Here is a 55,481-nt window from a genome sequence, read left to right on the forward strand (position 1 = left end):
CTTCGGCTGAAACGTCAATGGCGGTCGGTTCGGTCACGGTGGCTTCCATCATGGATGCGGGGGCAGAACGGGAATACAGTGGAGCCGATGCTAGCGGGGCGTCAGCTCAGCCACAAGTTCCGTCGAAACGACGCCCGCGATACTGGATTCACGTAAGTCTCGGGAAAGTTCGGAACAATGGTCGACAAGATGGTAGCTCCGTCGTGCTGAATTGTGGTGCTCGGCTGCGGGCGGCGGTGTTGCTCGCTTGTTGTCGTGCGCCTCGTGAAACCGAATTCCGGTGTTGTTGATTGCGACAGGAGATAATGACTTGTAGTCAGAAATCCTTCGAGGAATCAGTTGGCAAGAACGATCCGTTTTATGTGGTGATCGAATAGGAACTGGGGAGCACCGCCGATTTCGAAGGTCTTTGGCTCATGCTGGAAGATCTGGCCTTTTCGAGCGTCCGTTTCAGGTCGAAAGCTGCCTGTCGTCAACGACTGGTTGCGGCCAGGAATCGTTGTTCGCGCCTGCGGAAACTTGGACATTTGGGCGACCGCTTCGCCTCGACCAGCGGACTTTCGACGACGGGCCTTCTTTAGGAACAACCAACGCCGTTAGTACTCCTCTGGGCTTACGGATCTAGGCCTTTCCGTGGTTGAGAACCGCGAAGTTACCGTCGGCCTTCCCGACAATAATCTTGGGCTCGATAGAATCCTTAGGCACCTCGACAATCCAGACGCCGTTGAAATCCGCAGTTCGAATAAAGGCGGCGTGCAACTCTATCAAGGACCGTGTCTCATCGATCACGCTGGGAAGAAACTCGATCAATCCCTCCCATGGGACTGGCTGATCCCAAGGATTACGGGCATGAAGGTATTTAGCTAACCTGTCGTAGATTTTTCCAAACTTGTCCTGTGTCAGGTAGCCTTCGTCTTTTCGGTCAAAGTGCCAAGTCCGCCCGTTCTGAAGCTCCGGGGTGAGGTTGACCGCAGGGACCAGTGCAAGTGGGTAAAAGTCCTTCTGCACCCGCTGCAGATCGCGTAAGATCCGGTTCGCGTGATAATCCCGCGTGAAATCCTTGTTTTGTTCAGCCTTGGAGCGGATCCCTTCATAAGCAGCTTTATTCGTAGAAATTGCGGAAAATGCTATGGTTTCCAAGGCTTTGCGAACCTGAAGTGCCGCCGACTCCAGATATGCGACCTCTTTATCACTACCGTGACGCGCGATAAAACGATCTGCTGCCATCAGGCGGCTTGCGGCCTCAGCCATCATTGCTATGTAAACGGATTCTCCATCCATTGTGACTGCCCCAAGGTGAGGAACTTCACCGTATCGAGTCTATTCAAACCATGTCGGATCGGACTACGTGTGCCTCACCATTCCGCAGGTTCACGGCAAAACAGATAATCCGCTCCCGCCATTCGGCCGGTACGACATCTGCGTGTGTGACTTCGGACGCGATATTGACAAAGATCGCCAGCGGGTATTCAAGAACTTCCATCATTTTCATCAAGCTCTCTATGTCGGCAGCAGCCTTTTCAGCCGTTGCTGCACGTTTAAGCTCCATGACGGCGACATTCCCGTCCCGGCGTGACCGGTGTCGGCTCGGGTCAAAGGGTTCATGAATGATGATATCTGGCCGGGTGGTGAGCCCGTGCACACGGAGCCGCTTCTGATACTCCTGTTCAATTATGACCCGAGCTGGCAGAAAGCCCTCCGGAATCACCCGCTGCAGCCCGACCAAAAGTTCGCCCTGAAATCCCCGTTCGGTTTCGTAGAAACGAGGCGCAGTTATGGCGCGGAGCGCGGTCGTCAGGTGCGCGATGAGTATGTCACGGTCCATGGCATCGCCCCTACTGCGCTTTCCGCGCCCGCCATTTCCGTTCTTCCGCTTCGGGATCGATACCGTCGACGCTCATGAAAAATTCCTGCTGACTGAAGCGCTTGATGCGGACAAGTTCGGGGTCATGCCTGCACGGCATGCTGAGGTCGAGTTTTTCCCCGCCGAAGGCCTCAACGGCGCCGGATAGGAGTTCGCCGAGCAACGTCCATGCTTCGAACGCGACATCGAGCAAATCCCTATCGTGAAACTGCGGGATTATCCACGTGCGCCAGAGAGCAGGCGCGGAGTCACAATCCGGTCCAAGACCGCGCAGGACCTTGTTCGCCCGGCACATTTCCTTGTACCGCTCATAGGCTTCGATCGACGTCTCCCACGGGTGAACGGCAAAAGGGAAACTTATTTTGATTTTGCTCCCCTCGGTCGTTCCGATCTGGCCGCGGCTTTTCAGGTTTAGCGCGCCATGGTGGACAATGAAATCGCGCTGTTTCCCGAGCATGCTGAATAAGTCGTTTGCAAAAACGGTATCTTGCAGCGTTTTAATCCTGGCCCTGGTCTCCGGATGTCTCTGCAGATCGTTTTGCAGCTTTAGCGGCACTTCTTTGACGGCACGAATGAAGGAGTTCAGCGAGTAGCGGAACGGCTCGGGCTCGTGATAATTGGCTTCCATCTGGTGTAGGTGCCAATGGCATTCCTGCCACCGGTCGAGAGAAAGCTCCAGTTTGCTGTACGCACAAGGCTCCATCAAATCTCCATTCGATTGGATCTTCACCGCTCACCATTGACCGGTTTCTCCCCGCAATATAAGGTGCATCGGCCGGTCAACACGATATTGTCGTGTCTGACACATACAGGTCTGGCCGCAGGCTGGTAGATACGGCCTTGTGCTGGAAGCCATTTGCATGATAATCCTGTCATCCCGGACGAAAGTTAATAGCTGCGTAGCCAGCCAGAAAAGGACAAGAAGATGCAGTTCAAGCAGCGCACCCTCATGCAGGTCGCCGATATGATCTGCGGCAACTTCGTCTCGGACGAATCGTTGTTCGTGTATCGCAGCAGCAGTCGCCTCACCGAATTCTTCATGGACTGCGACACCGACTATGTCCACGACGGCTCGACGCGTCAAGCGTGGGTTGCGGAGACGCTGCGTTCGATCCTGGCTGAACCTCAGCCGGGCCCGAACACGCCCCCAGATACATTCGCCCGCGTCATTGAACGGCTCATGGACCAATCGGACGCCCAGAATGAGGGGTACGACCGTTCGCGCGCCATGGCCATGTTGGCCGCGGCGTTGGCCAGAGAGGGTTTCGAGCCGTTTTACGCTGATGACAAGAAATGCTATCTCCGCCATGTTGCGACCAACACGATCGCGACGCCACGGGCCAATCCCCACAGGCCGTTCTCGGCCGCCGAACTGGCACGGCGCGAGCAATTGGTCACGTATCTGGACAAGGCCTCAGAGGATGAGCTGATCGAGGAAGTTCTGCTGCCTCTGTTTCGCCAGCTCGGCTTCCATCGCATCACCGCTGCAGGTCACAAGGACAAAGCGCTTGAGTACGGCAAGGACGTCTGGATGAAATACATCCTGCCCACGCATCACGTGCTGTATTTCGGGATTCAAGCGAAGAAGGGCAAGCTCGACGCTTCGGGCGTGTCCAAAGGCGAGAACGCCAATATTGCCGAGATTTACAACCAAGTCGTGATGATGCTCGGACACGAAGTATTCGACCCGGAGATCGGCAAACGCGTGCTCGTCGACCATGCCTTCATTGTCGCTGGCGGTGAGATCACCAAGCAAGCTAGGAACTGGCTCGGCAATAAGCTGGACGCGACTAAACGCAGTCAGGTGATGTTTATGGACCGTGAAGACATCCTGAACCTATTCGTGGTGACGAACCTTCCGCTGCCCCCCGGAGCTTTGCCGAAAGCCAGCATCGATGACGATTTGCCGTTCTGAACGGGTTCTTGGACTTACCGGGCGACCGCTCGGCACTAATACCGGCCCTTTCAAATCTAGCGCCTTGACCGGCAGTAACGGGTCGAAAGCTGCCCGTCATTTGACCTCCTTGGAATTTCGACAGAGGCGTCTGCCAGATAAAATTCCGGCCCGCTATGCGAAATCGCAAATTCTCATTACAAATTCGTTGCTATATGTGTCATGAAACCTATACTAGGGTTTTCCCTTTGTCATAGTACAAATTCATGCGCTCCCGTTTAACGATCAGCAACTTATTCCGCAACTCATCCATTGGCACCCGGCTGACCCTGGGCTTCGGCACCGTACTTGCGCTGTTATTGGCGCTCGCTGGCCTGGCGCAGTATGAACTGACCCACATCGGCGGCATCAACCAGGCGATCACAGAACAGACGTGGGCCAAGGCGAACGCCATCAACATCATTGACGTGACGACGCGCGCCAATGCGCGCGCGAACCTCGAACTGATCGTCAATACTGATCCCCGCACCGCTGAAGCGCTGTTCGCTCGCATCGACACCAACCGAAAGGCGATCGACCAGGCGCTGGAAACCCTGCGGCCGTTGTTCCGTACCGAAGATGAACGCCAGAAGTTGCGGTTGTTGGAAGACGTGCGCGGTCGCTATGTGAAGTCGTTCCAGGGCGTGGGCGCGCTCCTCAAGCGTGGTGAGCGCGATGCCGCTCGCCAACGCTTGCTGGAGGAGACCCTTCCGCTTCTGGATATCCTGCAAGACCGCGTCAGCGAAATTTCCCGGATTCAATCTGACGAGATGGTGGACGCCAGCGCCGCCAGCCAGCGGGTTATCGACAACGCGGGCACGATGAATTTGGTCCTGTCGGGCGTGGCTATCGTGCTGGGCGGCCTGTTCGCGTGGCGGGTGACCAAGTCGATTACGGCGCCGCTGGCCCAGGCAGTGACGGTGGCGGAGACCGTGGCGCGTGGCGACCTGGGGCAACCCATCCACGCTGACACCCGGGACGAGACCGGCCGACTGCTGCTCGCGCTGCATGATATGCAGGACAAGCTGGCCGGCGCGGTTCGCACTATTCGCGCCGGGTCCGAAACCATATCCAGCGCAGCGGGGCAGATTGCGGCCGGCAACACGGATCTGTCCAGCCGCACCGAAGAGCAGGCCGCGTCACTGGAAGAAACCGCCGCCTCGATGGAAGAACTGGCCTCGACCGTCAAGCAAAATGCCGACAACGCGCGCCAGGCCAATCAATTGGCGGCAAGCGCTTCCGAAGTCGCCCAGCGCGGCGGCGCCGTCGTGTCGGCGGTGGTCAGTACGATGGGCGATATTTCCGCCAGCTCGCGCAAGATTTCCGAGATCGTTTCGGTCATCGATGGCATTGCGTTCCAGACCAACATCCTGGCGCTGAACGCCGCGGTGGAAGCGGCCCGGGCGGGCGAGCAGGGCAAGGGCTTTGCGGTGGTCGCGGGCGAGGTGCGGTCATTGGCGCAACGCAGCGCGCAGGCTGCGCGCGAGGTCAAGACGCTGATCGAAGCGTCCGTGAGCAAAGTGGCCGAAGGTGCTGACCACGCGGAAAACGCAGGCACCACCATGCAAGAGGTGGTCGCCTCGGTGAAGCGCGTGACGGACATCATGGGCGAGATCGCCGCGGCATCGCAAGAACAGGCCTCCGGCATCGAGCAGGTCAACCGCGCGGTGTCGCAGATGGACGAAGTGACCCAGCAGAATGCCGCGCTGGTCGAAGAAGCCGCGGCCGCGGCGGGCTCGATGCAGGACCAGGCGCATGCCTTGGTGAATGCGGTCGGCGTGTTCCGCTTGAGCGAGGATGCCGCGCGACGCGAGGCCGTGAGCGCCCAGCCAGGCGAGCGCGGCGCGCTGGTATTGACCTGAGCACCTGCGCAATGGCCCATGATGCATGGGCCGTTGCGCGCGCGCCGCGCGACGGACAATCGCGAACGTAAACCATTGGCCTAACCAGGCCCAAGAGTCGGCGGGGCAGGGCTGCCCCGCGGGCGCGTCCAATGACTCCCCCTGGACTTCTCGCCAGCCGTTGGACACGCCCGAAAACGTTGCGCGGTGGCCGTGGCGGCCATGCGGTATAGTCGGCTTCGCTCGCCATTTCTGCCCCGTCTCGACCCGCCCATCGATTCGAAAATCTCCGGCCCGTCTCCATGCGCTCTCCACTTCCCCCACGCGGTGCCGTCCTTCTGCTGATTGACCTGCAGTGCGCGATCGACCATCCCAGTTGGGGCGAGCGGAACAATCCCGGCGCCGAGCGCCAAGTGGCTCGGCTCCTGACCCATTGGCGCGCCCAGGGCTGGCCGGTCTGGCACGTCCGGCATGACTCTACCGATGCCACGTCCCACTATCGGCCGGGCCAGCCAGGACATGCATTCAAGCCGGAAACAGCGCCCATCGAGGGGGAATGGATCATTCCCAAGCAGACGAACAGCGCGTTTATCGGCACCGACCTGGAAAAGACGCTTCGCGACCATGGCCACGACGCCTTGGTCGTGGCGGGAGCCATCACGAACAACTCAGTCGAGGCAACGGTCCGCATGGCCGGCAACCTTGGCTTGCAGGCCTGGCTGGTGGCTGACGGTTGTTTCACGTTCGCTCGGACCGACTGGCATGGGACACCGCGAAGCGCCGAGGATATCCACGCCATGTCGCTCGCCAACCTGGACGGCGAATATTGCACCGTCGTTACCGCGGAGGCGCTGTTGAACGCCCTGGGCTGAAGGCAGCGGGATGCCGCTGGACGGCGCGCCATGCCTGGTTTGAGCCGTGGCCCTTCGCCGCGCGAGCTCAATGTATGGAGTTTATCTACTTTTATAAGCGAAAAAATCCATACATATAGAATCATTCAAGAGTTTGTATGGATTGGGCGTTAGAATTCCACACCTGTAGGGAGCAGGGCGCTCACCGCCCTGAACCAGGCTGATGCGGTGGTCTCACGGCCACCGCCCGTTTGGCTTTGCCTGGCCCGCGCGCAGTAAATGCAGCTGCCGCAGCAGCGTTTTGAGGAAATGATGAATTTTTGGGTCCCTGTAATCTTCGGTACGTTCAAGATCCTCGTGTTGGGCACGGGCATGTTTCTGGCGATCAAGTCGCATCACGAAGGCGCCAAAAAAGACAAGGAAAAGATGAAGAAGGAGAAAGAGAAAGAGAAGGAGATGAGCGCAACGTAGGGCCCGGACCCCATTGGCTTTGCGTTCACGGCGCTACAGCCCGCGCGGGAAAGTCTCTGGCGCCTCTCCCAGCGTCCAAGTGTCCCCCCACTCCAGCGGCTCGACGGCGCGGGTCCGGTCGAAATGGATGACGCAGTCGAATTGTTGCGGTAGGCAAGCATGGAAATAATGGCTTTGCCGTTCTGTCTGCGGCCGATAGATGACGCCGATGGCACGTTCCAGCCGACGCCGGGACAGCGCGTGCGTCAGGCTCCGGTCGCCCTTGAACGACACGACGAATCGGTCGATGCCCGTCTCATGCAACGCTGCCTCGTAGCTGCCAGGCAGGGCCGGCAGCACCCGCTTGCGCTCTGCCGGCGAATCCCAGTCGTCCGCGGCGGTAACGCTTCCCTGATAGGTGGTCAGTCCCACCAGGAAAGTCTCGGCGCCGTAACGCTCGCGCGCCAATTGGCCTACCGTCCACTCTCCCGCCTGTCCGACGTCCGTCGCGCGCGCATCGCCCACATGCGAATTGTGTTCCCAGACGACAATCTTGGCCGGCCCGCCGTCCCCCGTCCGTGGCAGATGGCGGGCGAGGGCATCCAGGGTCTGTGCCATATGGCGGTCCCGCAGGTTCCAGGAAGACACGCGCCGATCGAACATGGTGCGGTAGTACGCTTCGGCATTCGTGATCAAGCGCGCATTTTGCTGCGCACAGAACAGCGCATCGCTTGACTCGTATCCATCGTTTTTCAGATATTGCGCGGCACGCGTGTTCAGTTCACGCATCTGCGCGATGACGGCGCCCTGGCATGAGGCCGACAAACCATGGCCCGTCAAATATCCATAGCGTTCGCTGTTGCGATCGAAATGATCAAAACAAGCGTAGCGCTCACGCGCATGGCGGGCCGATTCGGGGTCGACATGATCGAGATACCGCAGCACTTCCGCGATCGACGTAAACAGGCTGTACAGATCCAGGCCATAGAATCCAACCTGCTCGGTCAGGGGTGACACCGAGTCGTTGTAGTCACGCAGCCACTCGATGAAACGAACCACCGGGGTATTGCGCCACATCCAGGTCGGAAAGCGCTTGAAACTCGCCAAGGCCTGATCGCCGGTGGTGTCTTCTCCCTGACCGCGAACGTATCGATTGACCCGATACGCATCCGGCCAATCGGCCTCGACCGCTACGGCAGAGAAGCGCTTTTCCGCGATCAGCCGTTGCGTCAGCCGCGCGCGTTCTTCATAGAACTCGTGCGTTCCGTGACTGGCTTCGCCGATCAGCACAAAGCGCGCGTCGCCGATCTTCTCCAGAACGGAGTCGTAGTCGCGCGAGCTTCCCGTCAGCGCAAGCGCGGACGCGGCAATCGCCCGGGCAGGCGAGGGCAGATGCGCATCAGTGGTCATTTCCATAAGCTGCCTTGGGCCAAGAACCATCAACCGTGACTCGGCGCGGGCGACGCTATCCATGCGGACAGCGGATGGGTGCGCGCGGCTTCTTGCAAGAGACTGATTACCTCGTCGTCCGTGGTCTGCTCAAAGTCCAGGTACCTCTGCCCCACGCCGTAAAAAGGCGCGGGCGTGCTCAAGCAGATCATTTCGTCAGCCTCAAGCGCCAGTTCCTCGTGCGGCTGCGCGGCGGAAACCGGAACGGCGACCACAATCTTTGCCGGCTTCGCCATCCGCACGGTCCGCACCGCCACACGCATCGTCGAACCGGTCGCCAGGCCGTCATCCACGAGAATCACCGTTTTTCCGCACAGACGCAGCGGTGGCCGCCCCGCCCGGTACAACGCGTCACGGCGCATCAGTTCCCTTCGCTCGCACGAGGCGATTGCCTCGATCTCTTTCGTGGGAATCCCGTACGCCGCGACGACCTCGGTCTGCAGTTCAGACTGATCGTTGCTGATCGCGCCGATGGCGCATTCGGCATGCCCCGGCATCCCGAGCTTGCGCACCAGCACAACGTCCAGCGGAACATTCAGCGCGGCGGCAATCTGGAAACCCACCGGCACTCCCCCACGGGGCAGCGCCAGCACGATGACGTCGGTGCGCCCCGCATATCCCATCAGCCGCCTGGCCAGCAGCACGCCAGCCTCTTTTCGATTCTTGAAAGGAGTGTCCATCCATGAACCTCCATCGTTGCTTCCTGAAGACGCCAGGCGCGCCATCGCTGACCGCTGCGTACGAGACGGGCGCGCATCGCCGGTCCCGGCCTGGATCTGGCCCGCCAAGTTCCCTCAGCGTAAAACCTTGGGTCAGGTCCGGATTGACCAAAGTCAATCCTCGAACGAAGCGCAGGCACACAATCGACGTGCCTTGCCGCAACGGACAGCGACCGTCATGCGATGGGGCGACGTGGATTTCATGCTTTAGCGATTGGAACCCCATCATGAAAGACGAGGAACGTCGCCGCCATGTCCTGGTGGCCTTGGAATTCGATCCCCGCGTCGACGCCACGCGAAGCACGGCAATGCCCTATGTGCTTGACCCGCATCAATAATCCCCGCCGCGGATGCGCCAAGCTGGAAGAATCCCACACTCCCCCAAAGAGGCCCTGATGAAAATCCTCGTTGCCGTCGATGGCTCGAAATTCTCCTTGCATGCGGTCAAGTACGCGGCAAAACTGGTGGCCGGCCTGCAATCGGGCCCGCACAGCATCACGTTGATCTGCGTGCACGACGATACTGGCCTGAACCACGCAAAGTCCTTTGTCGGCAAGGCAGCAGTGGCCGATTATCTGCGCGAGGTCTGTGAAAAGGAACTCAAGCCCGCCCGCAAGTTACTTGAAGCGGCCGGCATCAGGCATGACATGGTCGAGCGGACCGGCCATGTGGCCAAGGAAATTCTCGACTGTGCGGGCAAGGGAAAATTCGATCTGGTGGTGCTGGGCTCCAAAGGCCGCGGGGCCATCGCCGACCTGCTGATCGGCTCGGTCGCGCAACGCGTGCTGGCAGCGGCCCGCCAGCCAGTCCTCCTGGTGAAGTGAACCGCCCTGGACATGGACGACATCGATGGCCTGAGCCCGGCGCAGGCGCGGCAGCGCCTGGCGCTTGACGGCCCGAACGCGCTCCCGACTTCGCGGCGGCGGAGCGTATTGCGGCTGGCGCGCGATGTGGTGGCGGAACCCATGTTTTTGCTGTTGGTGGCCTGCGGCGCGCTCTATCTGGCGCTGGGCGACCGGCAAGAGGCGTTGATGCTGCTGGGGTTTGTGTTTGTCGTGATGAGCATTACCTTCGCGCAACAACGTCGCACCGAGCGCTCGCTGGAGACGCTGCGCGATCTATCCAGCCCGCAGGCGCTCGTCAGGCGGGGCGGCCAGAACCAGAGAATCCCCGCTCGCGAGCTTGTGCGCGGCGACGTTGTGCTGCTGGCCGAGGGTGACCGCGTGCCCGCCGACCTGGAACTCATCAGCACCGCCAATCTGGCTCTGGACGAATCGCTGCTTACCGGCGAATCGGTGCCGGTGCGCAAACAGGCGGGCGCTGACGCGGCCGTCCTGGCATACGCCGGCACCCTTGTCACGCAGGGCGGCGGGCAGGGCCGCGTCGTGGCCACGGGCATGCATAGCGCGCTGGGCCGTATCAGCCAGTCGCTACAGGGCATCGCCATTGATATCACCCCCATCCAGCGCGAAACCCGGCGTGTCGTCAGAAACGTAACCGCGTTGGGACTCGCGCTGGCGGTGGCGCTGGCATTGGCGCACGGTCTATTGCGTGGCGATTGGCTGGGCGGAATGCTGGCGGGATTGACGCTGGCCATGGCCATCCTTCCGGAAGAGTTGTTGGTCATTCTGACCTTGTTTCTCAGCCTGGGCGCATGGCGCTTGTCGCGCCAGAAGGTGTTGGCCCGCAGCATCCCCGCCGTGGAGTTGCTGGGCGCCGCCACCGTACTGTGCGTTGACAAGACCGGAACCCTCACGACCAATCGCATGGCGGTTCGGCGGCTCCAGTCGGGCAGCGCGCTCTACGACAGCCTGCGAGACGGCGCGGCGCCGCTGCCCGAGGCGCTGCACGGCGTGTTGGAATACGCCGTCCTGGCCACCCACCGCCACGCCAGCGACCCGATGGAGGTCGCCATTGTCGGCGCCGGCGCGCGGCTACTGGCCCGCACCGAGCATCTGCACGTCGACTGGAGCCTGGTCGAGGACTACCCCTTGTCGCCCGCCATGCTCGCCATGTCGCGCGTCTGGCAGTCGCCCGACCAGCGGGCCTATGTGATCGCCGCCAAGGGCGCGCCCGAAGCCGTCGTCGACCTATGCCATCTTCCCGCCGCCGATCGCGCGCGCATCGCCCGGCAGGTGGCGGCCATGGCCGCCGATGGAATACGCGTGCTGGGGATGGCCCGCGCCGTGTTCGCCGCCCCGCCGCTACCGGCCAGCCAACACGATTTCGACTTCGTCTTTCTCGGCCTGGTGGGGCTGGAAGATCCGCTGCGCCCCGATGTGCCAAGCGCCATCGCCTCCTGCCAGGCAGCCGGTATCCGGGTGGTGATGATGACCGGAGACCATCCGGCCACTGCCGTCGCCATCGCCCGTCAGGCTGGCCTGGACACCAACGCCCCGCCGATGACCGGCCAAGAACTGGCGAGCCTTGGCGACGCCGCCCTGCGGGAGCGCTTGTCCGCCACCCAGGTGTTCTGCCGCCTGCAGCCCGCGCAGAAGCTGCGCCTGGTGCAAGCCTTTCGCGCGCGCGGAGACATCGTCGCCATGACCGGCGATGGCGTGAACGACGCGCCCGCCCTCAAGGCGGCTCACATCGGCATCGCCATGGGCGCGCGCGGCACCGAGGTGGCGCGCGAGGCGGCCGATCTGGTGCTGATGAACGACGACTTTGCCTCCATCGTCACCGCGGTGCGCCATGGCCGTCGCGTGTTCGCCAATCTGCGCAAGGCCATTGTGTTCGGGGTGGCCGTGCACGTGCCCATCGTGGGCCTGTCGCTGGTGCCGGTATTGCTGGGCTGGCCCATGCTGCTGATGCCGGTGCACATCCTCTTTCTGCAGCTCATCATCGATCCCGCCTGCGCGATTGTTTTTGAGGCCGAGCCGCTGGAAGCGAATGCCATGTCCGAGCCGCCGCGCCGCGCGGACGCCCGCCTGTTCGACCGCGCCATACTGACCCGTGGCTTGTGGCAGGGGTGCGGCCTGCTGGTTCTACTGTTGGCCCTGTATGCCGGCGCGCGAGTGGCGGCAAATTCTGAAGACATGGCCCGCGCCATGGTGTTCACGGTACTGGTGCTTGCCAACCTGGGACTCATCTACGCCAATCGCAACCTGACGCGCCCCTCCTGGCGCACGGGAGATGCCGGTAACCGCTACGCCGCCTGGATCAGCGCGGTCACCGTGCTGCTCCTGGCCTGCGTGCTCGGCATCTCTCCGGTGAGCCGCCTGTTCGCGTTCGAGCAGCCTACGCCGTGGATACTCCTGTCGGCGGCAGGGCTGACCGTGCTGGGCTTGCTGTGGCTCGAGGCAGTGAAATGGGCGCTAGGGCGCAAGTCAAGGCAAATCCGTTGCGGTGCCTCCCGTCCGGCGCCGCCGCGAAATTGACGCCCACGTTCATCATTCGTTCAGGTTTCGGTGCTTATGCTCCAGCCCGAACGCCGCAAGGCTAGATTGCAAGAACGGGAGCACGAACCATGACCGCCTTTCCGCCTCCGCTGGAAGATCCGGAGGACGATGAACACAGCCCGGCCGAACGCGCCGCCGCCGCCGCCTGCAGCACCTGGGTCAGCGTGGGCGTGAACGTAGTGCTCGCCAGCGCCCAGATCATCATCGGCATTTTCTCCAAGTCCCAGGGCCTGATCGCGGACGGTATTCATTCCTCTTCCGATCTGATCGCCGACTTCATCGTGCTGCTGGCCAACCGGCATGGCCAGAAAGCAGCCGACGCGGACCACCCCTACGGCCATTATCGCTACGAGACCGCGGCATCCCTGGCGCTGGGCGTCTTGTTGCTGGCCGTCGGCGGCGGCATGCTGTGGTCCGCCGTGACCAAGCTGGAGCAGCCCGACGCGATCCCGCAGGTGCATCTGGTCGCGCTCTGGGTGGCCTGTGGCGCCCTGGTCATCAAAGAGGCCTTGTTCCGCTACATGCTGGCCGTGGCCAAGCGCGTGAAGTCCAGCATGCTGGTGGCCAACGCCTGGCACGCGCGCTCCGACGCGGCCTCGTCGCTGGTGGTGGGCCTGGGCATCATCGGCAACCTGCTGGGCTACCCGATACTGGACCCCATCGCCGCGGCCATCGTGGGCTTCATGGTGGCCCGCATGGGCTGGAGCTTTGGCTGGGACGCCTTGCACGACCTGCTGGACCGCGCCATCGACGAAGGCGAAGCCGCCGCGATCCAGCGCACCTTGCAGGACACCCCGGGTATTCAAGGCGTGCACGACCTTCGCACCCGAAAAATGGGCGATATGATCGTGGTCGACGCTCACCTGGAAATCGACGCCGGGCTGACTGTCGAGGAAGGCCACAAGATCGCCGTGCAAGCGCGCCAGCGCGTCATGCAGCGGCATCGTGTCTTGAACGTGATGACCCATGTTGATCCCTGGAGACCTCCCGACGCGCCCACGCAGGGCGCCGAGGGCAGGGCGAATACCGAACCAGGCTGTCCGTAGCGCGCTTTGACGACAAGGAAGAAACATGAAAATCAAGAACTCCGATACTCAGTACGCAGGCCTGGTGATCACCATGCACTGGCTCATGCTCGTGGTCCTGGCATTGGTCTACGCCTGTATGGAATTGCGTGGGCTGGCCACCAAAGGCACCGATCTGTACAACAACATCAAGGCCCTGCATTTCTCGCTCGGGCTGTGCGTGATCGGGCTGGTGGTTTTGCGGGGGGTTATCCGGGTGGCTTCGGGCCCGGCGCCTGGCGTGCGTCCGCCGATGCCGGGGTGGCAGGATGTGCTTTCACGGCTGATGCATTACGCGTTGTATGCGTTCATGATCGTCACGCCGATTTTGGGGTGGCTGACGCTCAGCGCGGGGGGCAAGCCGATTCCGTTGTTCGGCCTGGAGGTTCCGGCGCTGGTCAGCCCGGACAAGGCTCTGGCGGACCAGGTCAAGGAGCTGCATGAAACCTTGGCCACGGTGGGCTATTTCCTGGTGGGGCTGCATGCCGCCGCGGCGCTGTTGCACCATTACGTCTTTCGGGACAACACGCTGGTGCGGATGCTGCCGGGGCGGCGCTGAACTGTCTTGGGGTTGGGGCGAGGCGGGCGTGCTCCAGGGCAGGGGAGCCTGCCCGCGAGACAGGGCTCAGGCTGAAAATCGCTTGAGGACCAGCGACGCATTGACGCCACCGAAGCCAAATCCGTTGAGCATGGCATGCTCCATGGCATGAGCGCGCGCACGTCCAGCGATCAGGTCCAGGCCGTCGGCCAACGGATCCGGATGTTCCAGGTTGAGCACGTGCGGCGCAATCTGGTCACGCAAGGCCAATATCGTGAAAATCGCGGCGGCCGCGCCAGCGGCGCCCAGCATGTGGCCGATGGCGGATTTCGTGGCCGTAATGGAGGGGCCGGAGCTTGCTCCAAACACTTGGCGAATGGCTGCCAGCTCTCCCCGGTCACCGACAAGCGTGGATGTTGCGTGCGCATTCAGGTGTTGAATGTCATGGGGTTGCAACCGTGCCTGCCGCAACGCCGCGCGCATCGATCGGGCGGCGCCGGAACCATCTTCCGGCCCGGAAGTGACATGATAGGCATCGGCGGACGTGCCGTAGCCTACGACTTCCGCCAGCGGCTTGGCGCCGCGAGCCAACGCATGATCCAGCGCCTCCAGCACCAAGAGTCCCGCGCCTTCGGCCATGACAAAGCCGTCCCGGGCCAGGTCAAACGGGCGGGAAGCCTTCGCGGGCGCGCTGTCGCAATGGGTCTTCACCGCCTTGGCCGCCGCAAAGCTGCCTAACGCCACTCTGTCGATGGTGGCTTCGCTGCCGCCGCAGAGCGCCATGTCGGCTTCGTCATTCCGAATCAGGCGCGCCGCATCGCCAATGGCCTGGATGCTGGCGGCACAGGCCGTCACCGGCGCTCCCAACGGACCCTTTAGCTGGTGCCTGATCGACACCTGTCCCGCCGCCAGATTGGCCAGGAAAGTCGGCACGGTGAAAGGCGACAAGCGCTGCGGCCCCTTGCCATCCGTGGTTCGCACAGCTTCGACAATGGTGCTGAAACCGCCCACGCCGGAGCCGATGATGGTTGCCGCGCGCTCCTGCTGCTCGGCGGTCGGATGGCGCCACTGTGCGTGCGCCAGGGCCTGATCCGCCGCGCCCAATGCAAATGCGATGAAGCGGTCCATGCGGCGTAGCTCTTTCGCCGGGATGACGGCCTCGGCGCTCCATCCGGCTTGCGGATCCTCCTCCTGGCTTGGCACCCGGCCCGCGATGGAAACGCCGGTGCCTTCGCCAACCGCTGCCTCCAAGGCGCGTATTCCGGACTGGCCCGCCAGCAAGCGTTGCCAGGCCAGCTCCACATCGCATCCGAGAGGGGACACCAAGCCCAAACCGGTGATGACTACCCGACGTTCCATGCCGCACCTTCCGCAATTGAACCCAGCCCTTGCGATGGGCTGAGTGTGATGTTATTGATTATGAGCATAATCATAAATCAATTTTGATGAGGGGTATCATCTAACCTATGAAAGTCAGCAAAGCACAGGCCGCCAAGAACCGCGAAGGAATCGTGGACGCCGCCGCGCGCCTCTATCGAGAAAAGGGCCTGGATGGCGTGGGCCTGGCCGAGATCACCCGCGATGCAGGGTTGACCCATGGCGGGCTGTACCGGCACTTCGAGTCCCGGGACGCCCTCGCTCGCGAGGCATGCACGCGCGCGTTTGAGTGGACGATTACGCCGCAAGTGGGGTTGGAGTCCCCGGAGGCGGAGGGCGCATCTGCGGGCGGACTCCGCGCACTGGTGTACGGCTATCTTTCCACGTTCCACCGCGATCACCCCGGAGAGGGGTGCCCTGTTGCGGCATTGGCGGCAGACGTTGCCAGGGCAGGGCCGGAAATGTCAGAGGTCTTTGCGCAGGGCGTGGAACGCAACTTTCAACGCTTCATGGGCGAGCTTCAGGGGGATGACCCGGCCAGGCGCGCGCAGGCCATCGTGACACTGAGCAGCATGGTTGGAGCATTGATCCTCGCCCGCGCCACGGCGGCGGGTAACCCGGGGCTTTCCGAAGAAATTTTGGTGACCGTGCGGGAGCGGTTGGGCGGATAGTTTTGTTCTGGTGGTTGCTCAGTCCCAACTTGCCCGAGCCAGCGCTATTCGGACCGGTTCACAATCTCCGACTGCAAGGGGGGGTATTACTAGGCCGGGAGGGGCGGTTGCCGCACCCTCTAATTCAAGCTCTTGGCTGCAAAACCCGGCGGCTCCACAGAATTGATGTCAAGGTTGATTATGCAGACGGCCATGGAAGCCCGCAGTCGGCCAGAAGCTGCCAGCCGGCGCGTGCCCACGCCCGGCAGGTATAGGTTGTGAGCAGTCTGTCGCCAAGCGGCAGACTTGATGGGGTGGCGCCACAAACCTGAGGTGCCCTTTAGCAGTCGTTCGCGTCGAACTGCAATCGACCCTGAGCCTCCTCTCAGACTTTCGCCATAAAGCAAAACGGTCAAGTCTTGCATCGAAGTCATTCTGTTACACTGGTTACTAAATGAAGCTGATAGAGGGAGTGTATGTATAAGCCAGGCAGCGGGCTTAATGACGAGGACGAGATTGTGCTAAAAGTTGTTAATGAAGTATCTGAATCTATGCCGAGCCTTCGTCCTTCGATTGCTCTGGCTGAGCGTATCCGGATGCATTGCGCTAAGCCAATCGATCCGAATATTCAGCAAGATCTTGCACGGCTTGTCAATTTGCTTCCACTTTTGGAGAAAGTGGATGACCTAGTGCTTTATGCTCAAGCACAGCTCATTGCTGACTGCTTGCTAACAGATGACCCGAAAGTCAGGCTGGCCCAGCCCACTCTGAAGCGTCTCAGTGAGCGACTTCGAGCGAGAACCAGCCCAATACCTCTCGCGATTCGCAACGGATCTCCTGCTATACGAGTAGTGCTCGGACTTGCTGTTTTGTTGTATTTCGTACTGCCACTTTCGATGGTCGTCTTGCCATTTTTGTCGCGGTACGACACATTATTTGGCGTCAAAATTGAGACGCTCGGCCTTGTTTCATTTTTCGGGGCGCTCGGTAGCATCGTCAGCATCATGGTTCGACTTCACGATTTGGCCAAGGTCAAGACGCCTGACTCATCGATCCTGTTTTTTACTGGTTTGTTTAAGCCTATAGTCGGGACTGCCTTCGCACTTTTCCTTTTTTCCGTGATCAGTTCTGGCCTGCTACCTGTCGTGATTCAATCTGACAAAGCCCAGTTTTTCTTTGCAGCAATTTCCTTTCTTGCTGGCTTTAGCGAGCGATTGGTTCATGACGTTGTTGCCAAGACGGAGAGTTCAATCGTCGCCTCTAGGAAGCAAGATGCCTGACTGGTCGCTCTAGGGGCTTCGCGTAGGCCAGCCGCGACTCGCGGCTTGGCTTGAACTGTGAATGTCTGCTTCTTCGTACCACCTAGGGCAACTAACTGGCCGACTGGCGACGGCCTGCACTCGTTTACGGCCCGTGTCATAAACCGGACGCTTAGGGTGCAGCCCCGAAGGTCAGCTTTGCGGCACTGCACTCACAAGTAGCTAGGCCCGGCTTCGGCCAAGAGCAGTCATTCCATCATTTTCTTTAGATTACTTGCAACAAGCTCCAATTCCGAAATTTTTAGGTGTGCCTAAAGAGTTTGCTTGCGATTGCTCACTCTCAGAATTGCGGATAGATTCATTTTTATAAGAACAACGATCCTCTATCGTCCAAATTTAGTTAGGCAACTTCGAGAGCTAATTCGCGATGGAACAGTTAAGAGACTACGCTGACGAACGATTACTCTTGGGCTGCATTTACTGCGGGGCCCAAGACAACACTCGCGAGCATGTTCCTTCCCGTGTATTGTTAGACAAACCCTACCCGGAGAATCTTCCCGTCGTCGGCGCATGTCATCCTTGCAACAATGGGTTCTCCAAAGACGAAGAGTACGTTGCATGTCTTATTGAGTCGGTCATTGCTGGCTCGACCGAGCCAGTAAAAATCCGACGGCCGACCATTGCGACCTTGTTGGAGAGATCCCCCGCTCTACGGGCGTGCATTGAAGCATCTAAGACTTGCGATGGCAACAAAATCATATTTGAAGTTGAGCACGAGAGAGTACGTCGCGTTCTTCTAAAGCTGGCTAGGTGTCATGCTGCCTATGAATTAAAGCAAGAGTGCCGCGAAGAGCCGACGTCAATCTGGTGGCAGCCCATGGCGCTGCTTAATGAGCAATTCTTGGAAGAGTTTAATGCTCCGCATATGGTTCAGACATACGGAGAGATTGGCTCTAGGGGCATGCAGCGTTTGTGCGTTGCAGAAATCAAACTAGCAGATCCCCATGGCGAGGAGCGTATTGTTCATATGATTCTCAACGATTGGGTAGATGTGCAGGAAGGGCGCTATAGGTTTCAAGCTATTGATGATGGCGGCGTCGTCCGCATCAAAATTGTTATTGGCGAGTACTTGGCCTGTGAGGCCATCTGGAGCCTATCCGCAATTTTGTGTGCGGGGCATATCATGAGGACTAAAGATCATGGATATGCCGATGAAGAAGAAACGCACAGCAGCCGCTCAGGCGGCGGCCCGTGGGCCACTGCCTGAAGTCCCCGCCGAACTGCTGGATCATCTGGTCAAGGGACCGATGACGCCCAGCGAGGTTCAAGACCTGTTAGGGTCGGAAAGCGTCAATCCTGTCTGTCCGCTCTCGAACCAAAGCGGAAGTTCGATAGGCACAACTCGCTAACTGGCCTTCAAGCTTTTTCTTGGAAGACTTATCAATGGCGAAGAGCAGATGACTGCAAAACCACCTGAAAACCATCGACAAAACTCTGGTCGATTCAGTGTTTCACCATAGCTCCTCGTCAGGTAGTGCCCAAAGCTCTTCAAGGTTCACATCGTCACTGCTCGGGCGATGCACCTTCAGCAGTGGGTCAATCTTCAAGATCATAGGTAGTTCGAAGGCCGTCCCGGTGACGACACAGCAGCCCTTGGCCAAGGTTGGGATGAGAGCCTTGGAGTTGGAGTCCAAGGTGCTGATGGTGTTGTCCAGCAGCATGAGGTCACGCTCGTTCACCAGCCGGTGGATGAAGAAGTTGTGGATCTGCGAAACAATGGTAGGCGAGATGTCGGCAGGTCGCTGACTGGAGAGTGTGAGGTAGACCCCGTACTTGCGCCCCTCCTTGATGATCTCCTCAAACAGCTCAAGCCTGTAGTCCTTCCAGATTTCATGCTCGCGGGTGGATTGCTCTGAGAGGATATTGTGAGCCTCATCAATGATCAGGTGCAATGTCCTCGTAGGTGGGCTCTTTAGGTTCTCATTGTCCTTGTGGCTCGTGTAGAAATTTTTGGCTACTAGCAGAGGCAAGATTTTCTTAATTTCGTTCTTGCACTTCTTCAAAGAGATGACTTGCAAAAAATGTGGGGGAGGTGGCTCATCTACGATTTCAAGCACATTGCGTAGAGCTGTGATGGATGACTTGGCGCGGGAAAGTACCGGCTGGATGTGCTCATATTGGGCATAACCTAGGACGACATCTGAGCATAGTTGCAGATAGCATCTGAGAATCAGCTCTGTGAACTGATCCAAGTCATCGACATCAACGTGCTCATCCAATAGTGGTTTCATGAACTCAACAAAGCCACCGCTGTCGGAATCATAATAGTGGCCTTCAGCGGCTCTGAAGTATTTGCTCTTGCCGTTGTATGTGATGCCCTTCAAATGGTTTTGAAGCTCTTCGCAATCAATAATTCTGGCAATCTCCCTGGCAAGTTCAAGTGCATCTGGTTTTGGTTCGCCAGAACTAAACGCTCTCTCCAAAGTCTTTTCAATATAGCGTTCAAGTGGCACATCTTTAAACCGCTCTTTGCCTGTCAGCACTCTTCGCAGAAACGGTTGCTGTGTGTTGGTCGTGGCTTGAAATAGAAGACTTAAAGTTTCAGCATCCCAAAAATGAGAGGCTTCAATCTTGAATTTGTGCTTTGCCTTTTTGGAATCCAGAATCGTTATTTTCTTCTGTTTAGCAGGAAGGATTTGGTCTTCAACATATTCGCCGTTGAAGTCAATAATGACAAACTGGCTTTTGCTTTTTAGGCCAGCCAGCTTCTCATTGAAAAGTGTGGTGTAGAGCTTCGCCAGTGTGTTTGACTTGCCACTGCCCGTGTTACCAAAGATTCCAAGGTGGCTGTTGAAGATGCGTGTCCATGGCAGATTGATGGGCACGTTCTCCTTGAGCATAGCTCCAATGGAGAAGCTGGTTGCCCCCTCAGTCCCGTAGATATTGCCGACCATGCGCTCACTGAGTAGGGATGCCTTGTCCCTGATCATGGGCATGTACTTCACACCCTCAAAGAACTTGTCATCTACGATGTAGCCGATGGGACGCACATCCACTTTTCGGATGTACTGGGTCTTCTCCGCATCAGCGTCCATGCGGCGCTCATCGAGGTACTCGCCCTCTACCAGACAGACGATGTCAATGAAGCCGCGCTGAATGGAGATGTGCTCCCTGAGCGACACGCCTCTGTACTTCACACCGTCATAGAAGATCGTCTCCTGGCTGGAGTCTTCAAAGATGCGTAGTGAGATGCGGATTCCTGAGACTGCAATGACTTCGCCAACGACGATGCTCATAGACCGTCCTTATCTTCAGGAGCCTCGTACTTTTCGGCCTTCAGAGAGAAGATGTACTTGTTGAAGTTGGTGAAGTCCAGCTTCTCGCCCTCAGGCGGACCGATGATGGTCACGTTTCTCCAAAGCTTGAATTCCTCACGCATGCTCTCAGCACTGCTTTGGCTGTAGCAGCAAATGAAAGTCTGAAGCAGTGGGTTTGACAGTGAGCGTTGGACCAGCTTTCTGATGTGTTCATCGGCAAACGAAAACCCGAAGCTGATGAGGATGGAGTTTGGCTTCTCAAGCTCATAGCTCAAGAATCTGAGCATCTGGTAGTAGTGCTCCTCGAACACCGTCTCATGAAACTTCCACTTGGTCGGGTTGACGATTGGAAGCTTGTTGTACCCGCGCCAGAAGTTCCCTCGCTGAGCGGATGTGAAACTAACTGAGGGAACTTTGGAAGAGACTCCCCCTTCAGTTGTGATGTAGTCTGAGAATTTCGCAATTTTTGCGAGTGTCTTCGTGTGGATGATGTTCTTGAAGTCATTTTTGTACTTGACTTCAATTTTGTCGCCACTCTTTGACCAATACACAGATCCATGCAGATGGATGATGTTGAGTTGAGGCACTCCATAATTGCTCCGCTCAAAAATACCGGTCTGGCATTGGAACGTGTTGAAGTTTTTTGCATGAAGATGCTTGCAATGAAATCCTGATGTTCCATCGTTCACCACGAAATCATGCGAACCCTTCATGAGGATGTTGTCGGCACTATGAGCCAGACATCCGTCATAGTTGGTCGTGAAAATATTGATTTTGCGGTTCAGGTCTTTTCTTCGGTCAAGCAAGCCTAGCAAGGTCTTCAAGAAAACTTCGTAGTTTTCAAGATTAATTTTCCCTTTTGCCGTTGTGACATTTGCGGGGTTGAAGGTCTGCACGGGCAGGATGCACATGTTGTAGTAGTGCATGAAGAGCGCGGTCTTCTTGTCAGGATTGTTCTCGTACCTCGTGGCAAGCGTCTCCACGGTTTCCCACTCCTCCTTGGCGTTCTTGATTGCCAAGCCCAATGTCGGGAACAAGTCGGCTGAAGCTCCTGAGCCAATGAGAATGTTAATATTTTTGTTGTATGCGTCCAGCGGTTCGATTGACTCAAACATCTCTCCTCCTATTATTCCAAAGTGGAAATTCCGGCTTCCACAGCTTCCCATCAGATTTAATGGGCGGCTCCGTTCGAGCAGGCAGAAGGCTACATTGACTTCCCCATTTTTGTCTTCTGGTGCTCTCATCCTTGCAACAGGCGCGCCCAGCTTGTCTGCGGACAAGGTATCTCCTTTCGTGTAGAGGAGATTCAGTGTGCTTCTACGGAGGGTCGGGATCCGACCCCTTTCGGTCTGTCGCTTTCCCCGAAAGCGGCCTGCCTTGCTAAATAGTCCATCCGCCAAACGCCGAGATGAAGGTCACTATCGTAAACAAATACATCGCGGAACGGCGAAGCGTACATCCTAAGCACCTATTAGGCATCAGCCCAAGGATCATCGTCTTCGGGGTCGGGAGTCAATCCAAGTGCGTCAACCAGTGCATCAAACAGTCCAGGATCCAATGTCTGCGTAAACGACTCCAGCAGCCATAGATAAAAGTCGCGTACATCTGAGTCGGTGAGAATCCATTCGATTTGTTTGTTGTTGAGCGCTGCGTTCGCGAGCTTGTTCGCGTCCTCTGTGGTCAAAGAACCGCGAATCTTCATCAGATCAGCAATCGCGATATGGGTCTGTTGGAAGTTCGAACTGCTCACCAACGCGCTAACCGCCCCAATTCGTGCCTGCTTCTTCGCTGCGTCCTCTACCGGATGAGCGACGGGTGCTGCTACTGCGGGTTGCGCTTCTGCTGTCTGTTGGGCTATTACTGCTGACGAGACCGAGCCAGTCGCCGTTGAGGTGTTGGATGATTGAACTGAAGCACCGACTCCTCCCACGGCAGCGGGAACGGCGATTGCATTTTCATAAAATTTCAACAGTGTGGCGATAGTTTGAAAGACATACAGATTTTTCTTGTTCTTCCTGTCGGACCACTCGCGTCTTAGGAAATCGTGGGCAGAAATCGCGCCGTTCTTGTCGGGCTTCGCAAGCGCTGATGCAAAATCCGAATCCTTTGAGACCACATAGAGGTCTTCGTCCGGGACCTGCTGAAGCAGGATTTCCCAATTGTATTGGTCACCGTAGCTATCTCGCTTTCCCGGCGGATTCCCCTTGTCGGCTCGGCTCTTCGCCAACTCGAATACCGCATTATCGTCAGCGTAGAGGGTTGCCGACGAAAACACCTGGTTGATGCTTTTATCGACAGCCAGATCGAATTGCAATGCCTTGCTGTTTGCCTCAATCATTAGCTGATCGCGAGCCGTCATCAACGCCGTCACCGCTTCCAGATATTTCGCTGTTGAATCTAGCCCATCTAGGTGCCTAGGCAAACCTGGCGGTACAACTTTGCGAAACGACTCGTTGGACTCATGCAATCCGCGCTCTCGATTACGAATCCACTCGTCCCGGACTTGCGAAGGGAGATGAAGCGCGATATCGCCAGCCTCGACGTGTTTACAAAGTTGATCCAAAGCTCTCGTGTCGTCAGCCGTGTGCCGGTAGTAGTTAAGAAACACATTTGTATCGATGAACAGATGCATCTGTGGCATTAATAATTCCTTTTTTTGTTCTACTGCGGCTTCACAACAAGACCACCAGCATGATTGCTCTCATGTGCTTCCAATATCGTCGGGACGAGGCGTTCTTCTTTTAGTGCAGCCAATGGTATCAGTTGTCTCGAGCGAGACGGCACTCTAGCCAGATTGTCGACGATCTAGTGCACCCGAGACGACCGGCCGCTGTTGGGCGAACGGTTCCCTGCGGCGCGGAGATAACAACTTTTAAAACGCCTCGCCCACAAAAATACGGACAGGCTACATGCGTAGCCAAATTGTCCCTTCCACTCCCGCCACCCGCTGCACCTCCCGTATACTCCCCCCACTACCGCACCAACGGTAGTCCCGGAATGGAAGCCGGGTAAGCTATAGGCGGGACAGCCGCCGCTCAGGCGGCATTTTCATGTCCAGCGTCTACGCACGTCCCTATGGGCGGGCCTGGGCGGGGGTGCGCTTGCGCACGCCGGGTCCTATAGCTCCGGTCTTCCAACCCTGTCTTGTGCCCGCCCGCCCCGTTTGGAAGCGGGGAGGCGGGTTCTCCACTCGCTATAGGAGGCAGCCCCCATGCTGCACCCCCTCACTCAAAACCCCTGGCAAATCGACACCGACCACGAATCCGGCCCCGTCTCGCTGTCCCACCTCCACCAACTAGACCGCACCCGCTACGCCATCCAGACCATCGCCCGCATGGTCGGCAACAGCGCGTCCGAACCCGACGCCACCGGCTCCCCACCGCTAGACCCCTGGGCAATCGCCGCCCTGATGGGCGGCGTAGAAAGCCTCTGCGAGCACCTCGGCAGCCTGACCGAAGCCATGCTCGACCAGGCCCTGCAACCCGGCGACGAAAGGGAAGCCCCCACCCCCACCCACAACGCTCCCTCCTCGATCCAATAACATCCACGAAAATAATTCCTACATAACCGGGAATTTATATCGTTTTGAGGATCGCCCCGCGAGGCCTTGTAATGCGTGTTCGCTTAATGCCGTTCACGCTTTCAAGAAAATTCCTCGCTATGAATCCCATCGGATACCGCATTCTTCCCCGGACCGCGCCGGCCGTCGCCGCTGACGTGCTGGCCGGTTTCGCCGCCATCGGCTCGGCCCAGATCAGCGATTGCATGAACCGCCTGTACGGCGTCAGCGGGCTGCGTCCGCTGCATGCCGGCAACCAGCGCACGGTTGGCCTGGCGCTGACCGTGAAGACTCGGCCGGGCGATAACCTGATGATCCACAAGGCGATTTCGCTGGGTGGCGCGGGCGATGTGATCGTGGTCGATGGCGCTGGCGATACCAGCAATGCGCTGGTGGGCGAATTGATGATGATGGACGCGCAGGGGCGCGGCATCGCCGGGTTCGTGATCGACGGCGCGGTGCGTGACCTGGATGTGTTCGCGCAGGGGCAGTTCGGCTGCTTTGCGCGCGCGGTGTCGCACAAGGGGCCGTACAAGGACGGCCCGGGCGAGATCAATGTGCCGGTGTCGGTGGGCGGCCAGGTGGTCAACCCGGGCGACGTGGTGGTCGGCGATGCCGACGGCGTGGTGGTGATTCCCGCCGAGCATGCCGCGGCCGTGCTGGCGCTGGCGACCAAGAAGGAAGCCGACGAGGCGGTGGCCAAGGAGAAGCTGCGCGCCGGTACTTACACCAAGCCCTGGCTGGAGAAGACGCTGGCCGAGAAGACGGGAGTCGTGAAGTGAACCAGACCCCGACGCAAACCCCGACCCAGGCGCAAACCCAGTCATCGCAAGCCACCAGCATCGTCGCCGACCGCATCAAGCGCATCAAGCTGTCGCCCAGCGTGGCGGCGCGCGCCATCATCGCCGAGCTGCGCGAGCAGGGCCGGCGCATCATCGACCTGACGATCGGCGAGCCGGATTTCTCGACGCCGGAGCATATCCGCCAGGCGGCCACGGCGGCGATGAACCGGGGCGAGACCAAGTATCCGCCGGCCCAGGGCACGGTGGCGCTGCGCAAGGCGGCGCGGGCGCATCTGCTGGAAGCGACCGGCATCGATTACCCGGTGGCGCGCATCATCGTCAGCACGGGCGCCAAGCAGGTGATTTTCAACGGGCTGGCCGCGACGCTGAACGACGGCGACGAGGTGCTGATTCCGGCGCCGTTCTGGGTGTCGTATCCGGACATGGTGCTGGTCAACGGCGGCGTGCCGGTGGCGGTGCCGACCACGCCGGCCACGGATTACAAGCTGACGCCCGAGGCGCTGGAGCGCGCCATCACGCCGCGCACCAAGTGGCTGATGATGAACGCGCCCAGCAATCCGACCGGCTCGGTCTACACTGCCGACGAGCTGCGCGGGCTGACTGCGGTGCTGGAACGCCATCCGCACGTCTGGCTGATGACGGACGATATCTATGCGCGCCTGAATTTCACCGACGCGCCGACGGTGCATCCGTTGCAGGTGGCGCCGGCGCTGGCGGCGCGCACGCTGGTGGTCAATGGCGTGTCCAAGGCCTATGCCATGACGGGCTGGCGCATCGGGTATGGCGCGGGTCCGGACGAGCTGATCAGGGCCATGGCCATCCTGCAGTCGCAGAGCACGTCGGGCGCATCGTCGGTGAGCCAGGCGGCGGCGCTGGAGGCGCTGTCGGGGCCGCAGGACTGCGTGACGGAGTTCGCGCGGGTGTTCCGCGAGCGCCGTGATCTGGCGGTGGCCGAGCTGTCGGGCACGCCGGGGCTGGAGATCGTGGTGCCGCAGGGCGCGTTCTACGTGTTTCCGGACTGCTCGGGGCTGCTGGGCAAGCGCACGCCGGCCGGCGACGAGATCCGCAGCGATACCGACCTGACGCATTACCTGCTGCGCGAGGCGGGGGTGGCGGTGATCGACGGCCATGCCTATGGCGCGCCGGGCACGTTCCGCCTGTCGTTCGCGGCCTCGCTGGACGATATCCGGCAGGGCTGCGCGGCGATTCGCGCGGCCTGCGCCAAGCTTGCTTAGTTGTTCCCCGGCCCGCCCGTGAGCGGGCCGGTTCCGTTTTTCGTTCAAACCACAACACAAGGGGAATCACCATGAAAAGCCAATCTTTCCTGGCCGTCTGCCTGGGCGTGGCCGCGCTGTCGCTGGGCGCGGGCGCGCACGCCGATCAGGTCGCGGACATCAAGGCCCGCGGCGAATTGATCTGCGGCACGTTGGGCACGTCACAGCCGTTCAGTTTCCAGGACGCGGCGACGCGCCAGCTGGTGGGCTATGACGTTGATGTGTGCAAGCTGGTGGCCGACAAGCTGGGCGTGAAGATCAGCTACAAGCTGCTGTCGGTGGCGGCGCGCGTGCCGGAGCTGAACGAGGGCCGTGTCGATATCCTGGCGGCCAACCTGGGCTATTCGCCGGACCGCGCCCAGCAGATCGCCTTCAGCCACGCCTACTATGTCAGCCCGCAGAAGCTGCTGGTGCGCAAGGATTCGGGGCTGGACACGATTGAATCGCTGAACGGCCACCGCATCGGCGCGACCAAGGGGTCCAGTTCGGAGCGCGAGATCAAGCGCATTCTGGACAAGTCGCAGGTGATTGGCTACGGCGACAGTTCGGCCACGTACCTGGCGCTGCAACAGAAGAAGGTGGACGCGCAATTCGCCTCGGAATTGGTGCTGGTGCGGCTGGTGCTGCAAAGCCCGCCGACGGCGCCGGTCAGCGTGATTCCGAAGTCGGTGTTCAATGAGCCGTGGGGCCTGGGCGTGCGCAAGTCGGAGCCGGGCATGCTGAAGGTCGTGAACCAGGCGTTGGATGAGGCCGAAAGCTCGGGCGCGGCCGCGCGGCTGTTCGACAAGTGGTTCGGCCCGCAGACGCCGTACAAGCTCGAACGCAGCTTCAAGATCGGCCCCATCGCGGGCTGAGCGCCGGTGCCCGCGCAATGAGCTTACTTGACGCTTCGCAATACCAGCTGCTGGCCAGCGGCATGGCGGTGACGCTGCAACTGTTCCTGGTGTCCTGGGTGATGGCGTTCACCATCGCGGTGGCGCTGGTGGTGGTGCGCGCCACCAACCTGGCGCCGTGCCGCTGGCTGGTGGACGCCTATGTGGAATACCACCGCAACGTGCCGCTGCTGGTGCAGGTGCTGTTCTGGTACTTCGGCATGCCCGAGCTGCTGCCGGAGGGTTTCCGGCTGTGGCTGTACCAGCACAACGCCGAGATGTCGCTGGCGGCGATCGCGCTGGCGCTGGGGTCGGCCGCCTATATCGCGGAGGACATCCGCAGCGGGCTGCGCGCCATTCCCGGCACGCAGTTCGAGGCGGCGCGGGCGCTGGGCGCCAGCTACCTGCAATGCATGCGCTTCGTGATCGTGCCGCAGGCGCTGCGGATTTCGATTCCGCCGCTGGTGGGACGGGCCTTGCTGCTGTTCAAGAACACCAGCGTGGCCATGGCCATCGGCGTGATGGAGCTGACCTACCAGGCGCGCGAGATCGAGAACGAAACCTACCGGACCTTCGCCACCTTTGGCGCCGCGACCATCATGTACCTGCTGGGCTCCTTCCTGATCATGCTGATCGGCTCGCGCATCTATGCGCGCTACCGCCTGAACCAGGGAGGCCACAGTGCTTGATCTTCTGTCGCAATACTGGCCGACGCTGCTGGTCGGCCAATACCCCAATGGGCCGTTGGGCGGGCTGGCGCTGACGCTGATTCTGGCGCTGTGCGGGCTGCTGCTGTCGTTGCCGCTGGCGCTGGCCATCGCGCTGGCGCGGGTCAGTCCGTTTGGCTGGCTGCGCGTGGCCAGCAAGACGCTGGTCAACGTGGTGCGCGGCATGCCGCTGCTGATGCTGATCTTCTGGGCGTACTTCGTCATTCCGAAGCTGACGGGGCAGGTGATCAGCGGTTTCTGGACGCTGATCGCGGCGCTGGTGGTGTACGAAAGCGCCTATCTGTCGGAGGTGATCCGCTCGGGCATCGAGGCGGTGCCGCGCGGCCAGATCGAGGCGTCGCGCTCGCTGGGCGTGGGCTACTGGACCACGATGCGCCGGGTGGTGCTGCCGCAGGCGCTGTTCAACGTGCTGCCCAGCATGACCAGCCAGTTCGTCTCCACCATCAAGGAGACCTCGCTGGGCTATGTGATCAGCGTGAACGAACTGACGTTTGCCGCCAACCAGGTCAACAACCTGGTGCTGACCAAGCCGCTGCAGGTGTTCGGCATCCTGGCCATCATCTACTTCCTGGTGTGCTTCAGCCTGAGTCGCGGCCTGTCGTGGCTGGACCTGCGCATCCGCCGCCAGCGCGCCATGGCCTAGGGCCTGCGCTTATCGGAATTCATCATGATCAAGCTTGAGAAAGTCAATAAATGGTACGGCGCGCACCACGTCCTGAAGGACGTGGACCTGTCGGTGGCGCGCGGCGAGGTGCTGGTGGTGTGCGGGCCGTCGGGCTCGGGCAAGTCCACCATGATCCGCACCATCAACCGGCTGGAGCCGATCGAGAAGGGCCGCATCCTGATCGATGACGCCGACATCTACGCCAAGGGCGTCAACCTGAACGCGCTGCGCCAGAAGATCGGTTTCGTGTTCCAGCAGTTCAACCTGTTTCCGCACATGAGCGTGCTGGACAACGTGGTGTTCGCGCCGGTCAACATCCGCAAGCAGCCGCGCAAGCAGGCCACCGAGCTGGCGCGCCAGCTGCTGGCGCGAGTGGGGCTGGAGCACAAGATCGACGCCTATCCCGGTTCCTTGTCGGGCGGCCAGCAGCAGCGCGTGGCGATCGCCCGGGCGCTGGCGCTGCAACCGCCGGTGATACTGTTCGACGAGCCCACCAGCGCGCTCGACCCCGAGATGGTGGGCGAGGTGTTGCAGGTGATGAAGGGCCTGGCCAAGGACGGTATGACCATGGTCTGCGTGACGCACGAGATGGGCTTTGCCCGAGATGTGTGCGACCGGGTGGTGTTCATGGACGCGGGCGAGATCCTGGAGATGGATACGCCGGCGCGCTTCTTCAGCGCGCCGCAGCATCCGCGGGCGCAGCGGTTCCTGGCGGATATTCTGCATCCGCGGGGGTAGGGGGAGGGGGCGGCCGGCCCCCGCCTCGACGATAATGCGAGGGTTCTTCATGCATTTCACATCCACCGCCGCGATGTACACCCTCAAACAGCTGGAGGCGTTCTACTGGAGCTCGCAACTGGGCAGCTTCAGCGCGTCCTCGCGCAAGCTGCACACCACCCAGTCGGCGGTCGCCAAGCGGGTGGGGGAACTGGAAGCCTTTGCCGGCGCGCCGCTGTTTGAGCGCCGCGCCAAGAAGCTGGTGCTGACGGCGCAGGGCCGCAAGCTGTTCGAACTGGCGCGCGAAATGCTGGACCTGAACAGCCGCATCGTGCAGAACATGGCCGACCCGGCCAGTTTCGAGGGCGTGGTGCGGCTGGGCGTGACCGAGCTGGTCGGCATGACCTGGCTGGCGCGGCTGGTCAGCCAGATCAGCCTGCGCTATCCCAAGGTGCAGTTGATGCCGGAGATCGATGGCGGTATCACGCTGTATGAACGGCTGGAGCAGGACCAACTGGACCTGGCGATCATGCCGGGGCCGTTCTGGAGCTATCAGTACGACTGTGTCCACCTGGGCGCGGTGACCAACGTCTGGATGGCCAGCCCATCGCTGGATATCGACTTTGCGGCGCGGCTGGCGCCGCAGGACCTGGCGCCGTATCCGGTGATTTCGCAGCCGACCAATTCAGCGCTGTCGCACTTGTACGATGCCTGGTTCGCCGAGCAGGGCCTGTCAGTCAAACGGGTGCTGACCTGCAACAGCCTGGGCATGATGGCGCAGCTGACCATGCTGGGGCTGGGCATCAGCTACCTGCCGGGGGCGTATTTCGCGCCGCTGGTCGAGCGCGGGGCGCTGTGCCGGCTGGATGTGCAGCCGGATCTGCCGACGATCAATTACTACGCGGTGCACAAGAAGAGCATCGTCAATCCGGTGGTGTCGCGGGTGATTGATATTGCGCGGGAGGAATGCGCGTTTGAGGTGGCGGGGGATTTTCTGCCGCATGTGCTGCCGGCGGTGCGGTCCGCTTGAACGCCATTCGGGGGCGTAGACGGCTACCGCTGTTTATTCCAAAAGGACAATTTCTTTACTCGGGAGGCGCGACGATGCGCCACCTGGATCGTAATGCCTCCCGGGAGCCTGCTATTTATTGGCACACGCCTACGGCCTTGGCGCCGTAGGCTGCTTCGCTCTTGGTGTACCTGTCGCCCGCGCTCGACGACAACTGCTGCATCAGGCCTTTGCACGAAAAACCCATCATATCCACATAATTCTGTGCGGATCTGGCGGCCTGCTGGTTCCAATCCACCTTGAGGCTGTCCACCGCGATTGTGGCGTCCGCAACCTTGTATCCGTCACCCGCGTCCGACGACAGCTGCTGAATCAATCCACTGCGTGAAAATCCGGCAAAACTGAGGTATTGCTTGGCCGAGCGCACGGCATTCTTTTGAGGAATAGTCAGTTCTTGAGCCCAGGCGGAAGTCGTGCCAAGGGTTGCAAGAGTGATAAGGGAGATGCATGCGCGCGCTATCGTCTTTTTCATATCCAGTTTTATTGTGAGTTGATATTGAAATGCGATCTCGAATCTGCCATTCGGTTATTCCGGAAGAGAGCCGCTTGTTCAGCGTTTCGCGATGTTTTTTATCGGAAAGGTTGAATGGCCGAGTGGAGAATGAAACGTAAATATACACTGCCAATAAATTCCGCATGTAACGTCGCTATCTGAATCTGAATCTGAATCCGCTAGCGGGTAGGGATATTGCGCGCAGGGGATGCGCGTCAGGCGACGGCCCAGGCGGTGCTGGGCGGCACGGGCGACCTTGGCGTGGTGCATGGCTGGCCGGCGCCGGATGCCGACCTGGATCGCGGCGCGCTGGTAGCGCGGACCGCGCCGGGAAGGACGCCCGGCACGGAGGGCGCCCGCCCCGCAGATCAGCGCGCCGTCGTCAACGCGGCCATCGCCTGGCGCATGAAGGCCAGCGTGGCGTCGTCGGCCCAGGTGCCGGCGGTCAGTTCGGGCTCGGTCATCAGCGCGTGGCGGAATTTCGCGTGGGTGGCGGGGTCCTTGCCTGCATAGGTGCAAAACAGTTCCAGCCATTGCCGTGCCAATTCGCGGCCGGCGGCCGAGTCGGGCGTCCGGCCGGCGTCGATCGCATCCCGCACCCGGGCGATCAGGGCCGGCCATTCGCCGACGCGGTCGTGATAGTGCGCCCGCATGAAGCGCGCCTCGTCCGGCGTCAGGTGCTTTTCGTAGAGACGCAGCTTGCTTTCGGAGAAGGCGCGCACCACGTAGTCACGCATGGCGGGGGAAATTCCGATGTGTTCCTGCATGGCCGGTTCCTGTTCGTGCATCCGGTTCAGTTTCACCAGCAGGCGCGGATCGCCGTTGGTGTCGCGCAGCAGCAGCGTCATCCAGCGCAGGGCCAGGGCCTGCGAGCGTGCGTCCTCGGGCGGGGCGCCGCTGTCCATCTGCCGGCGCACGTCCTGGATCAGCGCGAGCCAGTCGGTATCGTCGTCGCGGCGACGGCCATACATGGGCAGGCGCGCCAGTTCTTCCTGGGAGAAATACTTGTCGTACATGTTCATCAGTTCCAGAGTGGTGAGCCAATCGGCCAGCTCCGGCTCCGCGCCCGTCGCCAACTGGCCATGCAACTGCGCGAGGCGTTCGCGCAGCCGGGCGGCCTGTTGGATCTGGCGGTCGAGCATCGCGATTTGCCTGGCGATGATCTCGTCCAGCGGCGTGCCGGGCTGGTCCAGGTAGGCGCCGATTTCCGCCAGCGGCAATCCGAAGCGACGCAATGCCTGGATCTGGTGCAGGCGGGCGATGTCGTCGCGGCCGTAGAGCCGGTAGCCGTTGTCGGCGCGCGCCGAAGGTGTCAGCAGGCCGATCGCGTGATAGTGGTGCAGCGTGCGGACGGTCAGTCCGCTGCGCTTGGCCAGTTCTCCTACTTTCAGTCGCACGGGGTTCCTCCGTTGATGGCGCAGACGGAACTGTTGGGCATGACGTTGCGTAAGGGTCAAGCGTTTGTGGGTCGAATGTGGCGCGACGTTGAAACATCCCGCGGCACGCGGCTTGCAGTGCGGGCCGCAAAGATAGGGGGGCGCCGTCCGATCATGGCGGTTGAGCGCGCGACAGCCGCCGTGTCAGTGCGAGCGGCGGCCGCAGGGCCGGGGGGCAGGGCGGGGGCCGGTGAGCGGCCAATGGCTGGCGGGGCGGGGGGCGGTCCGGGGAGATCGCCTCACGTAGACCGTGGGGACAGCGGGGAACTTGTGCCTTGTTCAGGAACAGGGCCGTGCCGCCTGTCATGCCGGCCATGCCGGCCTCAACCGCAGCGGATCGCCGTCATCACGTCCTTGTCGTCGACGATCAGGTTCAGGCGGGTGTCGTTGTATTCCATGGTGACCAATTGGCCCGGGCGCAGGATGCGGACCTTGGTGGCGCCGCTGCGGCTGCGCAGGTCTTCCGTGACGGACTCGGTGGCTTTCTGGCCGATCTGGGATTGCAGGGCGCTGGCGTCGCAGGTCTTGCGGGCGCTGCCGGACGGGGCGGAGGACGATCCATACGTCGCGCCGGAGGTGCTGTCGGACGCGGCGGGCGAGCTGGCGCTGCTGGAGGAGGCGGATGAAGAGGAACGCGGGGCCCCGGTATTGGCGCAGGCGCTCAGCGTGGCTACCAGCAGAACGGGAATCAGCTTGCGGATCATGGTCACTCCTGAAAAATGAAACGTTTCCGCGGCACGGCCATCGCGCGGGCTGGCGGGCGTCGCGGAAAATCCATCATAGACCAGCCGCCGGCCGCGCGCTCGGCCGGCGTGGCCGGGCTTTATGCCCGGGCGTAGCATTCGGCCGCCGGGTTCCCGCCGTCAGTGGAAATTGCGGCTGGGCATGCTCAGGCCGCCCAGTAATTCGGACAGATCCACCAGCCGCTGCGCGATCAGGTGGCGCACGCCGTCCACGCTCTGCCAGCTGCCATAGACGCCCAGCAGGGTGGCGCCGAGCAGTTCGCGGCGCTGGCGTTCGATCAGCTCGGGACGCACCACCACGTTGACGGGGCCGGTTTCGTCTTCCAGCGTGACGAAGATTACGCCCTTGGAGGTCTGCGGCCGCTGGCGCACCGTGACGACGCCGCAGGCGCGGGCCACGCGCTTGTCGGGGTAGCCGTTGAGCACGCTGGCCGGCTGGAAATTGCGCGCCGCCAGTTGCGGCCGCAGCAGTTCGACGGGATGGCGCCGCAGGGTCAGGCCGACACTGCGGTAGTCGGCCGCCACGGTCTGGTTCTCAGTCGGCACGGCCAGTCGCGGCGCCTCGGTTTCGTGGATGGCGGCGTCGCGCAGCAGGTCGCGGCTGTGCACGCTGGCGGCGGCTTCCCAACTGGCCTGGCGGCGGTGGCCGGCCAGGGTGCGCAGGGCGTCGCCGGCGGCCAGGGCGTTCAGGTCGTGGCGCGTCAGGGCGGCGCGGCGGGCCAGGTCGCCGGTGCTGGTGAAGGGCGCGTCGGCGCGGGCCGCCTCGATGCGGCGGGCGCTGTCTTCGTGCAGGCCCTGGATCAGGCTCAGGCCCAGGCGCACGGCGGGGCGGATTTCGTCCGACGGGGGGGCGTGAGGATGGGGCTGGCGCGGGGGGGCGTCGGCGGGCGCGGTTTCCAGCGCCGCGTCCCAGCCGCTGACGGTCACGTCCACCGGCAGCACCCGCACGCCGTGGCGGCGCGCGTCCTGCACCAGTTGCGCCGGGGCGTAAAAGCCCATGGGCTGGGAATTGAGCAGCGCCGCCAGGAAGGCCTCGGGCTCGTGGCGCTTGAGCCAGGAACTGGCGTAGGCCAGCAGCGCGAAGCTGGCGGCGTGGCTTTCGGGGAAGCCGTATTCGCCGAAGCCCTCGACCTGGCGGAACAGCGCCTCGGCGAATTCCAGGGTGTAGCCATGGGCCAGCAGGCCGCCCACCAGCTTGGCGCGGTATTTGTCGACGCCGCCCTTGCGCTTCCAGGCGGCCATGGAGCGCCGCAGCTGGTCGGCGTCGCCGGGCGTGAAACCGGCCGCCACCACCGCGATCTGCATCACCTGTTCCTGGAAGATGGGCACGCCCATGGTGCGGCTGAGCACGCCGCGCACCTTGTCGCTGGGGTAGTCGATGTCTTCCTTGCCCTGGCGGCGGCGCAGGTAGGGATGCACCATGCCGCCCTGGATCGGGCCGGGCCGCACGATCGCCACCTGCACCACCAGGTCGTAGTATTCGCGCGGCCGCAGGCGCGGCAGCATGGTCATCTGGGCGCGCGATTCGATCTGGAACACGCCGATGGTGTCGGCCTCGCAGATCATGTCGTAGGTGGGTTCGTCGCCTTCGGGGATGTCCTGCAGCCGCAGCGGCTGGCCGCGGCGCTGGCCGGCCAGTTCCAGGGTGCGGCGCAGCGCCGACAGCATGCCCAGGGCCAGCACGTCGACCTTGAGCAGCTTGAGCGCGTCCAGATCGTCCTTGTCCCACTGCACCACGCTGCGGTCGGCCATGGCGGCGTTCTCGATCGGCACCAGCCGCGACAGCTTGCCGCGTGAGATGACGAAGCCGCCGGGGTGCTGCGACAGGTGGCGCGGAAAGCCCATCAGGGTCTGGGCCAGCGCGGCCCATTGCCGCGCCACCTGCGATTCCGGGTCCAGGCCGCAGGCGCCCAGGGTGCGCAGCATTTCCTTCTTGCCGTCCCACCATTGGTGGGCGCGCGCCACCGCGTCGATCACGCCGGGGTCCACGCCCAGCGCGCGGCCGGTGTCGCGCAGCACGCTGCGCGGGCGGTAGGAGATCACCACGGCGGTCAGGGCGGCGCGCTGGCGGCCGTACTTGCGGTAGATGTACTGGATCACTTCCTCGCGCCGCTGGTGCTCGAAGTCGACGTCGATGTCGGGCGGCTCGTTGCGTTCCTTGCTGATGAAGCGCTCGAACAGGTTGTTGCCGCGGCGCGGGTCGACCTCGGTGATGCCCAGGCAGTAGCACACCGCCGAGTTGGCGGCGGACCCGCGCCCCTGGCACAGGATGCCGTTGTTGCGGGCGAACAGGACAATGTCGTAGACCGTGAGGAAGTAGGCCTCGTATTGCAGGTCGGCGATCAGCGCCAGTTCTTTTTCGATCTGCGCGCTGACGTGGGCCGGCGTGCCGGCCGGGAAGCGCCGCGCCGCGCCGGCCAGGGTTTCCTGGCGCAGGTAGGTGGCCGGCGTGTGGCCGCGCGGGATGATCTCGTCGGGGTATTCGTAGCGCAGCTCGTCCAGCGAGAAGGCGCAGCGCCGCGCCACTACCAGGGTCTGCGCCAGGGCCTCGGGCGGATACAGATTGGCCAGCCGCATGCGGGTGCGCAGATGTTGTTCGGCGTTGCCGGACAGCGCGTAGCCGCATTGCGACACGCATTGGTGGGTGCGGATGCCGGTCAGGGTGTCGTGCAGCGGCTTGCGCGAGCGCACGTGCATCTGCACATGACCCAGCGCCACCACCGGCAACTCGGCGGCGCGCGCGGCGTGGTCGACGGCGGCGCGGTGCAGGTCGTCGCGCGAGCGGTACAGCAACGTCAGGCCGACCCAGGCGCGGCGCGGGAAGGTGGCGGCCAGCCAGCGCGCCTGCTGCGCCATGCGGTCGGGGTCGTCGCCGTAGACGGGCGACAGGATCGCCAGGCACTCGGGCAGGTGGCGCAGGTGTTCGTGGCCCGGCGGCGGGGCGGTGAAGTCCTCGGGCGCGAGCCGGTATTCGCCCTTGGGGGCGCGGGTGCGGGCCAGGGTGATGAGCTCGGACAGGTTGCCGTAGCCCTCGCGGGTCTGCGCCAGCAGGGTCAGGTCGAGCGGGGCGGCGTCGGGGCCGGCGCGCAGCCGGAAGGTGGCGCCAATGATCAGCGGCAGCTTCTGGGTCTTGGCCTCGACGTGGGCGCGCACCACGCCGGCCAGGCTGCATTCGTCGGTGATGGCCAGCGCGGCGTAGCCCAGTTCGGCGGCGCGGGCGACCAGTTCCTCGGGGTGCGAGGCGCCCTGCAGGAACGAGAAGTTCGATTGGCATTGCAGTTCGGCGTAGCCGGGCAGTCCGGCCGGCGGGCCGGGGGCGTCGTCATGGGGATCGTCGGGCGCTTGCATGGCGGGGTCAGGCGTATAGCCCGTGCAGGTACCAGCGCGCGTGCTCGTCGTCGCGTTCGCGGTAGATCCAGTAGCGCGCGCTGGCGGCGTCCTCGGCGACGAAGTAGTCGCGCACGGTCAGGGCCGGGTCCCACCAGCCGCTTTCGATGCGTTCGGGGCCGCGCATCAGCCGCAGCGCCTGGCCGGCGTATTGCGGCCGGTGGCCGGCCAGCTTGAGCGGCAGCGGCGGATCGAGCAGCCAGAAAGGACGGTCCAGGGGCTCGGGCAATGGCTCGGGCCGCGGCGGCGGGTCAAGGGCGTCGCCCCAGGTGTTGGCGGCCTCGGGCCGATGGTCGGGGATGGGACAGGCGTGGCGCACCTGTTCGCGGCCCAGCCGCGCGGTCAGCAGGTCCAGCAGCCGGGCGTGGTCGGCGGCGGTGCCGCCGGGCTCGGGGAACAGGGTGGTGCTGGCGGCGGGCTGTTCGGTGGTGTCGGGCGCCAGCAGCGTGACCGCGATCACCGGCGCTTCCAGGGTGAGGCGGCCGAGTTTTTCGCGCAGCAGGTTGAGGATCTGCGGCGCCTGCCAGACGGGCTGGGCCAGCGCCAGTTCCAGGTCGGTGGGCGGGCGCGCATGGCGGCCGCGTTCGTGGTCCAGGCGCAGCAGCACGCGCCGTACCGCCAGTTGCCGCACCGTCAGCCAGCCGCCCAATTGCTCGGCCAGGCGCCGCGCCACGGCCAGCACCGCGTCGGTGTGTTCGAGGTATTCCATCAGCTCGATGCGGCGTTCGAAGCGCGGCGGCGGCTCGATCCAGTGGAACAGCTCGGGCGCCTGGCCATAGGCGGCGTCCAGCGCCTGCAGCAGGTCGGGCGCGCTGCGTCGTTGCAGGCCGCCGCGCGGCAGGGCGCGCAGGTCGGCCAGCGTATGGCAGCCGATGTCGTTGAGCCAGTCCAGGCGAGCTTGGGCCTGGGGCAGCAGGGCCACGGGCAGGGCGTCGAGCCGGCGCGCCAGCGTGCGCGCGGTGAGCACCCGGCGCGGCGCGCGGCGGCCGCCGCGATGCGCCAGCAGCCAGGCGCCGGCGGCGGTGGGCGCCATGCCCAGCGACACCCGCAGATCCAGCGCGGCCAGGGTGGCGGCCACGCGCTGGTGCAGCGCGCGCGGCCCGCGAAAGAACAGCAGGCTGGCGCCGACGTTCAGCAGCACGGTGTTTTCGTCCGCCAGTGCGACCTCGGGGGTGTATTGCAACAGCGCCAGCGCCGCGCCTTGCAGGGTGTCGGCCTCGGCCACCGGGTCGCGCGTCAGCAGTTCGACCTGGGGGGCGATGGCGGCCGCGCCGCCGCGGCGCATGCCGGGGCGCACGCCGGCCTGGCGCGCGGCGGGCGTGAGGGCGGCGACGCGTTCCTGGTCCAGGACCGCGTAGGCCTGGGCCTCATGCGGCCAGTGCGGGCGCAGGGCGTCCAGCGGCAGGCAGCGCAGGCAGGCGGCGATCCAGAGGCGCATGAGGGCGGGTGGGCGCCGCGACGCCGGGCTCCAGGCCCACGTACAGCGGGGCCTCGCAGACCGGTCCGCGGCGCTTGAGGATGTGGACGGACAGCCCGCCCGGCGCGGGCGCGAGCGCCAGGCGCAAGGGGGCGGGGGTGGCATGCTGGGCCGCGCTGGCCGGGCGCAGGGCAACGAACAGCAGGTCGCTGGCCTGCGCCGCCAGGTGCAGCCGGCGCAGCGCTTCGGGACGCACGTGCGGCAGCCAGCAGAGCAGCGCGCCGCAACTGCCATTTTTTAGGATCTGCTCGGCGGCCCACAGGGCGTCCAGCGGTTTTTCGGGGGCGACCCAGAGCAATTGGCGCGGGTCGAGCCGCCAGCTCATCCAACTGGCGATGTGCGGCGCGTGCGGCGGCTGCACCAGGGCGATGGCGCGGCGCGTTTCCAGTTGCGCCAGGGCCGGGCGCAACAGGCGGATTTCGCCGATGCCGGGTTGCGGCGCCAGCAGTTCGATCAGCGATCCCAGCGGCCAGCCGCCGTCCGGCAGCTCGGCCGACAGGGCGGCGTGGCCGGTGGGCAGGCTGCGGGCGGCGCCGCGCGCCAACTGAGTGGCGCGCCACAACGCGGGATGGATCTGTTCTGGCGACGGCATGGCGGGCGGGCGACCCGGTTTCTCTGGGTGAAGACGCGGTGGACGGCGCGGCAGCCGGGGGTAAGCCCCGGGCTGAAGCTGCTTTTGCTGTATGAATATACAGTATTTTACCCGACCCGGAAGGCTAGGGATGTATCCGCCGGTTGCACCGTATTGGTGCGCGCCGCGCGACCCGCTTCGAGGCGCGCCGACCCGCAGCCATGCCCGCCGTGCCCTTGGATGGGGCGACTCATTAACCCGTGCACGGCTTGGCACGCTTCCTGCTTGTGTCCTCATGTCACCGTCTCCTCTCGCAACAACGTCCAACAAAAGGAGTGCTGAACATGGCCCATCAACCCGAACGCATCGTCGAACTGTCGCGCCGCGTCGAGCGGATTTCGAACGAGAAGATCGAGAGCATCGTCGACATCAACCAGCAGGCCAAGTACCTGTCGCTGAATGCGCGTATCGAGGCCGCGCGCTCGGGCGAGGCGGGGCGCGGATTCGCGGTGGTGGCCAATCAGGTACAGTACGTGTCCGAGCAGATCACCGGCATTGCCGACGCGCTCAAGGAAGAGTTGGCTGGCTCCATCGCCGACCTGATCCGCATCGGCGAGCACACCCTGCACGAGATCCGTGGCTACGAGGGCCGCCGCCTGAGCGACCTGGCGCTGAACATGATCGAGACCATGGACCGCAACCTGTACGAGCGGTCCTGCGACGTGCGCTGGTGGGCCACGGATTCCGCGGTGGTGCGGGCCTTGCAGGAACCCGGCGCCGACAGCGCGCGCCACGCCAGCGGCCGGCTGGGCGTGATCCTGGACAGCTACACGGTCTACCTGGACTTGTGGGTGGCCGACGCGCAGGGGCGGGTGGTGGCCAATGGTCGTCCGGACCGCTATCCGCAGGCGCGCGGCGCCAACGTCAGCCAGAGCGAATGGTTCCGGCGCGGGATGGCCACGGCTGACGGCGGCGAATACGTGGCCATGGACATCGACCGCGCGCGGCTGCTGGACGGCGCCCACGTCGCCACCTACGCCACCGCGATCCGACGTGATGCCGACAAGCAGGGCGAGCCGCTGGGCGTGCTGGGGGTGTTCTTCGACTGGACCCAGCAGGCCGACAGCATCGTCAAGTCGGTGGGCCTGTCGGAAGAGGAATGGGGACGCACCCGCTGCCTGCTGGTCGACAGCCGCCAGCGCGTCATCGCCGCCTCGGATGGTGCGGCATCGCTGCAAGAGCGCTACGTGCTGCGCCACGACGAGCAGCCCCGCGGCTACTACGAAAACGCCGACCGCGGCCTGGTGGGGTTCGCGTTGACGCCGGGTTATGAAACCTATGCCGGCCTGGGCTGGTACGGCGTCATCGCGCAGCGCCCGCGCAACGCTTTCGAATAGCGCTGGCGCGGGTTCAGGACCGCGCCGGCTGGCCGGCGGCCACCGGCGCGTCCTGGCCGACGCCGGCGGCGCGGTCGGCCTCGAAACCGTAGAACCGCATGTCTTCGTAGCGGATCCAGCGCGACTTCTTCACCAGCCGGTGGCCGATCCAGAACGCCAGGAACAGCGGGATCGCCAGGTAGGTCGAGACCACCCCGATCCAGTCGATGCGCTCGTCCAGGAAGGCCTGGTAGTTCTGGCCCAGCGTGACCAACAGGCACAGCACGAAGGCCAGCAGCGGGCCGAAAGGGAACAGGCCGGCCTTGTAGGGCAGGTCGGCGGTGTCGTAGCCGTGCTTCACGTAGCCCTGGCGGAAGCGGTAGTGGCTGACCGCGATGCTCAGCCACACGATGAACTCGGTCATGCCGGCGAAATTCAGCAGCCAGATGTAGACCGCCTTGGGGCTGTAGACCACGCTGAACATGCACAGGCAGGCCAGCGCGGTGGTGGCCAGCAGCGCGTACAGCGGCACGCCGTTGCCCGTCACGCGCTGGAACAGCTTCGGCGCCTGGCCCTCGGCCGCCATATTGAACAGCATCCGGGTGGCGGCGTACATGCCCGAGTTGCCAGCGGACAGCACCGAGGTCAGGATCACCGCGTTCATGATGGTGGCCGCCGACAGCAGCCCGGCGTGCTGGAACACCAGCGTGAACGGGCTGACAGCGATGTCCTCGACCTCGTTGCGCAGCAGCTGCGGGTCGGTATAGGGAATCAGCAGGCCGATGATCAGGATCGCCAGCACGTAGAACAGCAGGATGCGCCAGAACACGTGGTTGATGGCGCGCGGCACGTTGCGGCGCGGGTTCTCGGATTCGCCCGCGGCCACGCCAACCAGCTCGGTGCCCTGGAACGAATAGGCCACCACCATGGCCACCCCGACCCAGGTGGCGGCGTTGCCCACGAACGGCGCCTCGCCCACGCTCCAGTTGCGCAGGCCGACCGGCGCGTCGCTGTGGATGATGCCGACCAGCATGGCCAGGCCCAGTACGATGAAGCACAGCACCGCCACCACCTTGATGATGGCGAACCAGTATTCGGCTTCGCCGAAACTGCGCGCCGAGAAGGCGTTCAGGCCGAAGGTCAGCGCCAGAAAGGTCACGCTCCAGATCCACCCCGGGGTATCGGGGAACCAGTACGCCATCACCAACTGTGCGGCCACCACGTCCACCGCCACCACCGTGGCCCAGCTGAGCCAGAAGTTCCAGCCCAGCGCGAAGCCGAAGCCGCCATCCACATAGCGCGAGGCATAGGTGCAGAAGGAGCCCGACACGGGCATGAAGGTGGCCAGTTCGCCCAGGCTGGTCATGATGAAATAGACCATCAGGCCGATCAGCAGGTAGACCGTGAGCGCGCCGCCCGGGCCAGCCTGGGCGATGGCCGCGCCCGAGGCGATGAACAGGCCGGTGCCGATGGCGCCGCCCAGGGCGATCATGGTCAGGTGGCGCGCCTTGAGCACGCGGTGCAACTGGTTCTTGCCGGCCGGCGGGGTTCCCGAGTCTGTCGTCGGTGTTTTCATGGAATGCACTGGTTGATGCAAAACGCTGCGCCGGCCACGATCGCCCGTCAGCGCCTGGTGGGCACCGGGGGCAGTAGCCGGCCCGGTGGGCGCCTTGCCTAGGATTGCGTGTGACCGGCATTTTACAATGGGGCCACCCAGTGCCTGTCCGGAGCCGTAGCATGGCCACTTCTTCCTCTCCATCCCCCCGCGAAATCGCGTTCCTGCCCAACCCCGGCACCGACGTGCGCCAACTGTTCATCCTGTTGCACGGGGTCGGCGGCACGCCGGACAACCTGGTGCCGCTGGCCGAGGCCGTGCGCGCCGCCTTTCCCAGCGCGGCGGTGCTGATTCCCGAGGGCTTCGAACCCTTCGACGGCGGCGCCGCCGGCCGCCAGTGGTTCTCGGTGCGCGGCGTGTCCGACGACAACCGGCCCGAGCGCGTGGCCCAGGCCCTGCCGCCGCTGGAAGCCTACGTGAAAGCGGCCCAGGCCCGCTTTGGCCTGTTGCAGTCCGACACCGCGCTGGCCGGCTTCTCGCAAGGCGCCATCATGGCGCTGGAACTGGTGCAGGCGCACGACGGCATGGCCGGCCGCGTGATCGCGTTTTCGGGCCGTTATGCGCAACTGCCCAAGGCCGCGCCGCAGTACACCACGCTGCACTTGCTGCATGGCGCCAACGATCCGGTCATGCCGGTGGCCCTGATCCAGGCGGCGCAGGCGCGGCTGGACGAGCTGCATGGCGATTCCACCATCGACGTGGCCACGCACGTCGGCCACGAACTGCATCCGGCTCTGATCCAGCGCGCCATCGTGCGCCTGCAGACCTGCGTGCCGCTGCGCAGTTGGGAAGCGGCGCTGGGCCTGAACCAGTCGCCGCCCGACGGCACCACGGTGCATTGACGGCGCGCCGGTGAGCCTCGCCAAATCCGCCGCCGCGCGTCAGCCACGGCTCGGGCGCAATGGCCGGTGGAGAGAAAGGAGAGGGAGCGTGGCCCGAGCGGACGGGCCAAGGGGATGCCGCCAGGGCCGGGCCCGGCGGGCGCCATGATCGGCGCGGAGCGTGCGCTGGGGCTTGCCGGTTACTGCTCCCAGCCGCCGCCCAGCGCCAGGAACACGGCGATCTGGTCGTTGCTGAGTTCGGCCTGGCCGGCGGCCAGCGCGCTTTCATTGCTGGCCAGGGTGCGTTCGGCGTCCAGCACCGTCAGGTAGTCGGTCTTGCCATACTGGAACAACTGACGCGCCTGCGCGGCGGCCTGCGCCGCCTGGTCGCGCGCGGCGCGCAGCGCGGCCTGGCGGTCGAGTTGGCGCGCATACACCACCAGCGCGCTCTCGGTTTCGCGCAGCGCGTTCAGCACCGAGGCGTCAAAGCGCGCCACGGCGGCCTTGGTGTTGGCCTCGGCCTCGGCGATGCGCGCCTGCACCGCGCCGGTATTCGGCAGCGTCCAGGAGATCAGCGGACCCACGCTCCAGCTGAAGGTGCCGCGGTCGCCGAACATGGCGGCCGGGCCGCCCGAGGCGCCCGACAGGCCCAGCGTGATCTTGGGGTAGAGGTCGGCCGTGGCCACGCCGATGCGCGCGGTGGCGGCGGCCAGCGCGCGCTCGGCCTGGCGGATGTCGGGACGGCGGCGCAGCAGCGCGGCGCCGTCACCCACCGGAATGGTTTCGCGCAACTGCGGCGCGGCGGCGCATTGCAGCAACGCGGTCGGAATCTCGGCCGGCGTCTGGCCGGTGAGCGCCGCCAGCCGGTACAGCGCGGTGCGCTGCTGCGCCTGGAACGGCGGCAGGCTGGCGCGCAATTGCTCCAGTTGGCTGCGCGCGCGGGTGACGTCCAGCGCGGTGCCACGGCCGGCGCGTTGCAGACGGCTGACGGCGTCCAGCGATTCCTGCTGCACCTTGACCGAGTGTTCGGCCGAGGCCAGTTGCATGCCGGCCGAACACAGGTTGGCGTAGGCGCGCGCGGTTTCGGCCGCGACCGTGACGCGGGTGGCGTCGTAGGCGGCCTGCGCCGCCTGCGCATCGGCGCCGGCCGCTTCCACCGCGCGCCGGATCTGGCCGACCAGGTCCACCTGGTACGACATGCTGGCGCCGGCCGAGTATGACCAGCGGTTGGGCGGGTCGATGCCCGGCGCCAGTTCCTGGATGCCGGACACATGGCCGAAGCTGGGCGAGGCGTTCACGCCCAGGCTGGGGTGTTGTTGGGCCTGGGTTTCGCGCACGGCGGCCTGGGCGCGTTCGAGGTTGGCGCTGGCCACGCGCAGGTCGGTGTTGGCGGCCAGGGCCTTTTCCACCAGGCCGTCGAGCACCCGGTCGTTGTACAGGCGCCACCAGCGTCCGGGCACCGGGTCGCGCTGGAACACGCCCTCCCGCGCCTCGGCGAACGGTGCCTGCGCGTCGGGCCGGGTGGCGGCCGCGTCGGCGGGCACCTGGTAGTCAGGGCCCACGGCGGCGCATCCGGCCAGCGCGGCGGACAGCATCAGCGGCAGGAGGAATCGGGTGTTCATGGCGGTTACGGCTTGGCGTTGTCTGAAAGGTTGCGGGGTTGCGCGAGCGCGGCGCTCACGAGGGCTGGCGCGCGCCGGTTTGCGCGGACGGGGCGGCGTTGACCACGACGGTGGCGGTCTGGCCGGCGACCAGGCGCACGCCCGCGGGCACGTCGTCGATCTTCACGCGCACCGGGATGCGTTGCGCCAGGCGCACCCAGTTGAAGGTCGGGTTCACGTTCGGCAGCAGGTTGGCGCCGGTGCTGCGGTCGCGGTCGGCGATGCCCAGCGCGATGCTTTCGACGTGGCCGCGTATCTGGCGGTTGTCGCCCATCAGCGTGACGGTGACGGGGTCGCCCGTGTGGATGCCGGGCAGCTTGGTTTCTTCGAAATAGCCTTCGACGTAGAACGAGCTGGCGTCGACCAGCGCCATCACGCCATGGCCGGCGCTGGCGTACGAGCCGGCGCGCAGGTCCAGGTTGGTGACGCGGCCGTCGGTTGCGGCCAGCACGCGGCTGCGTTCCAGGTTCAGGCGCGCGGTGTCCAGCTGCACCTTGGCCTGGGCCAGCGCGGCTTCGGTCTGTTGCAGCTTGGCCTGGCTCTGTTCCCGCGTTTCGGCGGCCACCAACTGGCCCAGCGCACGGTTGCGCCTGGCGTCGCGCAGCGCCTGGTCGCGCGCCACCTGTTGCGAGCGCACCGAGGCTTCGGCCTGGTCATAGGCCAGCTGGAAGCGCGCGCGGTCGATCTCGAACAGCACGTCGCCGGCCTTGACGTCCTGGTTGTCGTGCACCGGCACGGCGGTCACCAGGCCGGACACGTCCGGGGCCACCTGCACCACGTAGGCCTTGACGCGGCCATCGCGGGTCCAGGGTTCGACTTCATAGTGCACCCACAGTTGCCAGCCGGCGTAGACGGCGGCCGCGACCACGGCGGCGGTCAGCGCGAACTTGCCGAGGGCGGCGGGGCGCAGGGCGTTGGGGAGTTTCATACCTATCTCTGCACAAAATAAGGGGAAATGAGGGAGACGCCATACAGCAGCACGATGAACAGCGCCAGATCGAACAGCGCCGGGTGCCACACCAGGCGATACAGCCCGGCGCGCGCCAGCACGCGGCGCACCGCCCAGGCCACGCCCAGGGTGATCACGCCCAGCACCAGCAGCCAGGGGAAGTAGATGCCATAGAGGTTGAATTCGCCGATCATGATGTTTCCAGCGTGGGATGGGCGGGTTGATAGTCGGCCGCCTCCGGGAAGAAGGCGCGGCGCAGGCCCACCAGGGCCACCATCGCGCGGTCGCGGGCGGCGATGGTGCCGGGCGTGGCGCTGACGCTGGCCAGGGCCCGGTCGATCTGCGCCAGCATCTCGGCGGTCTTGCCGCCACCGCGCCGGGTCGAGCGTTCGCGGAAGAAGCGGGCCAGGCTGTCGAGCACCGGCGCGATGCTGGCGTCCGCCATGGGCAGGTGGCGGCGGGCGCGTTGCAGTTCGGCGATGTCGCGGCCTACGCGCAGGTCTTTGAGCGCGTCGGCCGCGATCAGGTCGTCGGCGCGCTTGGCCAGTGCCAGGCGCGGTTGCAGCAGACCGATGCGGTCGAGCATGCGGGCGGCGTAGGTGTGGCGGGCCGGCGCGCGTGGCGAGCTGGCCAGCGCGGCCAGTTCGTTCCAGTTGGCGGCCTGGATGCGGCGCGCGCTCCAGTCGGCGCTGACGGTGCGGAAGATGGCGGCGATGATCGCGGCGGTGGCCACGCCCAGGCACTGGGCCAGTTGCGCGTCGATGAACGACACCAGGTCGGCCGTGTGGGTGTCCTGCAACGCCATGGTGCCCAGGAAGCCGAACAGCATCGCCATGGCCTTGCCGGTGGAGGCCGGCCGCGCGATGAAGATGCCCAGCACGAAAGCGGTGGGCAGCATCGCCAGCGCCAGCATTTCGAACGAGTGGATGGCGGGCATGATGCCCAGCAGGTACAGTGCCGACAACGGGATCGAATACACCGTGTAGGTCAGGAATTGCATGATGCCCGGCACCGGATTGTCCTGCGAGGCGAAGAAGCTGCTGAAGATGGCGGCCATCAAGGCAGCGGTGGCGCCGTTGCTCCAGGCCGTGCCGATCCAGAACAGGCAGACGACCGAAATGGCCACGCCGGCGGCGGCGGCCGACAGCAAGGCCATGCCGCGGTCGCGGTGCAGCGTGCGGTTGGTGGCGCTGGCGCCGCCGGCGGCGCGCGGCGCGCGCAGCGGGGCGCCGGCCAGTCCGGCGCGGATCTCACGGCGCAGCGCCAGGCATTCGTCATAGGTGTCGATCAGTTCGCGCAGCCGCGTCATCAGGCTGGCCAGCAGCGCATCGCGCCAGCCCGAGCGGCTGTCGATGGCGGGCGTCAGGCGCGAGACGGCGGCGCGCAATTGCACCGCGGTTTCGTGGCTTGCCTGAGCGCCGGCGTTGATCCATTCGGAGATGTCGGCCAGCACCTGCGAGACGGGCTCGGGCAGGGCCTGGCCGTCGGCCTGCAGGGCGCGCATGCGGTCTTCGACGGCCGAGACGGCCGGGGTGAGCGCGGCGATCTGGTCCTGCATGGCGCGCACCGCGCCGGCGGTCCAGCGCAGGTTGCCGGTGTCGAACGGCACGTGGGTCGACAGCAGGCGCAGTTGGGTGATGTCGTTGGCCAGTACGCGGCGGTCGCGGTCTTTCTGTTCGGCGGTCTGGCCGCTCAGGGTGTCGTGGATCCAGAGCTTGGCGTCGCGCACCGCCTTGTCCAGCTGCAGCGTCAGGGCCGGCGCCAGGCCGCGCGGCAGCACGATGCTGTGAATCAGCGTGGCGCAGACGATGCCCAGGCTGATTTCCTCGACCCGCGCCAGCGCCGTGTCGAACACCAGCGACGGGTCGGTGACGCTGGGAAAGCCGATCATGGCGGCGGTGTAGCCGGCCAGCATGAACAGGTACGAGCGCGGGGTACGGTCCAGCACCGACAGGTACAGGCAGAAGCCGACCCAGGCCACCATGGCGGCGGTCATGACCACCGGCGAATTGGACAGGCGCGGCACCATGTAGACGGTCATGGCCGAGCCGCAGAAGGTGCCGACCAGGCGGTACAGCGCCTTGGAGCGCACCGCGCCGGACCAGGGCTGGGCCACGATGTAAGCCGTGGTCATGGCCCAGAACGGGCGCGGCAGGCCGATGCTGTACGAAAGATAGAGCGCCATGATGGCGCTCAGGTAACTCTTGAGGGAGAAGATCGTCTCGCGGACGTTGGGCAGTTTCATGGCCGCGGGTCCTCCTGGGCGCCGGCGGCACTGCGCCCCAGGGCGGTCTTGAGCGTCTCGAACACGCGCAGGCAGGCCTGCAGGTCGGCTTCGCTGATGCCGCCGAACAGGCGCCGGCGCAGTTCCACCAGCACGTCCTCGACCTGCTTGCGCAGCGCATGGCCGGCCTCGGTCAGGTGCAGGGTCTTGGCGCGGCGGTCGTGCGGGTCTTCGCGCCGTTCCATCAGGCCGGCGGCGACCAGTTGGTCGAGCACGCGCACCAGGGACGGACCTTCGACTCCCAGGGCCTCGGCCAGCGCGCCCTGGCGCACGCCGTCGCCGAGCCGGCCGGCCAGGATCACGGGCCAGGCGGTGGCTTGCGACAGGCCGTAGTCGGCCAGGGCCTTGTCGGCGGCGCCGCGATAGGCGCGCGACAGCACCATCAGGTTGGCGGTGGTGGCCATGAGCTGGGAGTCGGTGGGGGTCTTCATGGAAATCGATTGTATCCTATCTATTAGCTTACTATTAATTGAAAATAGTGAAGATCTCCATTGATTCTTTCAATCGGAAAAATCAGGGGCGGGTGTTCCGTGGATGGAAAGCCGGGCGGGCCAAGCCAGGCCGCGGCGCCCGGCGATCCTGGTGTGGCGGGGCGGGACGCCCGGGGGCGGAGATGTCGCGGCAGCGCGGGCGGGCGGTTTTGCCGCCGCGCGCGGGGGCATCAGGCGTTGCAGTCGGCCCAGCAGTTGGGCGTTTCGTACAGGCGCACACGGGTCAGGCGCAGGTCGGCGCCGTAGTGGCCATGATAGTGCGGCGCCAGGATCTCGAAGATGATGGCGGCCAGGTTTTCGGCGGTGGGGATGCGGTCCAGCACCACGGTCTTGTGGTCGGGCATCGAATCCAGGAAGCCGCGCACGGCGGTGTCGCCCTCGAAGACCAGGAAGGCGTGGTCCCAGACGTCGACGATGTGCGTCTTGGCGATGCGCTTGATGTCGGCGAAGTCCATCAGCATGCCGTTGTCGGATTCGCCAGGAGCCTGGACGACGTCGCCGGTCAGGGTGATTTCGAGCACGTAGCGGTGGCCGTGCAGGTTGCGGCACTGGCTGCGATGGTCGGGGATGCGGTGGCCGGCGTCGAATTCAAGCCTGCGGGTCACGGAAATCATGGAATGCCTATGTATTTATGGGTCTGCAGGCTCAGGCGCCATTGCGGGTGCTGCATGCAGTACTGGACGGCTTGTTCGGTGTTGGCCTGGCGGGCGGGGCCGTCCATGGGTTGCAGGAAGAAGTGCTCGAAGTCCAGGTGTTCGAAACGCGGGGGCAGGGCGTTGGGCTGGGGGTAGACCAGCTTGAGTTCGTTGCCGCGTTCGATGACGACGGGGGCGGTGCCTTTGGGGCTGACGCAGATCCAGTCGATGCCGGGCGGCGGCTGGACGGTGCCGTTGGTTTCGATGGCGACGGTGAAGCCGCGGGCGTGGACGGCGGCCAGCAGGGGGGCGTCCAGTTGCAGCAGGGGTTCGCCGCCGGTGAAGACGATGTAGCGGTTGGCGGTGTCGGGGCCCCAGGCGGCTTCGATGGCGTCGGCGAGCAGGTCGGGGGTGGCGAATTTACCGCCGCCTTCGCCGTCGGTGCCGATGAAGTCGGTGTCGCAGAAGGTGCAGGCGGCGCTGGCGCGGTCGCTTTCGCGGCCGGTCCAGAGATTACAGCCCGCGAACCGGCAGAAGACCGCCGCGCGGCCTGCGTGGGCGCCTTCGCCTTGCAGGGTTTTGAAGATTTCTTTGGCGGTGTAGGTCATGGGGGGATGGCGCTCGGGGCGAGCGCCCAGGAGGGGGGCAAAAGCGCATTATTTTAGTCGTTCTTGGGGGCGCGGGTCTGGGATGTCCTTGATGTCGTGGGCTTTTTCGCTTTTTGGGGAATCCGCAGGCCGAGGGCAGGGCGCTTCGCAGGTCGCCCTGGGCGTGGGGCTTATATACTCTCGCGCTATGTTTCATGTTCAAGATTCTCTCTATATCGACGAGCGCGAGATTGAGTTCTCGATGATCCGGGCGCAGGGCGCGGGCGGGCAGAACGTCAATAAGGTGTCGAGCGCGGTGCATCTGCGGTTCGATGTGCGGGCATCGTCGTTGCCGCCCGAGATCAAGGAGGCGTTGTGCGCGATGAGCGACCATCGCATTTCCAAGGAGGGGGTGATCGTCATCAAGTCGCAGTCGTTCCGCAGCCAGGACAAAAACCGGGCCGAGGCGATCGAGCGGTTGGTGAATATGGTGCGGGCGGCGGCGAAGGTGGACAAGCCGCGCCGGGCGACCAAGCCGACGCGGGCGTCGCAGCGGCGGCGGGTGCAGCGCAAGGTGCTGCATGGCGAAGTCAAGCGGCTGCGGGGAAGGGTGCAGGGCGAGTGAGGGTTCGCCAGGGCGCCGGGAAAGCCCCTCGGCCGGCAGGGGTATGACGTTATATCGGGATATCTCGATATAAGATTCGATAAATTGCGATATTTCAATATGACGACCACTGCTTCCACCGCCGCCGAGGCCTCCACGCAGATCGATGTCGACGCCATTCTCAAGGCGTTGGCCAATCCCGTGCGCCGCGAGATCCTGGGGTGGTTGAAGGAGCCGCAGGCGCACTTCCAGGAACGTCCGGGCCATACCTTTGAACACGGGGTATGCGCGGGCCATATCGACGGGCGTTGCGGGCTGTCGCAGTCCACCGTGTCTTCGCATCTTGCGGTGCTGCAGCGCGCGGGGCTGATTTCGGCCACCAAGGTGGGGCAGTGGGTGTTCTTTCGTCGCAATGAAACCGTGATTGCCGCGTTCCTGCGGCAATTGAACCAAGACATGTAGCCTGCCGCCGCTACCCAAGCCCGCCCGCCGGGCAAGAGGATTGTTATGAGCCTGCTGTTCGAACCCTTGCAAGTAGGGGAGTTGACCCTGCCCAACCGTATCATCATGGCCCCGTTGACGCGCCAACGCGCCGCCGAAGGCCGTGTGCCGAGCGACCTGATGGTCGAGTATTACGTGCAGCGCGCAACCGCCGGGCTGATCCTGACCGAGGCTACCTCGGTGACGCCGCAGGGCGTGGGTTATGCGAATACGCCGGGGCTGTGGTCGCAGGAACAGGTCAAGGGCTGGCGCAAGGTGACGTCGGCGGTGCATGAGGCCGGCGGCCGTATCTTCGCGCAGTTGTGGCATGTGGGCCGGATTTCCGATCCGATCTTCCTGAATGGCGAGCTGCCGGTGGCGCCGAGCGCGATCGCGGCGGGCGGCCATGTCAGCCATGTGCGGCCCAAGCGCGCCTACGTGGTGCCGCGCGCGCTCGAGACCGATGAGATCCCGGGCATCGTCGAGGCCTATCGCCGTGGCGCGCAGTTGGCGCAGGAGGCCGGCTTCGACGGCGTCGAAGTGCACGGCGCCAACGGTTATCTGCTGGACCAGTTCCTGCAGGACAGCACCAACCATCGCACCGATGGCTACGGCGGTTCGCTCGAAGCGCGGGCGCGCCTGATGCTGGAGGTGGTGGACGCCTGCGTCGGGATCTGGGGCGGCGGCCGCGTCGGCCTGCACCTGTCGCCGCGCGGCGACGCGCACACGATGGGCGATTCGGATCCGACCACGACCTTCAACTATGTGGCGCGGGCGGCGCGCCGGCGTGGGCTGGCTTTCATCTGCGCGCGTGAGCACGAGGGCGCCGACAGCCTGGGGCCGCAGCTCAAGGAATCGTTTGGCGGCGTGTATATCGCCAACGAAGGTTTCACGCGCGAATCGGCCGAGGCGGCGATTGCCGCGGGCCGCGCCGACGCGGTGGCTTTCGGCGTGCCGTACATCGCCAATCCGGACCTGGTGCGGCGTTTCGCCCTGAACGCGCCGTTGAATACGCCGGATACGTCCACCTTCTACGCCTCGGGCGCGGCCGGCTACACCGACTATCCGGCGCTGGCGACGGTCTGAGGCGCGGCGCCGTTGCCCGCCGCGACGGGGCGGCAACGGTGTTGGCGTATCAGTGCAGCGCGGCGCGCATCGGGTAGGTGAACAAGCCGTAGTGCGCCGCATTCAGCCCCAGGTGCGCCAGCACCGCCGCCGCCAGGCCGCCATGGCGGTAGGCCAGGCCGTAGGCCGCGCCGGCGATGCCGGCCAGCAGCATCCATTGCCAGCCGCCGGCGTAATGCGCCAGCCCGAACAGCAGCGCCGCGACCAGCAGGGCGGCGGTGGCGCCCCAGGCGCGGTCGCGCCAGCAGCGCGCCAGCCGTTCCTGCACGTAGCCGCGGAACAGGGCTTCCTCGGCCAGGGTCACCAGCAAAGCGTTGTTGAGCAGCCAGAGCCAGCCCGATGCCGGCCATTTGGGCGCCCAACCCACCACGCCCAGCGCCAGCGCCAATCCCAGGCAGAGCACGATGGCGCCCGTGCAGGCGGCCAGCGCCGCCATGAGCGTGGCGCGCGGGCCCGCGCCGGCCATGGCGGGCGTGGCGGCCAGCACCACCCAGAAGGCCACCAGCGGCTTGTCCAGGTTCAGGTACATGCCGAAGGGCACGGCATCGGGCGTCAGCGCCGCGCGCGCGATGACCTGCGGGTTATGGAATCCGGGCAGCCAATGCAGGAACAGCAGCGCCGCCAGGACCAGGAACAGCGCGTGGCCAGCGGCCGGCGCCCGCGATGGGCGCGCCAGCAGCGCGGCCAGTGCCAGCAGCGCGGGCCAGGCCAGCGCCAAGGGTTCGATGCCGCCCTGCGTCCAGGACCAGCCATAGGCCAGCGCCAGGGGCAGCAGCGCCCAGCGGCGCGTGGCTGGCGGCCACAGCATGGCGGCGGCCAGGAACATCAGGGATCCCGGGGATGCGAGGGGCATGGTTCTTCCTGCGAAAGGGCGGGCGGCGCGTCGCCGGCAGGGCGTTCACGGGGGCGCGCGGCGTCCGGACCCGCAAGTGTAAGCGCCGGGGGGCCGCGCGCGCTGCCTGTGCCCATGGCGGCGTTTGCGCGCGCCGTTGGTCACCGGCCGCTTTTCATTTCCGCGCTTTCGGGCGACCATGCCGCAGCGGCGCTTCCCGCCTGGTGGCGGGAAAGGCAGAGGCCGCGCAAGGAGCAGCAATGAAACTGATCGCATGGTTGATGTTGGCGGCGGCGATCCTGCCGTTTGTGTGCACGATCGTCGCCAAGGCCGGCGGCAAGAAGTTCGACAACAACGACCCGCGCGCCTGGCTGGCGCGCCAGGAAGGCTGGCGCGCGCGCGCCAATGCCGCCCAGGCCAACACCTTCGAGGCGCTGCCGTTCTTCTACGCGGCGGTGCTGTTCGCGCTGTACAACCAGGCGGCGCCCCTGCACGTGGCCACGCTGATGGCGTGCTGGCTGGGCGTGCGCCTGGGTTATCTGGCGATGTATCTGGCGGGCTGGGGCGCGCTGCGCTCGCTGGTCTGGGCGATCAGCGTGGGCTTTGTCATTGCCATCCTGTTCGCGGGCGTGTAGGCCGCGGCCACGGTCCGTGCCTGGCCTGGGGCGCCCCGCGCGCCTGACCAGGCCGCATGGCCGTTATTCCTGGTTCACTTCCACTCGAACACGGCGCGCGCCGTGCCGCTGTTCTGCACGTTGACCGCGCGTTCCTGCGCCTTGCCGTTGTAGGTGGCGGAAACCTTGTAGCTGCCGGGGGGCAGCTTGACCAGCAGATAGGGGCCTTGCGACTCGGCCCGCAGCACCTGCTTGCCGTGGCTATCCGTGATGGTCACGGCGACGTCGGCGACGTAGTCGGCCTTGCCGTCGCGCTGGGCGGCGAAGGTCAGCGCCAGCGGGTAGTCCTTGGCGGCGGCCTTCATGGACTCGGATTCGTCCAGGCCGATGCCGCCACTGACATATTGCACGCTGCCCTGGTGCTGCACGGCCGGCATGGCGGCCTGGGCGGTGGTCAGGCAACCCGCGAAAGCCAGGGTGCCCAGGGCCATGGCGGCGGCCATGGTGCAACGTTCGATGCGCTTGTTCATGCAATTCTCCTTGAAGCGATGATCACGCAAGAACTTCGACCGGCATGGCGGCGGCGAGTTCGCCACCGGTCGAGGGTTTTCTCAGGGCGCGGACGATCCGGGTGGATCGCTCGCCTCCCGTGCGTGCCAGTCGAATGCCAGGACGCTTTCGCCATTGGCTTCGCCATCGGGGGCGAAACGCTTTTCGCTCAACAGGCCGGTACCGTCGCCGCGCAGCGCCAGCACAGTGGAGCTGCGGGTGCCATAGCTCGGACTGACGATGAAGGGGCTGCTCAATAGCTTTTCACGATCCGGCGCCAGGCCGGTGGCGGGCAGGTCGGCGTCGTCGGCCGGGCTGCGGTCGGCCAGGGCCTCGAACAGCGCGGGCAGGTCGGGTTGCGGAGCGTGTGCCAGCACCCGTTCGAAGGCGGCCTTGGTGCGCGCCAGCTTGGGCCAGGGCGTGTCCAGCAGATGGTTGGACAGGGCATAGACGCCGGCCGCCAACGGCCGGGGCGCGCCGTCGCGGTTGCTGGCGTACCAGGCGCCAGCGGCATCGCCGACGATCAGATTGAAGCCGTTGTATGCCTGACCGGCGGCATGGGCGGCGGCGATGTAGTCGGCCGGGCGGGCGTTGCCGCGCAGGAAGTCCTCGACCAACGCGCCGCGCGAGGGGGCGTCGGCGATCACGCGACCGGGTTCGCGGAAATTGGTGACCAGCGCATAGCGGCCACCGCGGGTCGCGCCCATCCAGGTGCCGCCGGCCAGCGCGTCGCGTCCGCCGTATACCTGGGCGGCGTCGGGCCATTGCGCCGCCGGCAGCGTGGGGCGGGCGTGGAATTCATCGCGGTTGGCGGCGATCAGGACGGGAATGCCCGGCACGGTATGCAGGGCGAGAACGGCAAGGCACATGGTTCAGTCCGGAGAGAGGGGTGGGGATTGGGGCCGGGCGCGCCCGGGCGCGGTGGCGAAGCCGGGGCCGGCCAGGGTGGCGCGCAGGGCTTCGATGGCATCGGCGGCATCGCGCAGCGCGGCGTTGCCTGTGGTCACCGGGGCGGCGCCGACGTCCAGGCCCTGGACCACTGCCTGGGCCATGGCGTGCAGGGTGTCGGACAGCCGCGCCACCGCGACCGGTTCGGGGGGCGGCTGGCCGGCAGGCAGCGCCCAGGCGCTGTCGGAGATGGCGTTGGCGATGCGTTCCAGGGCCACCTCGACCGGCCACCAGGCCAGCGCGCGGCGGCTTACCAGCCGGGGTTCGGAGAGGCCGCGCTGCAAGGCGATGCGCAAGTCGGACAAGCGGGCGTAGGCTTGCGTGCGCAAGTCGTGCCGCGTGGCGGCGTCGGCCTGGAACACGGCGTTCAGGTAGGCGGCCAGGGTGTCGATGGCGGTGGCGACGGCTTGGTCCAGGTTGTGGCGCTCGATCCGCATCCAGGGCAGGTAGCCCACCGCCAGCACGATGGCGGCGGCCACCGCCACGTCTTCCAGCCGCGCCAGCGCGATCGGCCAACTGCCCGGCTGCAGCGCGCCGATCAGCAACATCAGGATCGGCAGCAGGATGGCGGAGAACAAACCGTAGTTGCGCCGGATCGACCACGGCAGCAGGGCCGCCAGCGTGGTCACCGTCAGCACGCTGGCGATGCCGTTGCGGTCCAGCGCCAGCACCGTGGCGCTGATCGCCACGCCCACCACGCTGCCGGCGCAGCTTTGCAGCGCGCGGGCAAAGACCGAACCGAAATTGGGCTTGAACACCACCACCACGATCAGCGGCACCCAGTACGAACGCGGCAGCGCCACGGCGTGCGCGACGGTCTCGGCGACGATCAGGCACAGGCCCAGCCGCAGCAGGTAGCGCACGGCGGCGGGGCCGGGCCGGTAGGTGCGCGCCAGCACGCGCCATGGCGTGCGGGGGCGCGCCGGCGCCAGGGCGGGAACCGTGTCGGGCCGGACCGGGCCGCTGCCTTCGAGCAGGGGGCGGGCCTGGGCCAGCGCGTCGGCCAGGGTCGTGGCGCCGGCCTGGCGCAGCGCCTCGATGTCCCTGGCGGGCGTTTGCGGGATGTCGTTCTCGACGTGATCGGCCAGCCGGTTGATGACCCGCGCGCAGTCCCGCGGCAGCACCCGGCCGGCGCGCGCCAGCGCCAATGCGGCGTCCGACAGCGGGGTGCAGGCCTGCAATTGCGAGGCCAATCGCGCCAGCCGGGGCGAGGAGCCGGCGGCGCGGCGGCGGGCCGCCAGCAGCGTGCCGTAGGCCGTGGCCATGGCCGCTTCCATGTCGCGCCGCGCCGTCATGATGCGCGAGGTGCCGATGGCCGCGTACATGGCCGCCAGCTTGCGGTAGGCCAGCGCCACCGCGGCCCGCTCCGGCGCGGTGGGATTGACCAGCCATCCCAGCAGCGTC

At 64.4% G+C, this 55,481-nt stretch carries 54 protein-coding genes and 1 pseudogene (2 of these 55 cut by a window edge); 26 read left to right on the forward strand and 29 right to left on the reverse strand.

All coding sequences use genetic code 11. The annotated features are described in order from the left end of the window. The 5 genes from K2W61_RS21295 to K2W61_RS21315 form a co-directional block, all read right to left on the reverse strand. Positions 1–37 carry the 5' portion of an imm11 family protein gene (locus K2W61_RS21295; RefSeq protein ID WP_236756492.1) on the reverse strand. It extends 614 nt beyond the left edge of the window, so 37 of the gene's 651 nt are visible here — the first part of the coding sequence; its start codon is at positions 35–37; its stop codon lies beyond the left edge, outside the window. A gap of 298 nt (positions 38–335) precedes the next feature. Further along, complete coding sequence (locus tag K2W61_RS21300; RefSeq protein ID WP_236756493.1) at positions 336–527, reverse strand: hypothetical protein; 192 nt, start codon at positions 525–527, stop codon at positions 336–338. A gap of 94 nt (positions 528–621) precedes the next feature. After that, positions 622–1,281 carry a hypothetical protein gene (locus K2W61_RS21305; RefSeq protein ID WP_236756494.1) on the reverse strand — a complete coding sequence of 220 codons (660 nt, stop codon included), beginning with the start codon at positions 1,279–1,281 and terminating at the stop codon, positions 622–624. Positions 1,282–1,324: 43 nt separating this feature from the next. Beyond that, positions 1,325–1,825, reverse strand: coding sequence for a hypothetical protein (locus K2W61_RS21310; RefSeq protein ID WP_236756495.1), 501 nt, complete (start codon positions 1,823–1,825; stop codon positions 1,325–1,327). Positions 1,826–1,835: 10 nt separating this feature from the next. Continuing rightward, on the reverse strand, positions 1,836–2,594 hold the full coding sequence (locus K2W61_RS21315; RefSeq protein WP_236756496.1) for a hypothetical protein: 759 nt from the start codon (positions 2,592–2,594) through the stop codon (positions 1,836–1,838). Between the two features lie 195 nt (positions 2,595–2,789). On the opposite strand from K2W61_RS21315, the gene K2W61_RS21320 reads away from it, so the two are divergent. From K2W61_RS21320 to K2W61_RS21335, 4 genes are all read left to right on the forward strand, one after another. Next, entirely contained in the window at positions 2,790–3,779 is a 990-nt protein-coding gene (locus tag K2W61_RS21320; RefSeq protein ID WP_236756497.1) for a hypothetical protein, read from the forward strand. 245 nt (positions 3,780–4,024) lie between these two features. Beyond that, positions 4,025–5,659, forward strand: coding sequence for a methyl-accepting chemotaxis protein (locus K2W61_RS21325; RefSeq protein ID WP_236756498.1), 1,635 nt, complete (start codon positions 4,025–4,027; stop codon positions 5,657–5,659). Between the two features lie 281 nt (positions 5,660–5,940). After that, on the forward strand, positions 5,941–6,510 hold the full coding sequence (locus tag K2W61_RS21330; protein WP_236756499.1) for a cysteine hydrolase family protein: 570 nt from the start codon (positions 5,941–5,943) through the stop codon (positions 6,508–6,510). A 258-nt stretch (positions 6,511–6,768) separates the two neighbouring features. Then, the gene (locus tag K2W61_RS21335) at positions 6,769–6,960 is read left to right on the forward strand and encodes a hypothetical protein (RefSeq protein ID WP_175139792.1); all 192 of its coding nucleotides are present in this window, start codon (positions 6,769–6,771) and stop codon (positions 6,958–6,960) included. A gap of 33 nt (positions 6,961–6,993) precedes the next feature. On the opposite strand, the gene K2W61_RS21340 is transcribed toward K2W61_RS21335, so the two are convergent. Then, complete coding sequence (locus tag K2W61_RS21340) at positions 6,994–8,355, reverse strand: erythromycin esterase family protein (protein ID WP_236756500.1); 1,362 nt, start codon at positions 8,353–8,355, stop codon at positions 6,994–6,996. A gap of 23 nt (positions 8,356–8,378) precedes the next feature. After that, complete coding sequence (locus K2W61_RS21345) at positions 8,379–9,068, reverse strand: phosphoribosyltransferase (protein WP_236756501.1); 690 nt, start codon at positions 9,066–9,068, stop codon at positions 8,379–8,381. Positions 9,069–9,502: 434 nt separating this feature from the next. Here K2W61_RS21345 and K2W61_RS21350 point away from each other — a divergent pair, with 434 nt between their 5' ends. The 4 genes from K2W61_RS21350 (at position 9,503) to K2W61_RS21365 (ending at position 14,131) form a co-directional block, all read left to right on the forward strand. Then, positions 9,503–9,931, forward strand: coding sequence for a universal stress protein (locus K2W61_RS21350; RefSeq protein ID WP_175139794.1), 429 nt, complete (start codon positions 9,503–9,505; stop codon positions 9,929–9,931). A gap of 12 nt (positions 9,932–9,943) precedes the next feature. Further along, positions 9,944–12,487: a cation-translocating P-type ATPase gene (locus K2W61_RS21355; RefSeq protein ID WP_236756502.1), complete on the forward strand. Its 2,544-nt coding sequence runs from the start codon at positions 9,944–9,946 to the stop codon at positions 12,485–12,487. Between the two features lie 89 nt (positions 12,488–12,576). Next, a complete protein-coding gene (locus tag K2W61_RS21360; RefSeq protein WP_236756503.1) occupies positions 12,577–13,554 on the forward strand; it encodes a cation diffusion facilitator family transporter in 978 nt (325 codons plus the stop codon). 25 nt (positions 13,555–13,579) lie between these two features. After that, positions 13,580–14,131 carry a cytochrome b gene (locus tag K2W61_RS21365; protein WP_236756504.1) on the forward strand — a complete coding sequence of 184 codons (552 nt, stop codon included), beginning with the start codon at positions 13,580–13,582 and terminating at the stop codon, positions 14,129–14,131. 66 nt (positions 14,132–14,197) lie between these two features. Here K2W61_RS21365 and fabF read toward each other — a convergent pair whose 3' ends face one another. Next, entirely contained in the window at positions 14,198–15,469 is a 1,272-nt protein-coding gene (fabF, locus tag K2W61_RS21370; RefSeq protein WP_236756505.1) for a beta-ketoacyl-ACP synthase II, read from the reverse strand. A 107-nt stretch (positions 15,470–15,576) separates the two neighbouring features. Between fabF and K2W61_RS21375 the strand changes: the two genes are divergently transcribed. From K2W61_RS21375 to K2W61_RS27905, 4 genes and pseudogenes are all read left to right on the forward strand, one after another. Continuing rightward, the gene (locus K2W61_RS21375) at positions 15,577–16,158 is read left to right on the forward strand and encodes a TetR/AcrR family transcriptional regulator (RefSeq protein WP_236756506.1); all 582 of its coding nucleotides are present in this window, start codon (positions 15,577–15,579) and stop codon (positions 16,156–16,158) included. A 455-nt stretch (positions 16,159–16,613) separates the two neighbouring features. Beyond that, positions 16,614–17,417, forward strand: coding sequence for a hypothetical protein (locus tag K2W61_RS21380; RefSeq protein WP_236756507.1), 804 nt, complete (start codon positions 16,614–16,616; stop codon positions 17,415–17,417). 406 nt (positions 17,418–17,823) lie between these two features. Then, positions 17,824–18,663, forward strand: a complete 840-nt coding sequence (locus K2W61_RS21385) for a hypothetical protein (protein WP_236756508.1) — start codon at positions 17,824–17,826, stop codon at positions 18,661–18,663. Next, positions 18,596–18,733 (forward strand): annotated as a pseudogene (locus K2W61_RS27905) (IS256 family transposase); the annotation flags it as partial. The gene K2W61_RS21385 and the pseudogene K2W61_RS27905, both read left to right, overlap by 68 nt. Before the next feature lie 174 nt (positions 18,734–18,907). Here K2W61_RS27905 and K2W61_RS21390 read toward each other — a convergent pair. The 3 genes from K2W61_RS21390 to K2W61_RS21400 form a co-directional block, all read right to left on the reverse strand. Further along, the gene (locus K2W61_RS21390; protein WP_236756509.1) at positions 18,908–20,692 is read right to left on the reverse strand and encodes an ATP-binding protein; all 1,785 of its coding nucleotides are present in this window, start codon (positions 20,690–20,692) and stop codon (positions 18,908–18,910) included. Then, on the reverse strand, positions 20,689–21,993 hold the full coding sequence (locus K2W61_RS21395; protein ID WP_236756510.1) for an SIR2 family protein: 1,305 nt from the start codon (positions 21,991–21,993) through the stop codon (positions 20,689–20,691). Before K2W61_RS21395 ends, K2W61_RS21390 begins: the two co-directional genes overlap by 4 nt. Positions 21,994–22,184: 191 nt before the next feature. After that, entirely contained in the window at positions 22,185–23,345 is a 1,161-nt protein-coding gene (locus K2W61_RS21400; protein WP_236756511.1) for a PIN domain-containing protein, read from the reverse strand. A gap of 579 nt (positions 23,346–23,924) precedes the next feature. Between K2W61_RS21400 and K2W61_RS21405 the strand changes: the two genes are divergently transcribed. The 8 genes from K2W61_RS21405 to K2W61_RS21440 all read left to right on the forward strand — a co-directional run bounded on the left by K2W61_RS21405 (position 23,925) and on the right by K2W61_RS21440 (position 30,360). Further along, positions 23,925–24,254, forward strand: coding sequence for a hypothetical protein (locus K2W61_RS21405; RefSeq protein ID WP_236756512.1), 330 nt, complete (start codon positions 23,925–23,927; stop codon positions 24,252–24,254). A gap of 119 nt (positions 24,255–24,373) precedes the next feature. Then, complete coding sequence (locus tag K2W61_RS21410) at positions 24,374–25,054, forward strand: RraA family protein (RefSeq protein ID WP_054484281.1); 681 nt, start codon at positions 24,374–24,376, stop codon at positions 25,052–25,054. After that, on the forward strand, positions 25,051–26,310 hold the full coding sequence (locus tag K2W61_RS21415; RefSeq protein ID WP_236756513.1) for an aminotransferase class I/II-fold pyridoxal phosphate-dependent enzyme: 1,260 nt from the start codon (positions 25,051–25,053) through the stop codon (positions 26,308–26,310). Before K2W61_RS21410 ends, K2W61_RS21415 begins: the two co-directional genes overlap by 4 nt. A 71-nt stretch (positions 26,311–26,381) precedes the next feature. Continuing rightward, positions 26,382–27,203 (forward strand): ABC transporter substrate-binding protein, encoded by an 822-nt coding sequence (locus K2W61_RS21420; RefSeq protein ID WP_236756514.1) that lies wholly within the window; start codon positions 26,382–26,384, stop codon positions 27,201–27,203. 17 nt (positions 27,204–27,220) lie between these two features. Then, positions 27,221–27,910 (forward strand): amino acid ABC transporter permease, encoded by a 690-nt coding sequence (locus K2W61_RS21425; RefSeq protein ID WP_236756515.1) that lies wholly within the window; start codon positions 27,221–27,223, stop codon positions 27,908–27,910. Then, a complete protein-coding gene (locus tag K2W61_RS21430) occupies positions 27,903–28,592 on the forward strand; it encodes an amino acid ABC transporter permease (RefSeq protein ID WP_175135338.1) in 690 nt (229 codons plus the stop codon). The genes K2W61_RS21425 and K2W61_RS21430 overlap by 8 nt, the downstream gene beginning before the upstream one ends. Positions 28,593–28,616: 24 nt before the next feature. Further along, on the forward strand, positions 28,617–29,351 hold the full coding sequence (locus K2W61_RS21435) for an amino acid ABC transporter ATP-binding protein (RefSeq protein WP_236756516.1): 735 nt from the start codon (positions 28,617–28,619) through the stop codon (positions 29,349–29,351). A gap of 73 nt (positions 29,352–29,424) precedes the next feature. Further along, complete coding sequence (locus K2W61_RS21440) at positions 29,425–30,360, forward strand: LysR family transcriptional regulator (protein ID WP_236757055.1); 936 nt, start codon at positions 29,425–29,427, stop codon at positions 30,358–30,360. A 115-nt stretch (positions 30,361–30,475) separates the two neighbouring features. Here K2W61_RS21440 and K2W61_RS21445 read toward each other — a convergent pair whose 3' ends face one another. The 6 genes from K2W61_RS21445 to imuA form a co-directional block, all read right to left on the reverse strand. Next, the gene (locus tag K2W61_RS21445; RefSeq protein ID WP_175135336.1) at positions 30,476–30,871 is read right to left on the reverse strand and encodes an Ltp family lipoprotein; all 396 of its coding nucleotides are present in this window, start codon (positions 30,869–30,871) and stop codon (positions 30,476–30,478) included. Between the two features lie 389 nt (positions 30,872–31,260). Then, positions 31,261–32,289, reverse strand: a complete 1,029-nt coding sequence (locus K2W61_RS21450; RefSeq protein WP_236756517.1) for a MerR family transcriptional regulator — start codon at positions 32,287–32,289, stop codon at positions 31,261–31,263. 362 nt (positions 32,290–32,651) lie between these two features. Then, on the reverse strand, positions 32,652–33,032 hold the full coding sequence (locus K2W61_RS21455; protein WP_175135334.1) for an I78 family peptidase inhibitor: 381 nt from the start codon (positions 33,030–33,032) through the stop codon (positions 32,652–32,654). A 159-nt stretch (positions 33,033–33,191) separates the two neighbouring features. Next, complete coding sequence (locus K2W61_RS21460) at positions 33,192–36,419, reverse strand: error-prone DNA polymerase (RefSeq protein ID WP_236756518.1); 3,228 nt, start codon at positions 36,417–36,419, stop codon at positions 33,192–33,194. 7 nt (positions 36,420–36,426) lie between these two features. After that, positions 36,427–37,896: a Y-family DNA polymerase gene (locus K2W61_RS21465; protein WP_236756519.1), complete on the reverse strand. Its 1,470-nt coding sequence runs from the start codon at positions 37,894–37,896 to the stop codon at positions 36,427–36,429. After that, positions 37,826–38,527, reverse strand: a complete 702-nt coding sequence (imuA, locus tag K2W61_RS21470) for a translesion DNA synthesis-associated protein ImuA (protein WP_175135285.1) — start codon at positions 38,525–38,527, stop codon at positions 37,826–37,828. The genes K2W61_RS21465 and imuA overlap by 71 nt, the downstream gene beginning before the upstream one ends. A gap of 314 nt (positions 38,528–38,841) precedes the next feature. Here imuA and K2W61_RS21475 point away from each other — a divergent pair, with 314 nt between their 5' ends. After that, a complete protein-coding gene (locus K2W61_RS21475; protein ID WP_336885400.1) occupies positions 38,842–39,903 on the forward strand; it encodes a methyl-accepting chemotaxis protein in 1,062 nt (353 codons plus the stop codon). 13 nt (positions 39,904–39,916) lie between these two features. On the opposite strand, the gene K2W61_RS21480 is transcribed toward K2W61_RS21475, so the two are convergent. Further along, complete coding sequence (locus K2W61_RS21480; RefSeq protein WP_236756520.1) at positions 39,917–41,458, reverse strand: amino acid permease; 1,542 nt, start codon at positions 41,456–41,458, stop codon at positions 39,917–39,919. Positions 41,459–41,619: 161 nt separating this feature from the next. Here K2W61_RS21480 and ypfH point away from each other — a divergent pair, with 161 nt between their 5' ends. Further along, positions 41,620–42,339, forward strand: a complete 720-nt coding sequence (ypfH, locus tag K2W61_RS21485) for an esterase (protein ID WP_175135283.1) — start codon at positions 41,620–41,622, stop codon at positions 42,337–42,339. Between the two features lie 179 nt (positions 42,340–42,518). Here ypfH and K2W61_RS21490 read toward each other — a convergent pair whose 3' ends face one another. From K2W61_RS21490 to queE, 7 genes are all read right to left on the reverse strand, one after another. Beyond that, positions 42,519–43,940, reverse strand: a complete 1,422-nt coding sequence (locus tag K2W61_RS21490) for an efflux transporter outer membrane subunit (RefSeq protein WP_236756521.1) — start codon at positions 43,938–43,940, stop codon at positions 42,519–42,521. Positions 43,941–43,995: 55 nt separating this feature from the next. Then, entirely contained in the window at positions 43,996–44,907 is a 912-nt protein-coding gene (locus K2W61_RS21495; RefSeq protein ID WP_175135281.1) for an efflux RND transporter periplasmic adaptor subunit, read from the reverse strand. 2 nt (positions 44,908–44,909) lie between these two features. After that, positions 44,910–45,122 carry a DUF1656 domain-containing protein gene (locus K2W61_RS21500; protein ID WP_175135280.1) on the reverse strand — a complete coding sequence of 71 codons (213 nt, stop codon included), beginning with the start codon at positions 45,120–45,122 and terminating at the stop codon, positions 44,910–44,912. Further along, positions 45,119–47,173, reverse strand: a complete 2,055-nt coding sequence (locus K2W61_RS21505; RefSeq protein WP_175135279.1) for an FUSC family protein — start codon at positions 47,171–47,173, stop codon at positions 45,119–45,121. The genes K2W61_RS21500 and K2W61_RS21505 overlap by 4 nt, the downstream gene beginning before the upstream one ends. Then, positions 47,170–47,643 carry a MarR family winged helix-turn-helix transcriptional regulator gene (locus tag K2W61_RS21510; protein WP_175135278.1) on the reverse strand — a complete coding sequence of 158 codons (474 nt, stop codon included), beginning with the start codon at positions 47,641–47,643 and terminating at the stop codon, positions 47,170–47,172. The genes K2W61_RS21505 and K2W61_RS21510 overlap by 4 nt, the downstream gene beginning before the upstream one ends. Positions 47,644–47,873: 230 nt before the next feature. After that, complete coding sequence (gene queD / locus K2W61_RS21515) at positions 47,874–48,317, reverse strand: 6-carboxytetrahydropterin synthase QueD (protein ID WP_175135277.1); 444 nt, start codon at positions 48,315–48,317, stop codon at positions 47,874–47,876. After that, positions 48,314–48,946 carry a 7-carboxy-7-deazaguanine synthase gene (queE, locus tag K2W61_RS21520; RefSeq protein WP_175135276.1) on the reverse strand — a complete coding sequence of 211 codons (633 nt, stop codon included), beginning with the start codon at positions 48,944–48,946 and terminating at the stop codon, positions 48,314–48,316. The genes queD and queE overlap by 4 nt, the downstream gene beginning before the upstream one ends. Positions 48,947–49,133: 187 nt before the next feature. Here queE and arfB point away from each other — a divergent pair, with 187 nt between their 5' ends. The 3 genes from arfB (at position 49,134) to K2W61_RS21535 (ending at position 51,095) form a co-directional block, all read left to right on the forward strand. Next, positions 49,134–49,550: an alternative ribosome rescue aminoacyl-tRNA hydrolase ArfB gene (gene arfB, locus K2W61_RS21525; protein WP_175135275.1), complete on the forward strand. Its 417-nt coding sequence runs from the start codon at positions 49,134–49,136 to the stop codon at positions 49,548–49,550. Between the two features lie 99 nt (positions 49,551–49,649). After that, on the forward strand, positions 49,650–49,991 hold the full coding sequence (locus tag K2W61_RS21530) for an ArsR/SmtB family transcription factor (protein WP_175135274.1): 342 nt from the start codon (positions 49,650–49,652) through the stop codon (positions 49,989–49,991). Positions 49,992–50,036: 45 nt separating this feature from the next. Further along, positions 50,037–51,095, forward strand: coding sequence for an alkene reductase (locus tag K2W61_RS21535; protein ID WP_175139807.1), 1,059 nt, complete (start codon positions 50,037–50,039; stop codon positions 51,093–51,095). Between the two features lie 49 nt (positions 51,096–51,144). On the opposite strand, the gene K2W61_RS21540 is transcribed toward K2W61_RS21535, so the two are convergent. Further along, complete coding sequence (locus K2W61_RS21540) at positions 51,145–51,987, reverse strand: CPBP family intramembrane glutamic endopeptidase (RefSeq protein WP_175135272.1); 843 nt, start codon at positions 51,985–51,987, stop codon at positions 51,145–51,147. Positions 51,988–52,226: 239 nt separating this feature from the next. Between K2W61_RS21540 and K2W61_RS21545 the strand changes: the two genes are divergently transcribed. Next, positions 52,227–52,601: an MAPEG family protein gene (locus K2W61_RS21545; RefSeq protein ID WP_175135271.1), complete on the forward strand. Its 375-nt coding sequence runs from the start codon at positions 52,227–52,229 to the stop codon at positions 52,599–52,601. 74 nt (positions 52,602–52,675) lie between these two features. Here the strand turns inward: K2W61_RS21545 and K2W61_RS21550 are convergent, their stop codons facing one another. From K2W61_RS21550 to K2W61_RS21560, 3 genes are all read right to left on the reverse strand, one after another. After that, the gene (locus K2W61_RS21550; RefSeq protein WP_175135270.1) at positions 52,676–53,110 is read right to left on the reverse strand and encodes a carboxypeptidase-like regulatory domain-containing protein; all 435 of its coding nucleotides are present in this window, start codon (positions 53,108–53,110) and stop codon (positions 52,676–52,678) included. Positions 53,111–53,191: 81 nt separating this feature from the next. Next, entirely contained in the window at positions 53,192–53,998 is an 807-nt protein-coding gene (locus K2W61_RS21555) for an NRDE family protein (RefSeq protein ID WP_175135269.1), read from the reverse strand. Positions 53,999–54,001: 3 nt separating this feature from the next. Then, positions 54,002–55,481: the 3' portion of an FUSC family protein gene (locus K2W61_RS21560; protein ID WP_236756522.1), read on the reverse strand. 503 nt of this gene lie beyond the right edge of the window; the window shows 1,480 of its 1,983 coding nt (coding positions 504–1,983); its start codon lies off the right edge, out of view; the stop codon is at positions 54,002–54,004.

The sequence above is a fragment of the Achromobacter pulmonis genome (assembly GCF_021733725.1).
Lineage (GTDB): Bacteria > Pseudomonadota > Gammaproteobacteria > Burkholderiales > Burkholderiaceae_B > Achromobacter > Achromobacter pulmonis.

Bases quoted from the DNA above. Each gene is read 5' to 3' on its own strand.
- K2W61_RS21300 (WP_236756493.1), bottom strand. From the start codon at position 527: ATGTCCAAGTTTCCGCAGGCGCGAACAACGATTCCTGGCCGCAACCAG.
- K2W61_RS21305 (WP_236756494.1), bottom strand. From the start codon at position 1,281: ATGGATGGAGAATCCGTTTACATAGCAATGATGGCTGAGGCCGCAAGC.
- K2W61_RS21310 (WP_236756495.1), bottom strand. From the start codon at position 1,825: ATGGACCGTGACATACTCATCGCGCACCTGACGACCGCGCTCCGCGCC.
- K2W61_RS21320 (WP_236756497.1), top strand. From the start codon at position 2,790: ATGCAGTTCAAGCAGCGCACCCTCATGCAGGTCGCCGATATGATCTGC.
- K2W61_RS21325 (WP_236756498.1), top strand. From the start codon at position 4,025: ATGCGCTCCCGTTTAACGATCAGCAACTTATTCCGCAACTCATCCATT.
- K2W61_RS21330 (WP_236756499.1), top strand. From the start codon at position 5,941: ATGCGCTCTCCACTTCCCCCACGCGGTGCCGTCCTTCTGCTGATTGAC.
- K2W61_RS21335 (WP_175139792.1), top strand. From the start codon at position 6,769: ATGCAGCTGCCGCAGCAGCGTTTTGAGGAAATGATGAATTTTTGGGTC.
- K2W61_RS21340 (WP_236756500.1), bottom strand. From the start codon at position 8,355: ATGGAAATGACCACTGATGCGCATCTGCCCTCGCCTGCCCGGGCGATT.
- K2W61_RS21345 (WP_236756501.1), bottom strand. From the start codon at position 9,068: ATGGACACTCCTTTCAAGAATCGAAAAGAGGCTGGCGTGCTGCTGGCC.
- K2W61_RS21350 (WP_175139794.1), top strand. From the start codon at position 9,503: ATGAAAATCCTCGTTGCCGTCGATGGCTCGAAATTCTCCTTGCATGCG.
- K2W61_RS21355 (WP_236756502.1), top strand. From the start codon at position 9,944: ATGGACGACATCGATGGCCTGAGCCCGGCGCAGGCGCGGCAGCGCCTG.
- K2W61_RS21360 (WP_236756503.1), top strand. From the start codon at position 12,577: ATGACCGCCTTTCCGCCTCCGCTGGAAGATCCGGAGGACGATGAACAC.
- K2W61_RS21365 (WP_236756504.1), top strand. From the start codon at position 13,580: ATGAAAATCAAGAACTCCGATACTCAGTACGCAGGCCTGGTGATCACC.
- fabF (WP_236756505.1), bottom strand. From the start codon at position 15,469: ATGGAACGTCGGGTAGTCATCACCGGTTTGGGCTTGGTGTCCCCTCTC.
- K2W61_RS21375 (WP_236756506.1), top strand. From the start codon at position 15,577: ATGAAAGTCAGCAAAGCACAGGCCGCCAAGAACCGCGAAGGAATCGTG.
- K2W61_RS21380 (WP_236756507.1), top strand. From the start codon at position 16,614: ATGTATAAGCCAGGCAGCGGGCTTAATGACGAGGACGAGATTGTGCTA.
- K2W61_RS21385 (WP_236756508.1), top strand. From the start codon at position 17,824: ATGGAACAGTTAAGAGACTACGCTGACGAACGATTACTCTTGGGCTGC.
- K2W61_RS21390 (WP_236756509.1), bottom strand. From the start codon at position 20,692: ATGAGCATCGTCGTTGGCGAAGTCATTGCAGTCTCAGGAATCCGCATC.
- K2W61_RS21400 (WP_236756511.1), bottom strand. From the start codon at position 23,345: ATGCATCTGTTCATCGATACAAATGTGTTTCTTAACTACTACCGGCAC.
- K2W61_RS21405 (WP_236756512.1), top strand. From the start codon at position 23,925: ATGCTGCACCCCCTCACTCAAAACCCCTGGCAAATCGACACCGACCAC.
- K2W61_RS21410 (WP_054484281.1), top strand. From the start codon at position 24,374: ATGAATCCCATCGGATACCGCATTCTTCCCCGGACCGCGCCGGCCGTC.
- K2W61_RS21420 (WP_236756514.1), top strand. From the start codon at position 26,382: ATGAAAAGCCAATCTTTCCTGGCCGTCTGCCTGGGCGTGGCCGCGCTG.
- K2W61_RS21425 (WP_236756515.1), top strand. From the start codon at position 27,221: ATGAGCTTACTTGACGCTTCGCAATACCAGCTGCTGGCCAGCGGCATG.
- K2W61_RS21435 (WP_236756516.1), top strand. From the start codon at position 28,617: ATGATCAAGCTTGAGAAAGTCAATAAATGGTACGGCGCGCACCACGTC.
- K2W61_RS21440 (WP_236757055.1), top strand. From the start codon at position 29,425: ATGTACACCCTCAAACAGCTGGAGGCGTTCTACTGGAGCTCGCAACTG.
- K2W61_RS21445 (WP_175135336.1), bottom strand. From the start codon at position 30,871: ATGAAAAAGACGATAGCGCGCGCATGCATCTCCCTTATCACTCTTGCA.
- K2W61_RS21455 (WP_175135334.1), bottom strand. From the start codon at position 33,032: ATGATCCGCAAGCTGATTCCCGTTCTGCTGGTAGCCACGCTGAGCGCC.
- K2W61_RS21460 (WP_236756518.1), bottom strand. From the start codon at position 36,419: ATGCAAGCGCCCGACGATCCCCATGACGACGCCCCCGGCCCGCCGGCC.
- K2W61_RS21465 (WP_236756519.1), bottom strand. From the start codon at position 37,896: ATGCGCCTCTGGATCGCCGCCTGCCTGCGCTGCCTGCCGCTGGACGCC.
- imuA (WP_175135285.1), bottom strand. From the start codon at position 38,527: ATGCCGTCGCCAGAACAGATCCATCCCGCGTTGTGGCGCGCCACTCAG.
- K2W61_RS21480 (WP_236756520.1), bottom strand. From the start codon at position 41,458: ATGAAAACACCGACGACAGACTCGGGAACCCCGCCGGCCGGCAAGAAC.
- ypfH (WP_175135283.1), top strand. From the start codon at position 41,620: ATGGCCACTTCTTCCTCTCCATCCCCCCGCGAAATCGCGTTCCTGCCC.
- K2W61_RS21490 (WP_236756521.1), bottom strand. From the start codon at position 43,940: ATGAACACCCGATTCCTCCTGCCGCTGATGCTGTCCGCCGCGCTGGCC.
- K2W61_RS21495 (WP_175135281.1), bottom strand. From the start codon at position 44,907: ATGAAACTCCCCAACGCCCTGCGCCCCGCCGCCCTCGGCAAGTTCGCG.
- K2W61_RS21500 (WP_175135280.1), bottom strand. From the start codon at position 45,122: ATGATCGGCGAATTCAACCTCTATGGCATCTACTTCCCCTGGCTGCTG.
- K2W61_RS21505 (WP_175135279.1), bottom strand. From the start codon at position 47,173: ATGAAACTGCCCAACGTCCGCGAGACGATCTTCTCCCTCAAGAGTTAC.
- K2W61_RS21510 (WP_175135278.1), bottom strand. From the start codon at position 47,643: ATGAAGACCCCCACCGACTCCCAGCTCATGGCCACCACCGCCAACCTG.
- queD (WP_175135277.1), bottom strand. From the start codon at position 48,317: ATGATTTCCGTGACCCGCAGGCTTGAATTCGACGCCGGCCACCGCATC.
- queE (WP_175135276.1), bottom strand. From the start codon at position 48,946: ATGACCTACACCGCCAAAGAAATCTTCAAAACCCTGCAAGGCGAAGGC.
- arfB (WP_175135275.1), top strand. From the start codon at position 49,134: ATGTTTCATGTTCAAGATTCTCTCTATATCGACGAGCGCGAGATTGAG.
- K2W61_RS21530 (WP_175135274.1), top strand. From the start codon at position 49,650: ATGACGACCACTGCTTCCACCGCCGCCGAGGCCTCCACGCAGATCGAT.
- K2W61_RS21535 (WP_175139807.1), top strand. From the start codon at position 50,037: ATGAGCCTGCTGTTCGAACCCTTGCAAGTAGGGGAGTTGACCCTGCCC.
- K2W61_RS21540 (WP_175135272.1), bottom strand. From the start codon at position 51,987: ATGCCCCTCGCATCCCCGGGATCCCTGATGTTCCTGGCCGCCGCCATG.
- K2W61_RS21545 (WP_175135271.1), top strand. From the start codon at position 52,227: ATGAAACTGATCGCATGGTTGATGTTGGCGGCGGCGATCCTGCCGTTT.
- K2W61_RS21550 (WP_175135270.1), bottom strand. From the start codon at position 53,110: ATGAACAAGCGCATCGAACGTTGCACCATGGCCGCCGCCATGGCCCTG.
- K2W61_RS21555 (WP_175135269.1), bottom strand. From the start codon at position 53,998: ATGTGCCTTGCCGTTCTCGCCCTGCATACCGTGCCGGGCATTCCCGTC.